Genomic DNA, 55953 nt, shown 5'->3' with positions numbered 1-55953 from the left:
GCATCTTAGCGAGGATTCTTAGCCATTCCGGCTTAAAATCGTGTCCTTCATCGATCAAAACGGCGCTGTACTGCTCCGGTTTGATAACGCCCTCTTCAAATGCCACCGTCATCGCATTTTCCATCAGTTCAATGAAGTTTTTGCTCCTGGGGGGAAGACGCCGATTCGCGTTTAATTGCTGGTAGCACCAGGCATGAAAATGAGTAACCTCGACTGGAAGCCTGAGACTATGTTGTTCAAGCTGAGCTTTGAGTTTTTTGGCCAGCGTAATGTTGTAACAAATGACCAGTATCGGTTTGGTGTTTTCAATATTGTTGGCAAGCTCAATACATCGGTGGTGCAAAATAAGTGTTTTACCGGATCCTGCCACACCATGAATAACCCGGTGTCCCGCTCCCATACTTCTGGCGAGCTGTTCCTGATTCCTGTCCATCATGCAGACTACATCAGGGGTGTGGAATGTAAAATTATCCAGGTCAACCCGCGTAACGGAGGGGGTAATGCGTACATCGGGATAAAGATGCCATCGAATGCGATCGAGCTGCTGTGGTGATGTGTGATGAACGAAGTGATGTTTTAGAAGGGATTCGAGCCGGGTGGAGATTTGTTCCCTGGTCATAAACTCACTGAGCTCATCTTTGCAAATCACCTGGCTGGTTGGCAGTATTTCGTTGATATCGTCGCCCGGAAAACTCTTTTCTAGCTGTGCCCGTGTAATATTACTCAAATAAACACCATATCCGTACGGCATAATGAAGCTACCCTCATAATCCCCATCGTGCTGGCGAAGCAGAGGATCTTTTTTCAGGGTATCAATGGTATTGAAGGTATATTGACGAACCTGTTCTAGCGGGTTTTTCAGCGGCTCAATGCCATTTTTGGTTTCATAATAAATATGTGTTTTATTGGCGGATTTTATTTTTGTGATGAACCAGTCTTTCACTTCTATAAACAGCAATCCTTTTTCGGGGGCCAGGATTACAAAATCAGGATGCTCATGTTTGTCGCCCATTCGAGTATCATACCAGCAGGTACACTGTTCACTGAGCCCACCTTCCAGAAGCCTTGCCAGCCTTTTTTCTCCGGCCGTAATCTTCTCGCTACAGCTGCTAATTGTGGGAATAATGATTGCCATATTACGCCTACCAATTCATGAAAATTATACAAATCCAATTAATTAATATTGTAAGGAATATTAATCAAAGCATGATTTCATTATTGGTAAGAACATTAACAGACAAAATTGCAAACAGAAAGGGCGAAACCCGCATTTTGCCTCAATGAAATACGCTCCCTTTTCTGGTTAAAAGGGAGCGACGATTTATTTCCTCAGCCCCGCAAACGCCGCCCGAATCTCCTCTTCCGGCAGCTGTATACCGATAAACACCATCACGCTGTGCGGCGCTTCGTCGCCCCACGGTCTGTCCCAGTCGGCGCTGTACAGGCGCTGTACGCCCTGGAACAGCAGGCGGTTCGGCTCGCCGTCAATCCACAGCATCCCCTTGTAGCGCAGCAGCTTGTCGGCAAATGACAGCAGCAGGTTCTCCATGACGCGGGAGACCTCGCTGATGTCCACCGGGTAGTCCAGCTCCACCACAATCGATGCCACATCGTTTTGCTTATCGCCCATAAAGTGGAAGCGCGGTTTCGCGGTGACGCTCTCCTCCAGCATAAAGCCGTTGGTGTTGAACAGCAGAGACAGATCGATATCACCGTGCGTCACGGTGTAAACCGGCGCGCGGGAGTTGATGCGCGCCAGGCGTTCGCGCAGTTTTTCGCTGTCACCGGCCACGTCGGTTTTGGTCAGCAGAATGCGGTCGGCATAGCCCACCTGAGACTGGGCGATGGTGAACTGGTTCATCTGATCGTCGGCGTGGACCGCATCGACCAGGGCAATCACGCCGTCCAGCAGGTAGCGCTGGCACAGAATGTCGTGGGAGAAAAAGGTCTGAATAATCGGGCCCGGGTCGGCCATGCCGGTGCACTCGATCACCAGGCGGTCGAAGTCGATTTCCCCGCGATCGCGGCTGTCGAGCAGATCCAGCAGGGCGTCTTCCAGCTCGTTAGAGCGGGTGCAGCAGATACAGCCGTTGGTCAGGGTTTTGATCTGGGTGGCGCGATCGCCAATCAGCTGGTCATCAACGGAGACTTCGCCGAACTCGTTTTCGATGACGGCGATTTTGAAGCCATGCTGCTCGTTCAGAATGTGGCGCAGCAGGGTGGTTTTACCGGCGCCGAGGAAACCGGTCAACAGGGTGACGGCAATCGGGGTCATGGTCTCTCCTTTAGCAGCAGCGTACGCCGCCTTCTCCACTTCCGCCGTAGCGCGCTTCCTGCCGCTCGCGGAAGAATTCAGTGTAGGTCATGTACGGCTTATCCGGATGGTTGGTCTTCATATGCTCAACGTAGTTGTCATAGTCCGGAATACCAATCAGCATTTTTGCCGCCTGACCGAGGTATTTTTTTGCTTCGCCTAAGTTACCAAACATTGTGGGTTCCAGATAGAAAAAGCCCGGTGGAGCTACGCTTACCGGGCCTACGGTTACAGGCTGGATTAATGGTGTGAAGAGGTCTTCACGCCGCCTTCCGGCACCGGCACGTACGGGGTTTCTTTATCCGTACGACCTTCAGCGTTACGCACCTTCAGCCAGGTTTTGATGCCATAGAAGATGATGCTGTACACCACCACCAGGAACAGAATGCTCAGACCCGCGTTGGTGTAGTTGTTCACCACGATATGGTTCATGTTGGCAATCTGCTGCGCGGTCAGATCCGCGCCGCCTGCGGCAATCTTCTCTTTGTACTGGTTGGCCATGAAGAAGAAACCTTCCAGCTGCGGGTTGGCGCTGAACAGCTTCAGGCCAAGCGCCCAGGTGGTGCAGAGCAGCAGCCACAGCGCGGGCACCACGGTGACCCAGATGTATTTGGTGCGCTTCATCTTCACCAGCACCACGGTGCCGAGTACCAGCGCCACGGCGGCCAGCATCTGGTTAGAGATACCGAACAGCGGCCACAGGCTCTTCACGCCGCCGAGCGGGTCAACAACGCCCTGATACAAGAGGTAGCCCCACAGGCCGACGCAGCCCGCGGTACCGAGAATGCCCGCCACCAGAGAGTCGGTTTTCTTCAGGAACGGCACGAAGTTACCCAGCAGGTCCTGCAGCATAAAGCGACCCGCACGGGTACCGGCGTCCAGCGCGGTCAGGATGAACAGCGCTTCGAACAGAATACCGAAGTGGTACCAGAAGCCCATGTCCGCCCACGGCAGCACTTTGTGGAACACGTGTGCGATCCCCACTGCCAGCGTCGGTGCGCCACCGGCGCGGTTCAGCACGGACGGTTCGCCGATGTCTTTCGCGGTCTGCATGATCTGCTCAGGCGAAATCACAAAGCCCCAGGAGCTGACGGTCGCTGCCGCGTGGGCGCTGGCGTCTTTCAGCTGCGCCATGATCAGCGCCGCGTTGTCACCGCCCATCTCGTGCAGGTTTGGCATAGTGATGCCCAGACCCGCCGGCGGGGTGTTCATTGCGAAGTAGAGACCCGGTTCGATGATGGACGCGGCAACCAGCGCCATGATCGCCACGAAAGACTCCATCAGCATGGCACCGTAGCCGATCAGACGCGCGTCTTTCTCGTTCGCCAGCAGCTTAGGCGTGGTACCGGATGAGATCAGGGCGTGGAAGCCAGAGACCGCACCACAGGCGATGGTGATGAACAGGAACGGGAACAGGGCGCCTTTCCACAGCGGGCCGGTACCGTCGATGTACTGCGTCACTGCCGGCATTTTCAGATCCGGGTTAATCAGCACGATGCCGATCGCCAGACCGACGATCACGCCGATTTTCAGGAAGGTGGCCAGGTAGTCACGCGGGGCCAGAATCAGCCAGACCGGCAGCAGCGCGGAGATAAACGCATAGCCAATCAGCGCGAAGGTAATCGTCGTGTCCTTGAAGGTCAGCGCCGGGCCCCAGTAAGGGTCGTGCGCAATCACGCCGCCGAAGTAGATGGAGGCGACCAGCAGCACAATACCAATGACCGACACTTCACCCACGCGGCCCGGACGGATAAAGCGCATGTAGATCCCCATGAACAGCGCAATCGGCACGGTTGAGCAGACGGTGAAGACCCCCCACGGACTTTCGGCCAGCGCTTTCACCACGATTAACGCCAGCACCGCAAGGATGATGATCATAATCAGGAAGCAGCCGAACAGGGCGATAGTCCCCGGTACGCGGCCCATCTCTTCTTTGACCATCTCACCCAGAGAGGCGCCGTTACGGCGCGAAGAGATAAACAGCACCATAAAGTCCTGCACCGCACCGGCCAGCACCACGCCGGCGAGCAGCCACAGGGTGCCCGGCAGGTAGCCCATCTGCGCGGCCAGCACCGGACCGACGAGCGGACCTGCGCCGGCGATAGCGGCAAAGTGGTGACCAAACAGCACGTAGCGGTTGGTGGGTACGTAGTTCAGGCCGTCATTGTTAATGACCGCCGGGGTGGCACGCGTCGGGTCGAGCTTCATGACCTTCTGCGCGATGTACAAGCTGTAGTAGCGATAAGCCACAAGATAGACGGAAACCGACGCGACCACGATCCACAGGGCGCTTACGTGTTCGCCCCGGCGTAGTGCGACAACCGCCAGACAAAAAGCGCCGAGGATCCCGAGTAAGGCCCAGGGCACGTGCTTCAGTAGTTTTTTAGTATCCATAGTAAGACCTGGTTTTTTATGTAACGAAAAAAGGGTCAGGGTTCGTTGTGAGGAGGTGGTGATTAATGCTGGAGCGATCGTGCCAGAACGTCGCGCGCGTAAGGGAGGGTAAGTGAATGAGTGGTAGAAAGTGCCGGGTGAGCGGTCAAAGAGGGCGGCGAGCGGTTCCAGCTCGCCGCCAGTGGGCGAAATTATGTGATTGAGATCACTTGATTATTCGGGTTACGCTCCACGGCCAGGTAGCCCTCCAGCGTTCTGAGCAGTTTTTCCTTCAGCCAGTTCGGTTCCAGGATCTGAATATTCGGCAGCCAGTAGAACAGCAGCGGCAGGATCTGGTTCTCGTGCGCCGCCTGACAGCGCAGCGTGACGCCGTCCTGCTGCTCCTCCAGCAGTTCCTGTTCCGGGAGAAGATCCCGGCGCAGGAAGTAATGTGAAATATTATCTTTGATAAATATTTTCACTGCGAAAGTATCTTCAGATACCCAGGGGTCGAGGCTTTTCTCCAGCAGCTCAAGGACATTTTCTTCCGGGGTGAATGTCGTTTTCTGAATATCAAACCAGCTAATCTGGCTCAACGAGAAGGATTTCAGGTGGCTATTTTCGGTAGCCTGTAAATACCATATATTTTTTTTGTTAATGAGTTTATAGGGATTAATCAGCCGGGTTTTACCCTTATAAACTATCTGGCAAACATTATGGTTTTTAATCGATTTCTCGATTTTCGTTAAATGGCGGCGAATATCGCGTTGTACCGTGTGTTCGGCTTCATTTGCAAGAATAAGAATATGGTTTTCGTCGACGCGCGTTTCCAGCTTCTGCCAGAACTCCGTATTTCTGTCAGGGAAAAAGCTGTCAGCATTCAGGAAGTTAGCAAGGGTGTGGTGTAAGCCTTGCCCGCCGGGCGATTGTGCGGAGTGGATCAGTCGATATAGCCCATTACCGGTATGTTCTACAATCGGAGAAAGGGCATTTAAATCCCGGTAGACGGTACGTTCGGTAATATTAAATTTCTCCATTAGCGCACTGCGATTTACCACACCGTTTAAATGTAGCTCAAGGAGAATATCGACCAGACGTTCAGCCGAGCGGCTCCGCGTCGTTTTAGCCATAAGGTCTTCCTGTATATTGAGGTATGCGCTGAATGATGCGGGTGCACTGACACGCGGTGTCAGTATTCAGGCACAGAAAATTTATCTTATGGTTATATAACGGCGTGATTTAGCGGAAACCTTAGGAGTTTTTGTAGAAAGCGGCGCTGGCCGGTAAAAAGGCCAGCGCGAAGGGGATTACACGGCGACTTCCGTCTCCAGCATGACCGGGTGGAAACGGCGTCTGAAGTAGATCAGGCCGTGTCCCGCATCACTCAGAATGATGTTTTTAATTTCAACAAGATAAACAAGATGCGTGCCGATGGTTTGCACCTGGCTAATCTCGCCTTCCAGGCTTGCCAGCGCGCCCTTCAGCACCGGCTGCGCCAGCGGGCCTTTTTGCCAGCAGGAGAGGGCAAAGCGCTCCTCCATCGCCATACCGGTCATCCCGGCGAAATGGCGAGCCATGATCTCCTGCTCATGGTTCAGCACGTTTACGCACAGCCTGCCGTTGCCCTGAAATACCGGATTCATGGCGCTGTTGGCGTTGATGCACACCATCACCGACGGCGGGGTGTCCGTGACCGAGCAGACGGCGGTGGCGGTAATGCCGCAGCGGCCTGCCTCACCCTCGGTGGTCACCACATTAACTGCGGCCGACAGGCTGGCCATGGCGTCGCGAAAACGCAGGCGTTGTTCTGATTGCATGATAACCTCCCGCTGCATTATTTCAGCAGCTTATCCAGCATGTTGATATCGCTGTTGTTGTGCAGGTGCGGCACCGTCCAGCCGTGTTGGTCGTATTCGGACATGCAGCGGTCGACCATCGCCATCATCTTGTCCATGTTGCCGGAGCTTTGCGCCTGGCGCAGACACTGCAGACGGATTTCATCCTGGCTACCGGAGTAGTTGATCTCATACAGCTCGTGACGGCCGCCAAACTCGCTGCCGATGGCATCCCACATCAGCTTCAAAATCTTGATGCGTTCGACGTGATCCATGCCGTTGGAGCCGCGCACGTATTTCGCCAGGTACTGGTCGATCTGCGGGTTGTTCAGATCCCGCGCGCTGGACGGCAGGTAGATCAGCCCGGACGTCACGTTACGCTCGATGATGTTCTTGATCTTCGCGTAGGCCATCGGCGCCATCACGCGGTAAGTTTGCAGCGCGGCGTGATCCGGCAGATACGCGCCGTTGACCCACGGGGTGGCTTCGGAACACATGGAGTCGCTCAGCGCCCAGAACATGTTGCGCCAGGCCACCACTTCGCCGAGATCCGCCTGTACGCCGCGGAACTCCAGGGTACCGGTGCACTCCAGGGATTTCTTCAGCAGGGCGGTGATGAAGTCGAGTTTTACCGCCAGACGCACGCAGGCCTGCAGCGGATACATGCGGGCAAAGCCGCCCTCCATCGTCCAGCGACGGCAGCGGTCGAAATCGCGGTAGATCAGCACGTTTTCCCATGGGATCAGCACGTGATCCATCACCAGGATCGCGTCGTTCTCGTCGAAGCGGCTGGAGAGCGGGTAGTCATACGGCGAGCCGGTTGCGCCTGCCACCATCTCGTAAGAGGCGCGGGAGATCAGCTTCACGCCCTCGGCATCCATCGGCGCGACGAACATCAGCGCGAAGTCCGGGTTTTCCCCCATCACCTGCGCGGAGCCAAAGCCGATCATGTTGTAGTGGGTCAGCGCCGAGTTGGTGGCCACCACTTTCGCCCCGCTGACGATGATCCCGGCATCGGTCTCTTTCTCCAGCTTGATGTAGACGTCTTTCACCTCGTCCGCAGGCTTATGGCGGTCGATGGGCGGATTAACGATGGCGTGGTTGAAGTACAGGCCGCTTTCCTGAATGCGGGTATACCAGTTGCGTGCGTTCTGCTCGAACTGGCCATAGAAGGTTGGGTTGGCGCCGAGGGCGCAGCCGAACGCGGCCTTGTAGTCCGGCGTGCGGCCCATCCAGCCGTAGCTCAGGCGTGACCACTCGGCAATGGCGTCGCGCTGCTGGCGCAGATCGTCGGCGCTTTTTGCCACGCGGAAGAATTTATGGGTGTAGCCGCCGCTGCCAGTGTCGGTGCCCCAGCACAGCGTGTCCTGCATCTCCGGCTTGTGCAGCGCGTCGTACATTTGCGCGATGGACGCCGCCGCATTGCGAAAGGCCGGATGGGTGGTGACGTCTTTGACGCGCTCGCCGTAGATGTAAATCTCGCGCCCGTCCTGCAGGCTTTTTAAATACTCTTCACCGGTTAACGGGCGTTTGGCGTCAGCGCGGAACTCTTCAGGCTTCATAGGGACCTCGTATCGGAATCGGATTGTTAAATTTATGTTTTGTTTTTGTTGTTTAATTGAAGCCTGAGAGGGGCGGGAGGTGAAGGGACGTTTGGGACAACGGCAGGTACTTTTCGGGTGGAGAAGGGATTTGTGATCGTTGTCCCCTCACCCTAATCCTCTCCCCATAGGGGAGAGGGAACAATTACACCCTCTACCCTATGGAGAGAGGGCCGGGGTGAGGGGAAACCGGTACTTTCTGCGCCCGGTACGCGCTTGGCGAGCACCCCACTAAGCGGTTAAAAAAGCGGGCAAAATAGGCCGGATCCTTAAACCCCAGCTGCCAGGCAATCTCGCTGACCGCGCTGTCGGAGAAGAGGAGCAGCCGCCTGGCTTCGCGCAACTGCCGGTCGAAGATCAGCCGCTTCGGTGGACGGTTGGCGAAGCGGCGGCAGATATCGGTCAGGCGGGATTCGGTCAGGTGCAGCTCGCTGGCATATTCCGGCACCGTCCAGTGCTGGTGGTAGTGGGCATCAATCAGCTGGGTAAAACGCTGGAACAGCTTTAACTCGCCGCGCATGCCGCCTGACGCGTGGTCGTCGAGCTTCGCGTTGCGCAGCAGCAGGGTGAAAACCGCCTGCGCCAGCAGGACCAGGGTATGCTCACGACCGGGCAGCTGTTCCGTGGATTCCCGGGCAATCAGCTGCCAGTAGTGCCTGAGCGCCGCCAGCTCGTCCGGCTTATCCGCCAGCGAGAGGCAGATCCCCGGCAGGCCAAACGCCTCCCGCGTGCCGGGGTAGAGCACTTCCAGCAGCGGCCAGATCAGATCCTCGCGCACCGTCAGGACGTGACCGTCGCTGTCGGATTCGGTGATAAACGCGTGCGGCACCGACGGCGGCGTGAGGACGAACAGCGGGGCCTGCACCGAATAGCGGTGATCGTCGAGCTGCAGCTCAATCTGCCCGGTATCGAGAAAGTGCATCTGAAAGTACTGGTCGTGACGATGCGCCTGCATGTCGCGGCCAAAAAAGGCCGCCATGCGGGCGAAAGACTGGTAGTGCACATCGTCGGTGCCCAGACTTTCGTCGTACTCCTTGCTAATGTCGATATTGGTAATGGGGCTCTGGCACATACCCGCTCCCTAGTGGATCTTCTGCGCCGCGATGCCCGGCTCGCGCGCCAGGCTTTCGCGCTGCGTCATCGGGATGCGCGTCAGCACCAGCGCGCCGACCACCAGCAGCCCGGCGACAAACCACAGCCCGGAGCTGAAGCTGCCGGTGGCGTCGCGCAGGATGCCAATCAGCAGCGGGCTGACGGCAGAACCAACGTTGCCGATGGCGTTGATCACCGCCAGCGCCACCGCGCGGGACTGCAGGCTAATGACCCGATCCGGCGTGGTCCAGAATATCGCCATGGCGGTAAACGATCCGGTTGAGGCCATGATGATGCCAAGCAGCTGGATCAGGCTGTGATCCGTGGCCGAGGCCAGCATCCATCCCGCCGCGGCGAACAGGTACGGCAGGATGGTGTGCTTTTTTCGCTCTTTCAGCCTGTCTGAGCGGCGGCTCCACCAGATCATCCCGAGGATGGTACAAAATTGCGGGATCGCCGCCAGCAGGCCAATCACGATATTGCTGCTGCCGGTGTTGAAGCTTTGCAGGATCTGCGGCGTCCAGATGTTGATCGCGCTCAGCGTATTGGTCAGGCAGAAGTAGGCCAGCGTGTAGAGCAGCACTGCCGGGGTCAGCACCTCGCGCAGCGTTGATTTCGGGGTGACGGGCCGGGCAATGGCGACCTCCTGCTCGCGGGCGATCATCGTTTTCAGCGCCTGTTTCTCGTCATCATCCAGCCAGCTGGCCTGATCCGGCGTGTCGTTGAGGTAAAACCAGGTCACCACGCCGAGCACCACGGACGGCAGCCCCTCCAGCAGGAATAACCACTGCCAGCCTTTCAGGTTCCACAGCCCGTCCATCGCCAGAATGTAGCCGGAGAGGATCGAGCCGAGCATCATGGTCACCGGCATGGCGATCATAAACAGCGCGTTGGCGCGGGCGCGGTGATACGCCGGGAACCACCAGGTGAGATAGACCAGGATCCCCGGCAGGAAACCGGCTTCGGCAATGCCCACCAGCATGCGCAGCACGTAGAGCGTTTCCGGGCTGGTGGCGAACATGGTGCAGGTGGAGGCGATCCCCCATACCACCATGATCCCGGCGATCCAGCGACGTGCGCCGATCTTTGCCAGCATGATGTTGCTCGGGATGCCGCACAGCACGTAGGTGACGTAAAACAGCGTCGCGGCCAGGCCAAACATGGTGGAGGTCAGGCCCAGATCTTTACCCATCGTCAGCCCGGCAAAGCCGATGTTGATGCGATCGAGAAACGAGAAGACAAACAGGATAAAGAGAAAGACGATCAAACGCCGGAACAGTTTGTTAATGGCGCGCTGTTCAACAGCGTGATTATTTTGCAGGGTAGAGGTCGTCATGATGCGCTCCAGATCTTACGTTTAGTAGATGGATTTATTGTTATTAACTGACGTAACCGGGTTTTCGATAAAACGTGCCGCCAGCGCTTCCGCGCCGCGGGCGAGCAGGGTGGTGTCAACGCCGACGGCAACAAACCGCGCGCCGAGATCGAGATAGCGTTTTGCCAGCGCCTCGTTGGCCATCAGAATGCCGGGGGCTTTACCGGCGCTGAGGATCTGCGCGATCGCCTGTTCGATGGCCGCCTGCACTTCCGGGTGCTGTGGATTGCCGGCAAAACCCATGTCGGCGCTGAGATCCGCCGGGCCGATAAACACCCCGTCGACGCCGTTCACGTCCAGGATCTGCGGCAGGTTTTTCAGCGCTTCGCGGGTTTCGATTTGCACCAGCACGCACATGGCGTCGTTAGCCTGCTGCAGGTAGTCCGGAATGCGGTTCCAGCGCGAGGCGCGCGCCAGAGCGCTGCCCACCCCGCGAATGCCCGCGGGCGGATAGCGCGTCGCGCGTACCGCCAGACGGGCCTCGTCGGCGTTTTGCACCATCGGCACCAGCAGGGTTTGTGCCCCCACATCCAGCAGCTGTTTGATCTGCACCGGATCGTTCCACGACGGGCGGACCACCGGCTGGCTCGGATAAGGGGCGATGGCCTGCAGCTGGGTTAAGACGGTCTGCACGCTGTTCGGCGCATGTTCGCCGTCGATCAGCAGCCAGTCGAAGCCGGCGCCAGCCAGTAACTCCGCGCTGTAGCTGCTGGTCAGCCCCAGCCATAAACCAATTTGCGGGCGGCCTGCCTGGAGCGCCGCTTTGAATGCGTTTTGCATCGTTCTCTCCTAAACAAAGCGGCAGCTGATGGCGCCCATGTTGCCGTAGTCCACGTGGAAGGTGTCGCCTCGGCTGGCGGTCACCGGGCGGGTAAACGAGCCGCCGAGGATGATCTGCCCGGGCTCCAGCTGCACGTCATACGGGGCGAGCTTGTTTGCCAGCCACGCCACGCCGTTGGCCGGGTGGTTAAGCACGCCTGCGGCGACGCCGGTCTCTTCGATGACGCCGTTTCGGTAAAGCAGGGCGGAGATCCAGCGCAGATCCAGCTCGTCGGGCTTAATCGGGCGGCCGCCGAGGATCACCCCCGCGTTGGCGGCGTTATCGGAGATGGTGTCGAAGACCTTGCGCGGGCGCTGGGTTTCCGGGTCGACGTTGTGGCAGCGGGCGTCGATCAGCTCCAGCGCGGGGATGACGTAATCCGTGGCGTTGTAGACGTCGAAGAGGGTGCAGTTCGGGCCGCGCAGCGGTTTTGCCAGCACGAAGGCAAGCTCCACTTCGATGCGCGGGACGATAAACCGATCGACGGGGATGTCGCTGCCGTCGTGGAAGAACATGTCGTCCAGCAGTGCGCCGTAGTCCGGTTCGCTAATCTGCGAGCTGGCCTGCATCGCTTTGGAGGTGAGGCCGATCTTGTGGCCCTTCAGCACGCGGCCTTCGGCAATTTTCAGGCTGACCCATTCGCGCTGAACGGCGTAGGCGTCGTCAAGGGTGATCGTCGGGTAGTCGAGGGAGATCTGGCGGATCTGTTCCCGGGACTGCTCCGCCTGATGCAGGCGATGGGCGATCAGGGTGTGGGTGTGTTTGTCGAGCATGGCGATATCCTTTATGCGGCTGTTGCCGGGTGGCGCTTTGCTTACCCGGCCTACGATGTAAGGGGCGGTGTGCGCTCGCTATTTAAACAACGCGTGCACGTTGTTTTGTTTGTAATTGAGCGTCGGGTGCAGTTCGTCCAGCTCAAACGACAGCGCCAGATAGCGGCTCGCCATCAGCTCTGCAAAATGCGTTTTGATCAGCGCAAACAGCATTTCACCCACCTCTTCCCGGCTCTCCAGGCTGCGCCCGGCACCTATCTTCAGTGTCATATGGACAAAGGCGTAATCATGTTTACCGTCGGCCATCTGCCAGGTATCCAGCCAGTGGGCGCGGCTGCGGATACCGCCGAGCGGGAAGATGCCCGTGGCGGCCAGCGCCTCGTTGACTTTGGCGAACAGCCCCGGCAGGTCGGCCTGCTCGCGGATGTTGTCGGTGCATTCAGCAATAAAGTGCGGCATGGTGGCTCCTTAGGCGGGCAGAGGGAAAACGGCGTTAACCTGGCCGGTGCCGGAGCTGGCGAACAGCTCGGTGAGAAACTCCACCTTGCCGTCGTATTTGTCCCAGCCGAGCATCCCCAGCAGCATCACCGTGTCGTGCATGTTGCCCTCGCCGTAGCAGTAGTCGGCATACTCCGGCAGCATGCTGCAGAATTCTTTGAACTGGCCCTCGCGCCAGAGCTTCACCACCCGTTCGTCCATCTGGCGGTCGAACTCGCGGGTGTAGCTGTTCATCCCTTCCTCCGCGCGCTGGTCGTCAATAAAGCGGTGCGACAGCGAGCCGCTGGCGAGCACCGCCACGGTACCGTCGTATTTTTCGATGGCGCTGACGATGGCCTCGCCCAGCCTGCGGCTGTCGGCGAAGTCGTGAACCGTGCAGAACGCCGAGATGGAGACCACTTTGAAGTGCTTATCCGCGTTCATGTAGCGCATCGGCACCAGCGTGCCGTACTCCAGCTTGAGGCTCGGAATGTTGTGCGCTTTGGCGCGCACGCCGAGCTTCACCGCCTCGTCGGCGATCAGCTGGCCAAGTTCCGGGTTGCCGTCGTAGTCGTAGGTCATGTCGCGGATAAAGTGTGGCAGCTCGTTGCTGGTGTAGACGCCAGAGAAATGGTCCGCACAGTTGATGTGATAGGCGCTGTTCACCAGCCAGTGGGTGTCAAACACGATGATAGTGTCCACGCCCAGCTCGCGGCAGCGCTTGCTGATCTCTTTATGCCCGTCGATGGCACCCTGACGGCAGCCGTGGTTTTTACCCGGCAGCTCGGAGAGGTACATCGACGGCACGTGGGTGATTTTTGCTGCTAACGCCAGTTTACCCATGATCAGATCCCCCACTTTGGAATCGGATGGTCGCCCATGGAGATGCAGACGTTCTTCATCTCCGCGAACACCTCAAAGCTGTATTCGCCGCCTTCGCGCCCGGTGCCGGAGGCCTTGACGCCGCCAAACGGCTGGCGCAGGTCACGCACGTTCTGGGTGTTGACGAACACCATGCCGGCTTCGATGTTGCGCGCCAGACGCAGCACTTTGCTGACGTCCTGGGTCCAGATGTATGACGCCAGGCCGTACTCCACGTCGTTGGCCAGACGCAGGCCTTCCGCTTCATCTTTAAACGGCAGCAGGCAGGCCACCGGCCCGAAGATCTCTTCCTGCGCCACACGCATGCGGTTGTCGACATCCGCCAGCACGGTCGGGCGCAGGAAGTTGCCGCCCTTCAGGTGCGCAGGCAGGTCGGCTGGCTTGTCCGGACCACCCGCCAGCAGGGTTGCCCCCTCTTCAATGCCGAGGCGAATGTAGCCCGAGACTTTTTCCCAGTGCTGCTTGCTGATCAGCGCGCCAATCTGGGTGTTCGGATCCGTCGGGTCGCCCACGCGCAGGCGGTTGGCGCGCTCGGCAAAGCGCTTCACGAATTCCGGGTAGATGCTCTGCTGGATGAAGATGCGCGAGCCGGCGGTGCAGCGCTCGCCGTTGATGGAGAAGATGGTGAACAGGGCGGCATCCAGCGCGCGCTCGATGTCGGCATCCTCAAAAATCAGCACCGGGGATTTGCCGCCCAGCTCCATGGAGTACTTCTTCAGCCCGGCGTTTTTCATGATGTTGCGCCCGGTGGCGGTGCCGCCGGTAAAGGAGACGGCGCGCACGTCGTGATGGCGCACCAGCGCGTCGCCCGCCGTGGCGCCGTAGCCCTGCACCACATTCAGCACGCCCGCCGGAATGCCCGCCTCCAGCGCCAGCTCGCCCAGACGATCGGCGGTCAGCGGGGAGAGTTCAGACATCTTCAGCACCGCGGTATTGCCTAACGCCAGGCACGGGGCGACCTTCCAGGTGGCGGTCATAAACGGCACGTTCCACGGCGACACCAGCGCGCAGACGCCCACCGGCTGCACCAGGGTGTAGTTGAGCATCTTGTCGTCAACCGGGTAGGTTTTGCCGTTCATCTGCTGGCACACCTCGGCGAAGAATTCGAAGTTGTGCGAGGCGCGCGGAATGAGGACGTTTTTGGTCTGGTGGATCGGCAGGCCGGTATCGGCGGTCTCCATGGCGGCGATCTCCGGGACGTTCTGGTCGATCAGCTCCCCCAGGCGACGCATCAGGCGCGCGCGCTCTTTCATTGGCAGGTTGGCCCATTTCGGGAAGGCCTCTTTTGCCGCCGCCACGGCCTGATGGACTTCGGCTTCACCGCCGGAGGCCACTTCTGCCAGTACCTCGCCGGAGGCCGGGTTGGTAGTGTGGAAGTAGTCGCTTCCCGCCACGTTTTTGCCGTTGATCCAGTGGTTAATTTTTTTCATTTTGCCGTCTCCTCATTCACAATCCGGTTCACCAGGCGTCCAACGCCCTCCACTTCCACCACCACTTCATCGCCCGGCACCACGTCGGAGAGCCCTTTCGGCGTGCCGGTGGCAATCATGTCGCCGGGCTGCAGGGTCATAAAATCGCTCAGATACGCAATCAGGTACGGGATGCTGAAGATCAGATCCGCCGTGGTCCCTTCCTGGCGCAGCTCGCCGTTGACGAAGGTGCGCAGGGTGAGGTTGTGCGGGTCGGGAATGGCCGCTTTCGGCACGATGTTCGGGGAAATGGGCGTCAGCCCGTCGCGGCTTTTGACCCGCAGATTTGGTCGGTAGTAGTTTTCCAGATAGTCGCGGATGGCGTAGTCGTTGCAGACCGTATACCCCGCGACATAGTCCATCGCCTCGGCTTCACTGACCTTGCGCGCGGTTTTCCCGATAACCACCACCAGCTCCGCCTCGTAGTGCATGTACTCAACGTTGTTCGGGCGTACCGAGGTCTGGTTGTCGCCGTTAAAGGTATTCGGCGCTTTGATAAACACCAGCGGCTCGGTCGGCGGCTTGAAGTCCAGCTCGCTGGCGTGATCGGCGTAGTTCAGACCGAGGGCAAACAGCGTGGGATGCGGATGCGCGCCGTGAGCGATGGCCACGTCGCGTTCAGCCACCACCGCGTTTTCCAGCGGGGGAAATCCTTTCGCCAGAATGCGCACGCGATCTCCCGGCTGCAGCGCGACGCGGGAGTGTGGGGTGCCGAGCAGAATGGCATCACCCGGATTGAGGGTGGCGAACTCGCTCAGGGCACTCAGCAGTTCGGCGGCGTTACGCTGCAGATCGGCGGTGTTCCAGTGGTCCGCTTCGCGACCGTTGATCTCGGTGATGATGGTCAGGTTATCCACGTTATCAACGGCGGCCAGCTCGCCGAGCGGGCAGAATCCGTCGCGGCATTTGGCCTTGATGGCCGGGCGGTAGAAGCTCTCTTCCGGCAGGCTCACCTCGTTGGCCAGCGCATATCCTGCGATGTACTCCGCGGCATTCTCGACGCGCACCCTGCTGGCGGTTTTGCCCACCACCAGTGCGACCGTCGCACCGCTTAATACCGTTTCCCCCTGCGGGAAGGGGATCGGCTCGCCGGTGCGAATCACGGTGTTATGTGGCTTGATGAACCACACCGCCGTTTTTGGCGGGGTGTTGTAGGGGGCTTTTTCGAACGCCTCACGCCAGGCTTGACGCTGGCTTTGATGGTTCAGCGCCACGGCAAAAACAGTACCTTTCATTCACATACTCCTCACCCCGGTGGTCCGGGTGGTGATTTCATTAATATGTTAATGATCTGGTTTTAAGCTTTTGCTGTTTATTTCGCAATCAGAAGTGAAGAATTTGTGATATGAATAACAATAAATTTACATGTCAATCATTATTTCAAAGTAAATCAGCGTGTTAATAAAATTGGCGGGTTTCTGTTAGACTTTTTGACAGAAAACGCGTTGTTTATAAAAACATCTTTTAGTGATTGTTTACTTGTTAATGATGTGAAGGGGAGAGCTATGCATGACTCATTAACCATTGCGCTGTTACAGGCGCGGGAAGCGGCGATGTCGTACTTCCGACCGATTGTGAAGCGCCATAACCTGACCGAGCAGCAGTGGCGGATTGTGCGCGTGTTGGCTGAACATCCGTCGATGGATTTTCACGATCTGGCGTTTCGTACCTGTATTTTGCGCCCGAGCCTGACCGGCATTCTGACGCGGATGGAGCGCGACGGCCTGGTGCTGCGCTTAAAGCCGGTGAACGACCAGCGCAAGCTGTACGTGTCGCTCACCAAAGAGGGCACTGCGCTGTATGAGCACGCCCAGGCACAGGTGGAAGAGGCGTATCAGCAGATTGAGGCGGAATATACCCCGGAGAAGATGAAACAGCTGACCGCGCTGCTGGAAGAGTTTATTGCGCTCGGAAACCGGCATAACGCAGCGCGGGAAGAAGAGTAAAAACCCCAAATTCCAGGATGATTTTCGTAAAGTTTTCTCTTTCCAGGCCGAAAATTCTGTATCTGTCTGAGGAAAGAGAAAACATGTTAAACCGTATCAAGATTGTCACCAGTTTAATGCTGGTTTTAGCGATATTTGGCCTTTTACAACTCACATCCGGTGGTCTTTTCTTCAATGCCCTTAAGCATGACAAAGAGAATTTCACTGTTCTGCAAACCATTCGTCAGCAACAGTCCACGCTGAACGCCAGCTGGGTAGCGTTGCTGCAAACCCGTAATACCCTGAACCGTGCGGGTATCCGCTATATGATGGATCAGAGCAATATCGGCAGCGGCGCGACCGTTAACGATTTGATGCAAATTGCATCTGCGTCTCTGAAACAGGCGGAAAAAAACTGGGCTGCCTACGAAGCCCTGCCGCGCGATCCGCGTCAAAACGACGCTGAAGCGATGGAGATCAAACGCAACTATGACATTTACCACGGTGCGCTGGCGGAGCTGATTCAGCTGCTGGGTGCAGGCAAAATCAACGCCTTCTTCGATCAACCGACCCAGAGCTACCAGGACGGTTTTGAGAAGCAGTATGTGAGCTACCTGCAGCAGAACGACAAGCTATACCAGATTGCGGTTGAAGACAGCAACAGCTCCTTCAGCCAGGCTATCTGGGTGCTGGTAAGCGTGCTGATTGCCGTGCTGGTGGTGATCGTGGCTGTCTGGCTGGGTATCAAGCAGGCGCTGATCTCCCCGCTGACGCGTCTGATCGACAACATTCGCCATATCGCCAGCGGCGACCTGGTGAAGCGCATTGAGGTGCAAGGCGCTAACGAGATGGGTGAACTGGCCGACTCGCTGCGTCATATGCAGAGTGAGCTGGTGAGGACCGTTGGCGACGTGCGTAACGGCGCGAATGCTATCTACAGCGGCGCGAGCGAAATCGCGATGGGCAATAACGACCTCTCCTCCCGTACTGAACAGCAGGCGGCTTCCCTGGAAGAGACCGCTGCCAGTATGGAACAGCTGACGGCGACCGTTAAGCAGAACGCCGAGAACGCCCGTCAGGCGAGCCATCTTGCGCTGAGCGCCTCTGAAACCGCGCAGAAAGGCGGTAAAGTGGTGGATAACGTGGTGCAAACCATGCGCGATATCGCGGGCAGTTCGCAGAAAATTGCCGACATTATCAGCGTGATCGACGGTATTGCTTTCCAGACCAACATTCTGGCTCTGAACGCGGCGGTTGAAGCGGCGCGTGCGGGCGAGCAGGGTCGTGGTTTTGCGGTGGTGGCAGGTGAAGTGCGTAACCTGGCACAGCGCAGCGCCCAGGCGGCACGTGAGATCAAGAGCCTGATCGAAGACTCCGTGGGCCGTGTGGAAGTGGGCTCAACCCTGGTGGAAAGTGCCGGTGAAACCATGGGTGAGATCGTGAATGCGGTCACCCGCGTAACGGACATCATGGGGGAGATCGCCTCTGCGTCTGACGAACAGAGCCGCGGTATCGACCAGGTGGGTCTGGCGGTGGCGGAGATGGATCGTGTGACCCAGCAGAACGCCTCGCTGGTAGAAGAGTCTGCCGCGGCTGCGGCCGCGCTGGAAGAGCAGGCGAGCCGCCTGACGCAGGCTGTGGCGGTGTTCCGCATTCAGCAGGAGCAGATGAAAGCGCGCGAGTTTGCATCCGCAAAAACGGTGTCCGCGCCGGTGATGACGCGTAAAACCGCGACTGCCGATGCCGGTGATAACTGGGAAACCTTCTAACGCCGTGGGTGGTGCCGGGTGGCGGCTTCGCCTTACCCGGCCTACGGTTCAGGTTTTTTAGGCCCGGTGGGCGATATTAAAGAGGCAGGCGCATGGCGCAGCGAGCGTCATACGCCAGACCGTGCTCTGCCTCTTCTTCCCTCTTCTGACGTAGCTCAGGCGTGAGTTCAGTGACGTATTCAAACCCCAGCCGCGCATAGAACGGCGCATTCCATGGCACCTCGCGAAACGTCGTCAACGTTAACGCTGTCAGCCCCATTTTGCGGGCATGGTCAGCCGCACAGGCGATGAGTTGTCGACCTATCCCTTTTCCCTGCCAGGCCCGATCAACCGAAAGCTCCACAATAAACAGCGACGACGCGTGCGCTTCGGTAAGGATAAACCCCACGGGGCGGCCGTTCGCCAGCGCCAGCCAGCTGAACCCGCGTTCGGCATAGTCGAGGTGTTGCTCAGCGGTAATGACCTCGCCGTCAGCAAGCCAGGCGAATTCCGGGATGTCACGAAATCGTCCGGCCGCCGCGCGTTCAATAGCGGACAGGGCGGCCACATCGCCGGAACGTGTGGGACGAACGGTAATGTGAAGGTCAACCATCAGCCTGCGGTTCTCACAATTTTGATCTCTACCATGCCAATCCCAATCTCACGCGGTGAGTGTCCAAGGATATTCCCCTCATTCGTCGACTGCGGGTCAGGTGGCACAATCACCAGGGTATTGCTGCGTGAGGGATTGTCAAAATGCAGCGTGTGTGTGGTCACGTCGTTTCCAAGCGTCAGCGTCTGCTCGCTATCGCCCACGCGGACCGGCACGGGCTTGTTGGCGTTGGGGCCGTACGCTCGGGCCGTGATCACCAGATCAAATTGTTCCGGCAGAGGATGGGTGTACTCAATTTTCACCTCGTTGCCCAGCTGCGCGTTCGACCAGCGCCCCCAGGACTCCGGACGGGAGATGCCGCTAAACTGTTTCACCTCTTCCGGCGCGCCGGCCACGTTAAAGATAAAGCTGTCCGCCTTGTAGCGAATATCGTTATCGACGATTTTCAGCATGTCGACGTTACGCTGATAGCGTGCGGTATCAATCACCGCGTCTTTGAAAGCGGTTTTGCCTTTCCATACCGCTTTATCCACATGCTGAACGGTTTGCTCCCCGCCAAGCTGGCCCTGAGAGACGCACCAGTCGGTAGAGAGCGCCAGCGGCTGGGACCAGAGCTGGCCCATTTTGTAGCATCTGTCAACCCAGACAAAGTTATCGCGCGGGGCAAAATCGGCGAGCTGATAACGCAGCGGCGCGGAATATTCGCTCTCCGGCAGCGGCTCGACGCGACTCTCCGACACGCGTAACAGCAGCGGCAGACGGAAGTTGCTGCCCGAGAAGGCAATGGTGTTTTTATCGCGATCGATGGTGAAGTCTTTCATCTCTTTCGGGAAGTTCCACAGGCGGATGATGTCTGGCTTCCAGGCGAGGATTTTCTCCTTCATGTTGAGGAACACTTCTGACAGGGATTGCCCCGACAGCGTGCTGCGGCCAAGGCCAATAAAATTATCTCCGCCCAGAATGTCCAGCACGGTCGCCCCGTTATCCATGGAGTTGCGTTTGGTGGCGATCACCTCCTGCCGCGGCTGGTCGCCGCGCAGGACGAAGAACAGATTGCTGCGATCCTGCTTGTTGAGCTGATCCCAGGCGCTGTTTTTCATCGCCAGATGGTCAGACGAGATGACGATGACGGTGTTTTTAAACCAGGGCGAGGCTTTGATCTTCTCGACCAGCGCGGCGATGTGCTCCTGGCTACAGGTCACGGCGCTGAAGGAAGTGTTGTTTTTGCCATCGACATCATAGCGTTTGCGCTTACAGGTGCGTGAGACGAACCCATCCGGATGATGCGTATCCACCGTCAGGGCAAAGAGCGAGAAGCGTTTGCCCGCGCGGGAGAGTTCCTCGAATTTCTTCCAGGTTTCGTCCAGCACGGTATCGTCATAGAAGCCCCAGTCGTTACGGTAGCCCGGATCGGCCACCGTCGTTTTTAACTCTTCCGAGCCGTACAGGTGGTCAAAACCGTGGGATTTCAGGAACACATCTTTTCCGGCGAAGCGCAGGTTTGCCCCCTGCATAAAATAGTTTTCGTAGCCGGAGTTTTTCAGGATGTCGCCGAGGCAAATATTTTGGGGGAAGAACGTCGACATTGAGGCTGAGGCGTTCCCTTCAAAAGGGGCGAACAGCGGAATACCGCACTGGGAGGCGACCATCCCGGCGATGGTGTAGTCCGTACCGGGTAACTGCATGGTGTGGCTGAAATCGAGGCCTTCGTTTTTCAGTGCGCCCAGGTCTGGCGTCAGGTTCGGGAAGGCGTCGTTATCAAAGTAGGTGCGCTCCAGGCTTTCACCGTAGATATAGACCAGATTGAGTTTCGGGTTGGCGATCGTTTTCGACGGTTCTTTGTAGTAGGCCACAAAATCCGGGTCGCCGTCGCGCGACTGGGATTTCACCAGCTCGGTGATCTGATGGAACGCCGGGCTGGCGTCGACGGAGGCCAGCGCCAAAACTAACGCCAGCAGGCTGTAACCATGGTGGTGCGGATGATGGCGACGTCGACGCAAGACCCAGGCAAGCGCGCCAAAAATCGTCACCAGCGCGACGACGAGGCCGAGCCCCGGAAGTATGTACTTACCTACGCCTGCGCCGGTCAGGCTGTTCGTCAGCGTGTAGAGCACCGCGTCGTTAATGCCGTCACCGGTAAAGTAATCGCTGGCGTATAAAGTAATGTTTAAAATAATAAAAATGCCAAGCACCACCAGCGTGGCGATAAACCACCAGGTGTTACGGCCGGCTTTCCAGGCATAGACGCCGACAGAAGCCAGAAAAAGGGCAAGGGACATTAATTCTGACAACAGCATATCCTCATGACGCCAGGTGCTTCGCTGGCTAACTGTTTATTTTTTAGGTCATACAATGTAATTGCGATGTCGTTTAGCTGCAATTTTAGTGTCACGAAAGTGTGCTGTTGTTAGGATTTGGTTTAGAAAATCGTTTTTATGAAGGGTGTCGCATCCTGACAAACGGACGCTCTGACGGTGGCTGGTAGGGAAAATGCTCGTTTAGCGCCGCGTTGCAAGACTATCGCATTAAACGCGGCGTGTTGTGGCAGAAAATGGGGCCGATCAGGAGATGAAATTAACGCCTTGTTTCAGCACCAGATCGCAGGCTTTGGTTTTCACCTCTTTTGCCAGTGACGAGTTGCCGAGAGTGCTCAGGTTAAGCTGCTGGCCGTTTTGCGCATTAAGCAGACCCTGAATACCGTCCATATAGTTGGTATCCGCTTTCTGCTCCTGGGTATCCAGACCCAGTTTACCCAGCACCTGGTTTTTCACGTTTTGCGCGTCGGTCACGGAGGCCAGTTTTTGCTTCGCGCAATATTCCAGAATCCCCGCCGCGTTGTTCATCGTGCCCGCGCTCAGGCTCTGGGCGCTGTTACCCAGCAGGCTGGTGAGGGAAGAGGCGGAGAGGCCGCCCTGAGAAGAGCTGCTCTCTTTGGTCAGCTGGTTTGCGGCGCTTGACAACGACTCCTGCCAGGAGGCTGCCTGCGCTGCGCCGGTAACCAGCAGCGCGCCTAAAAAGGTGCTGATAACAATCTGTTTTTTCATATTGGCTTTCTCAAAAAGGTCCGTTTTGGGCCGGAAGGGGTTCCAGTATATACCTGCGCCCTGTCGGCGATTCCTGGAACTGTCTTAATACTCTTTGCCGGTGACGCGGCTGCGGTAACTTTCCCAGTCGAAGATGACATACAGGCTGTTACCCAGCTTCATGCGGTCCATGACGCGTTCCCCCAGCAAGCGGGTCATCTCATCGATATTGTGGTTCGTTAACATGCCGGTGGGGCGCTTGGAGGAGGAGCGGCGATCGACAATCTGGTTGATGATCACCTTTTCATAACGGGATTCGGTCTGAACCCCGATCTCATCGATGACCAGCAAATCCACATTACTCAGATCGTTAAGCAGTTGCTCTTCGCTGGTTTCCCGGTTGCTGAAGGTGTCTTTCATCGCAGACATGATATCGGCCACGGTGATGATAAGGACCGACTTCCCGCGCAGAAGCAGTTCGTTGCAAATGGCGGCGGCCAGATGGTTTTTACCGGTGCCCGGCTTACCGCTGAAGATGAAGCTGGCGATATTGCCGTCGAATTCATCAACATACTGACGTGCGGCGGCGAGCGCGTTCATCTGCCCGTTGGTCTCGATTTTATAGTTATCAAACGAGCAATTCTGGTGCAGGGGACGAATACCGGAACGGTTGAAGGTGCGCTGCATTTTCATCGCCCGGTTTTCGCGGGCGAGGGCCGCGGCGCGGATCTTTCCCTGCTCTTTTTGCCACGCCAGCAGCTCTTCCCCCGTCGTGAAAGCGGGCTTTACGTTGGCAGGCATCATTTTTTGCAGTCGTTTCATCAGGTCGCCGACATTCTTCATTTCGCACCTCGGAATCCACTCGGGATCTGTTTATCCGGTTCGGAAAACGCGTTGATATCGCGTTTTGGCTGGCCATTGTTGCTGGCGCGGGTAATTTGCAGATGACGCGCGAGCTTTTGCTGCCACTGAATATGGGTGAAGACTTTACCTTCCGCCTGCCACCAGGCGGTAAATGCGGCGAGCTCTTCAGCGGTAGCCGGCTGGGTTAACGCAATGCCCCACAGCGCGGCCTGGCGCTGAAAATCTGCATCCGGTTGCCAGCCCGCGTAGAGGGCAAATTTTCCCATCGGAACGGTCACGGGCGCGTTAACCGGCTCATCGAAGAACTGGTTATCCAGCGTGATATCACTCGCCGGGCGTGACAATTGCGCTTCAGTTTCCAGGAGCTGTGCCAGACGTTCCGGTGTGATTGCGTAAAACGCCGGAGCGTTGTCGGCAAAAACCGCAACTGTGCCACCTTCGGCGTGGGTCAACACACCGCGTGGGTCGCGCATAAAGGCATCAATACCAGCAATGCTGGTGGTCAGGATTCTGGAGGACATAACGCTTTCTCTACTGAATGACTACGGGCGTGATATGGGCTTATGGTAGCACAGAGAGGAAGAGGGAATGGAGGGGGATTTCCCCGGCAGCGCTGCGCTTACCGGGGCTACAGTGGCAGGACTGATAAGCGCAGTGCCATCAGGCATTTATCACGCGATGATATTCAGGGTCACGTCGATGTTGCCGCGGGTCGCGTTAGAGTACGGGCATACAATGTGCGCGGCATCCACCAGCTTTTTGGCTTCAGCTGGATCCATACCTTCAACATGGATGTTCAGCTTTGCTTCAATACCAAAGCCGGTTGGCAGTGGACCAATACCCACTTCACCTTCAATAAAGGCGTCTTTTGGCAGGGTAAATTTGTCGCGCGCGGCCACGAACTTCATCGCACCCAGGAAGCAGGCGGAGTAGCCCGCCGCAAACAGCTGCTCAGGGTTGGTGACGTCTCCGCCCATGCCGCCCATCTCTTTTGGCACACCCAGTTTGACATCCAGTACACCATCGGAAGAGGTCGCGCGGCCGTCACGGCCACCGGTTGCTTTTGCTTTGGCGGTATAAACAACTTTTTCTAAAGACATGGCAGGTTCCTCATCTTGCTTTAATGTGTGCTATTAAATAGCGTGCGATATATATGGTTAAATAAAGACGCATAAAGTATAGCCTTACGCGCGCTGAATATGTTGTCGCAAAAGCTCCAGCTGCTGCTTGAGCGACAGCAGGGTGTCGGTATCACACTGCGCTGCGCATCCCACCGCATGGGGGATTCCTGCAGCCTGCTGCTGAAGTTCACGTCCCGCATCACTCAGGGTAACGGCGACCTGACGTTCATCCTGGCGCGAGCGCTGACGGTTTATCAGCCCGGCGCTTTCCAGACGTTTTAACAGCGGCGTCAGGGTGGCAGAATCCAGAAACAGCCGTTCACCGATGTCCGACACCGTGATGTCATCCTGCTCCCACAGCACCAGCATGACCAGGTATTGCGGGTAGGTCAGGTTCAGCGGTGCCAGCAGTTGCCGGTACAGCTTATTTAGCGCCAGGTTTGCCGAATAAAGGGCAAAGCAGAGCTGGTTATCCAGCCTGAGCGCAGCGGTTGCGTCGTGTGTTTTCGCGTTCATGAGATAACTATAGATAGTGCGCGATTTAATTGCAAGCAATTTTATGGGCAGGTATAACGCAGGGCCACCTGAACGGCCATTTTACGGTAGTGCTGGCGCTGCGCCGCTTCATCTGCACCCTCTTCAAACAGCAGCGTAAAGGTGTAGCTGTTGGCAACGTAATGAAAGCTGAAACTGCTGATCAGACGATGCAGATCGCGCGCGTCAACCGTCTGGCTGAATAACTGTTTTTCTTTCCCCCGGCGCAGGATCCCTTCCAGCAGATCGAGCGCGCTACGGTTGACCTGGCGAAGGTAACTCGACTGCTGCATAAAGCGGCCACGCTGCATGTTTTCCATGCAGATAATCCGGATGTAATCCGGGTGGTCGGCGTGGTAGTCAAAGGTGGCTTCCACCAGTTCGACCAGCGCTTCGACCGGTGACATGTCTGCGAGGCTAAGCGCTTTTTCACTGGCGCGGATCTGGGTGTAAACATATTCCAGTACGAGGAGATACAGGTTTTCTTTGTTCTTAAAATGGTAAACCACCATCCGCTTGGTGGTGCCTGCTTTCTCTGCGATCTGCTCCATGCGGGCGCCGTTCAACCCATATTCGGCAAAAAGCGCGATAGCGCTCTGAAAAATTTTCTCTTTCAGGCTGGATTCTTCAGGGAGTTCGCTGCCAGGGTTAGCCACATCCTTTCCTTATGTTCACCAAACGGACCAGAAAGATTATCTCCATGGCAGCGGGATAACACAAATATCAAACGCGTGGCCGTTTACGGTAGAGCCAGAGTCCGGGGATCGACAATCCGATAGAGAGCGCGCCGACAATGGATGAGGCCTTAAGAAAGTTGCTGAGAAGAAGGATCATCTGCGGTTCGGTGTAGCCAAAATGGCTGATTTTCACCGCCGAAATCATCGCCGTATAGGCCGAAATACCGGGGAACATCGGGATCACGGCGGCGACGGTGAAGACTTTCGGATGCGCCAGATACCAGCGCGACCACTGGATACCGATGCTGCCGACCAGCATAGAGGCCATAAAGGTCGACCATTCGATGTTAAAACCCGCCGTCATCATCACCATGCGCGATCCATGACCGATGGCGCCCAGCAGTGCACACCATGGCAGAGCGCGTTGCGGAACGTTAAATACCATCGCAAAGCCGACGGCAGGAATGGCGGCCAGGGCCATATCCTCAGCCAGCGCCAGCAGAAAATCTATCACGCCCATCCGCGTAACCCCCAGAGTGTCATGGCCATGACCACGCCGATGCAGGTCGCCAGGGTCAGCAGACTGGCGATAGCCCAGCGTGCCAGGCCAGTATTGATATGCCCTTTAAACATGTCGGCGACGGCGTTAATCAACGGGAAGCCCGGTACCAGCAGAAGGACACTGGCGGCCATGGCGATCGTCGGGGTGCTGGCAAATTGCGGCAGACGCAGGAGGAGGCCAGACACCGTGGTGGCGACAAATGCGGTAATGCAGAAGTTAATTTGCGGGTGTAGCTGCCGGTGTGTCAGCAGCTGGCGAACATACATGGCGATACTGCTGGCAAAAAAGGTGACGATCGCCCCATCCCAGCCGCCTTTATTGAGCTTACAAAAGCAGGCGCACGAGAGCCCCACCATCAATACGACCAGCCAGCGTGGATAACGTAATGGCTTAATCTGGTTGAACCGTTTTTCTATCTCATTGAGATCGAGAAGCTTATGTTCAGCAAGAATGACGATATGTTGCACTTCGGTCACGACGTGCATGTTAATGCCACGGTCATGATTTTTGCGGGTGGAGGTCAGGCATTGACCGTCTTTGATGGTGGTCAGCACAATGGCGTTGGATGAGATGGCGCTTTCTACGCTGTCCATACCCAAAGCCAGCCCCAGCCGGGTTGACAGCTCCTCGACCAGCGCGCTTTCCGCGCCGTGCTGGAGCAAAAAAAGACCGCACTTTATACAGAGCCGCGTGATAGCACGCTGCGTTGACCGATCTGCCTGCATGTATTGTCCCGAAGATGATGGAGAGTTGCCGTTTAGCTCACGATGATTACTTTTAGCACAAAGTGCAGTGTCTCTTGCTGTGGGTCAGATCAAGGTTTATGCAAACAGTGGCAACCCGTGTCGCAGAAGGGCGGGGGATTAATCTATTAATGCAGTGAATTCTTTATATAGAGATATAAAATATTTGTATTAAGTTATTCTAATTTTATATTGTCATTATTTTAATGGGTTCGGAATTAAATTTATTTGCGCTTTGTGAGATATTACCGTTGTTTTAGGCATTTCCTAAACTAAAAAACATATCTCATCTTCTGTTTGTATTAATCGGTTTTATACTCAGGGACGAAAATAGTGATAGAACGTTGTGTTTTGACGTTACGCATTCTATGAAAAATGGACACGGAGGGTCTATGTTGTCATTGCATGGTAAGCATGGCGTGGTTATTAGCCGGATACCCGTCATGCAAAATGGGTTAGGGGGCGTGATGTCACGTCATTTCCCTGATGTTGAATTGACGTATTGCCGCTCACTGCAGGAGTTAACCCTGCTTCAGCTACGCCGCGCAGATGTCATTATTGCCGATATTTCAGGTGAATACAGGAATCCTCGGGGTACGCTCGAAGAGTATTACGCATTATTGAATCAATATCGGGAAATTCACTGGATCTTTTTAGTTTCGCGCCCGCTATATCCTGTTGCCGTTGAGCTACTGATGCGGCCAGAAAGCACGTTGCTTTCTGAAATGGAGCCGATTGAAGGCGTGGTGGCGGCTATTCGGGCTGGTCGCGAGCGGGCGGAGCGGATAAGCCAGACGTTATTAACACCGGAACCTCAGGGAGTGGAAGAGGAAGACGAGTCATTTATCGCGCTCACCCACTCCGAACGCAAGGTATTACGGCTGTTAGGTAAGGGATGGGGTATTAACCAAATCGCCACGTTGCTCAAGAAGAGCAATAAAACGATTAGTGCCCAAAAAAACAGTGCGATGCGACGGCTCTCCTTACGAAGTAATGCCGATATGTACGCCTGGATCAACAGTACGCAGGGAATGAGAGAGCTGAGTTTAATGTCAGCCTATGGAGAGTTCGAGGAATGGAAAAAACCGATTCACCAAGACATATTGCCGTCATCGAAAATTGCACGATGAGTGCTATTGGGCTAAAGAATCTTTTTACTCTGTCCACGCTGAACCATTATCAGCTGCATCTGTTCAGTGAATTTGACAGCTTTAAGAAGGCGCTTCATCAGGTCAATTTTTTCTCGCTCATCTATTCACTTTCCGATGCGCGAGAAGAACGGCGTAACTGCCTGGCACATCTGCGGGACCTCGCGTTCACGCATAGCCATATCCAGCGCATTATCCTGGTCTCTGATGTGACAGAGGCTCGGTTAATTAGCCATCTTTCGCCGTCACGTCTTCACGGCGTGGTCAGTAAGTCAATGACGCTTGAGCAGTTACAGAACGAATTCGTGGTGTTGTTAAGTGAAACGCTGCGCATCAATGACAATATGCTCAATCACTGGTACCACAGTCAAAACAGGATGTTAAGCCCAACGGAAAGGGCAATTCTGCGTTACATGTCTTGCGGTTATTCCATTCCTGAAATCGCGGCTGAGCTTGAACGCAATATTAAGACCATCCGGGCGCACAAGTTTAATGCGATGGTGAAGCTGGGGGTGAATTCTGACGTAGGGCTACTCGATGCGGCGGATATTCTTACCCATCTTCCGGCAAGGGATCCGCAAAGTTTGGCCCTCAGCAAGGCCACATTTTTATAATCAGTCTTATACGCGCCAGATGGACTCTGGCGCTTCGGTCAGATGCAGACATCAACCCATTTTGCGGAAGTCAGCTCTGCCATTCTGTCAGGTGAAATACGCACAGCACTGTGGATGGCGCCTGCGGCTGGCAGCACTTCAGCATACTGCTTTAAAGAGACATCGCAATAGACTGCGAGTGGATTTTCCAGTCCGAACGGACACACACCGCCAACCGGATGACCAGTAATGGTAACCACTTCATCACTGCTGAGCATGCGCGCTTTCGCACCAAAGGTGTCTTTCAGTTTTTTGTTATCCAGACGCGCATCGCCTTTCGCCACCACCAGAATCACTTCATTCTTCACCTTCAGTGACAGGGTTTTGGCGATCTGTCCCGGCTCAACACGATGGGCGGCAGCAGCCAACGCAACGGTAGCAGTACTCTGGCTAAGCTCGATGATGTCTATATCCGGCGCGTTGTCGGCAAAAAACTGCTGTACAGACTGCAAACTCATTGTTTCCTCCTGACAAATATCCTGCGTAATCTGTCATAAGAAATTATGCTCTGTAAATATCTCTTAAGTAACAAAGATCCCGGACGGCAAAATTCTGGATCCCCTTCACAATCACGGAAACCGGTTACAGTAACCGGTTGCAGAGCGTGATGCGTAGATTAATACTGAGTACGTAACGTCCCCTGTATCCAATAATAAGAGCAAATTATGAAACCATTTCGTCTGAGCAGTACCGCGGGTACACAAGCCAGCAAGGTTGTGAAGCTAATTTATGGAACAACGTACGGCGCGAATGCGCCTGTAATAAACGTCTGACAGGAGATCTGCCATGTCTGCCAACCATGCTGCGTTTAACCTGATATTCCGTTTCGTTGAAAATTACGTCAGCCCGATTGCCGGGCGGATCTCTTCCCAGCGTCATGTTATGGCTATCCGCGATGGGTTTATCTCCGCGATGCCATTTATGATTGTGGGTTCATTTTTATTAGTGTTTGCTTACCCTCCATTTTCGCCGGATACCACCTGGGGCTTCGCACGCGCCTGGCTGGATATGGCGAAGCAATTCGAAGGCCAGATCCTGACGCCGTTTGATATGACGATGGGTATTATGTCCATCTATATTTGTGCGGCCATTGCCTACAACCTGGGTAAACACTACGTCAAATCACATCAGCTGGATCCGTTTATGTGCGCCATGCTGTCGCTGATGGCGTTTCTGCTTGTTGCGGCACCGAAAACCAAAGGCACGCTGCCCGTCGACAGCCTGGGTGGGACAGGGATTTTTACGGCGATTCTGGTGGCCATTTACTGCGTTGAGATGATGCGTTTCCTTAAAGCGCATAACATCGGTATTCGTCTTCCGGACCAGGTTCCACCGATGATCAAAAACTCTTTTGATCTGTTGATCCCGGTGCTGGTGGTGGTATTGACGCTCTATCCGCTCAGCCTGGTGATTCAGTCACAGTTTGGCATGCTGATCCCGCAGGCGATTATGTCGGTCTTTAAACCGCTGGTTTCCGCGGCGGATTCGCTGCCTGCCATTCTGCTGGCCGTGCTAATTGGTCATCTGCTGTGGTTCGCCGGGATCCACGGGGCCGCTATCGTCTCCGGGATGCTGCAGATGTTCTGGCTGACTAACCTTGGCGCAAACCAGACCGCGCTGGCCGCCGGTCAGCCTCTGCCGCATATTTTCATGGAAGCGTTCTGGACGTTCTTTATCGTGATTGGTGGGTCGGGCGCCACAATGGGACTGGTGATTTGCTATCTGCGCAGCCGTTCCGCTCATTTACGTTCTATCGGGCGTTTAAGCGTGGTGCCCAGCTTCTTTAACATTAACGAACCGGTCATTTTTGGTACGCCGATCGTGATGAACCCGGTGTTCTTTATCCCCTTCCTGCTGGCACCGATGGTCAACGCTGTGCTGGCCTGGGCGGCAATGACCTTTGATCTGATTGGCCGTGTCATCTCCGTGGTACCGTGGACGGCACCGGCGCCGATAGGCGCAGCGTGGGCCCTGGGATGGGATTTCCGCGCGGCGATCCTGGTTGTGGTTCTGGCCTGCGTATCGGCAATCATCTACTTCCCGTTCTTCAAAGTTTACGAGAAACAGCTGCTGGAGCAGGAAGCGGAAGAAGCGCAGCGTAATGCGGAAGAGGATAATCAGCAGGTGGCTTAGGTAAAAGCAAAACGGCAACGCAGGTTGCCGTTTTTAGTGTTTGTTCCCTCTCCCCGTGGGAGAGGGCTAGGGTGAGGGCATCAGGCTGAGCCCGACTACTTCAGCGTGCAATCCCCGCACTGCTTAACGTCCGGCAGGCGATAGCGCTGGCAGCAGGTGCGGCGCACCAGAAGCCCATCACGAAGGACAACGGTACGGAATAACGGGTTGTCTCGGCCGTCGGAAAGCTGTTTTGCAAAGAAACAGGACTGACGCAGAGCATCAACACTCTCCTCACCAAGCAGCGGCTTCATTTCCGTGAGATACCAGTGGATTAAATAGCCGGTATTGCTCCAGATAAGCTTCCCGTTAATCTCTCCCGTGGCTTCCAGCGCATCCACGACCGGGATCAGCGCCCGTGTGATCAACAGTTCCATACGTTCCCGGGCAGTCAGTCGCACTGCGCTCTGGACTTCGTGAAGATCAATCCAGAAACAGGCCGCGCGTCCGGTTTCGTGAAACTCGACGTGGAAATGCTCAGGTGAGAGTTCCAGCATGCTCTTCTGCGTTAACAGCGCCAGCATGAGCGGAGGCACCATCAGTCCGATATACCATTGCGCCCAGAGAGAGAGCAGGGGCTTATTTTCCCGCGTCATGGCAGGCTGATTGCGATAAATATGGTCGGAATAGGTGGCCAGCAGCGATTGCAGTTTTGCCGGTTGACGCCACTCTGCGAGCGTCATGGCGTGATGCGGGTGCGCTTCATCAAGCCGGATAAAGTCCAGCAGGTGGGCGCGCGTTTTGGCAATCTTATCCCGTATGGCATCCGCAAGCGAACCATTCCCGCTGGTGAGGGGGGCTCGCCAGAGGAGGGGCTCGACAATATGTGCGGTATGCGTGGCCATAGTTTGGATAGAAATCTAAATGATAATGATTGCCAATCCTAACTATTGCTCATACCAATGGCAAGACTTTTGTCCTGGTGACGTTGCCGTCGTGTTTACGCCGTCTGCAACTCTTCACTCAACAGAATATTGTTGCGCCCCATATGCTTGGCTTCGTAGAGCGCTTTATCCGCTTTTTCCAGCGCGCCTTCTACGTCGTCATCCTCGAAAATGGCGATACCAATGCTGATGGTGACATTTGTCGCGACGCTTTCGTTAAACAAATGCGGGATTTTCAAATCGTAAACTTTCTGACGGATCCGCTCTGCAGTCTGGCGGGCATGCTCAAGGGAAATATTGGTCAGCAGCACCATAAATTCTTCCCCACCAAAACGCGCCACAATATCGCGAGAACGCACGGCATCGCGGATGGCGGCAGAGACACGTTTCAGTGCCTGGTCGCCCATCATATGACCGTAGTGGTCGTTATAGGCTTTGAAGTGATCGATATCCATCAGCAGGACAAAGTGCTCGCCATTTTCTACCGTCGGCAGGTTTTCCAGACGGCTTTGCAGACCGCGACGATTATAGAGTCCGGTAAGAGGATCCATCATGCTCAAATCGGTCAGGGTCTCTCGTTCTTCCAGCAAGCGAGAGAGCAACTCCTGCGCGAAACGATCGTTACGTCGTTGCAAAATGTTATGAATGGCAATTGCCACGACAGGAAGTGCGAAAGAGTAGGACATTCTCAGCCATATATCGTGTTCACTTAGCCACAGGCAGACAATAAACGCGGGCAGTGAGTGCAGGGTAAATGCTTTGATATTACTGGCGAATGCCAGCGTCCCGATAAAAAGCACGGTTAACAGGGCGATTAACAAATAGGTCGTTTGGTCGTGGGTAATTAAGGCGAATTTGGAGGCAATTTGCCAGGCCCACAAAATACCGAAGATCGCTGAAACGACAGGAATATTTATCTTCCGCGCTCTCTTTCTCCAGTGCCAGACGAACAGACCGGTACTGATAGAGAAAATAGCAATCAGAGGGGCAGATAACACGCGTACCGAATTGAGCGGATTTGTTACCGAGAACACTGCAGAGGTTGCGTTCAGAAATAAAAATAAACGTAACGATAATTGATATTTTCTGTGAACCAAAGACCGCCAGGATTGTGATGTCATAGTCGTGTGTTTTTATTAAAATTTAATTAAAACAAATGAGTAGGTGTTGTTTCGCAATAAAATATGCAAAAAACTCAAAGAGTAATTATCAGAAAATCTTTAGATGTTGTTAATAGGTGCGCAATTTATCACCTTAGGCAATTCCTGTCATTACGGGAAAGGTAAAGGTCGGTGGTTTTTAATTCATTCAGCTGACAAATGATAATCTTTGTCATATGATATTGGTTATCATTATCGTTGTAAGGGGCGGAACCATGTTGCACAGGGCGCTGGGAAGTGGTTGGGGGGTATTGCTACCGGGAGCCGTTCTCGGCGGGTTGATGTTTGCCGATCTCTCCCTTGCTGTCTGGAAAGCCATTATCGTGGCAGCACTATTAGTCACGTCAGCCATGATTTGGCACAAGCAACTGCGCCACTTTGTGTTACTGCCATCCTGTGTCGCACTGGTCAGTGCAATGCTGGTGATACTGATGAGTCTGAAATAACAGGGAGAAGAGAACACTCAGAAGGGGTGTAAGATAATTGGTGCGAGGGGGGGGACTCGAACCCCCACATCCGTAAGGACACTAACACCTGAAGCTAGCGCGTCTACCAATTCCGCCACCTTCGCACAGTCATCTTACTGGTTTGATATCGCCTCGTTGGTGCGAGGGGGGGGACTCGAACCCCCACATCCGTAAGGACACTAACACCTGAAGCTAGCGCGTCTACCAATTCCGCCACCTTCGCCCAGTGCGAGCAATATCATTGTGATTTATGGTGCGAGGGGGGGGACTCGAACCCCCACATCCGTAAGGACACTAACACCTGAAGCTAGCGCGTCTACCAATTCCGCCACCTTCGCATACCATCGATACTGTAAAAGTATCGTAACCACGGAGGCGCATTCTAGATGTTTTCAGCTTTACGTCAACAGAAAAGTGCGCGTGATGCCTTGATTGATGCAAAAATGGCCGATAGGCGCGTCGTGTATGGCCGGATGGCGCATTCGCTTATCCGGCCTGGAGGGTGGTGATTACTTTTTGGCCTGACGGGTCATCACGGTGCGGTAGACTTTAAAACGTCCCGTCTGGGCGATGACTTCGTGGAAGCCGAAGGTTTCATCCAGCACTTTCGGGTATGCCAGGAAGGCGTTCGCGACGATACGCAATTCACCGCCGCTGTTGAGATGGCGGACTGCGCCACGGATCAGCGTTTGCGCGGCTTCGAGGCTGGTCTCCATGCCGTCGTGGAACGGTGGGTTAGAGATGATCATATCAAAACGACCGGTGACATCAGAAAAGACGTTACTGGCAATTACGTCGCCTTCAATACCGTTAGCGGCAAGCGTTGCGCGGCTGGCCTCTACCGCCGGTGCGCTGACGTCACACAGGGTTAAACGGACTTTAGGAGAATGGCTGGCGAGTACGGTTGCCAGCACGCCCGCACCGCAGCCGACATCCAGCACTTTGCCTTTGGTATGCGGCGTGAGGGTGGAAAGCAGCAGCTTGCTGCCCGCATCCAGGGCGTCACGGCTGAACACGCCCGGCAGGGTTTTAATGGTCAAACCGTCAAGCGTGTATTCGTCCCAGAATGTCGCGGCATCAAATGTTGCCTGTTTTTCCAGACGGCCATGGTACAGACCACAGCGGCGGGCGCTGTCGACTTTATTCAGCGGGGCATACTCTTCCAGCATCTGCTCTGCGCTTCTCACGCCGCTGCGGTTCTCACCGACGACGAAAATATCGCAGCCGACCGGCAGCAGGGAGAGCAGGTTCATCAGCTGGAACTGGGCTTCCGGTTTGTTCTTCGGCCAGTAGTAGATCAGCGTATCGCAGTCGGCGATATCGCGCTGCTCTGCCACCAGGCTAAAGCGTGCGCGCTCACCCATCTGGCGGCTCAGCACCTGCCAGTGATGGTAATATTGGGTGTGGGCACGGCTTTCAGCACAGTCGAAACGCGCAGGCAGGTCATCCTGCATATCTCCGGCAAACAGAATACGGCTTTCTTCGAAATCATCACTGTGACGCAGCAAGACTTCACTTGCCGGGGTAAATGCAGACATGAATTGTTCCTCAATAAACTCAGGCGGGGATTATAGTAGGTAGATGGCGCAGTTTCGACACATTTGCTATATTTGCGCGCCTGAGAGACAGGAGTTTTCCCTATGACATCCCGACGAGACTGGCAGTTGCAGCAGCTGGGCATTACCCAGTGGGCTTTGCGTCGCCCGACGGCGTTGCAGGGCGAAATCGCCATCTCCATCCCGGCGCACGTTCGCCTGGTGATGGTGGCGGAAGAACTGCCTGCCCTGAATGAACCCCTGATCGGTGATGTCCTTCGCAGCCTGAAGTTGACGGCCGACCAGGTTTTACAGCTGACGCCAGAGCGGGTCGCTATGCTGCCTCCTGACAGCCGCTGTAACAGCTGGCGTATTGGAGAGGCAAATGCGATCCCGCTCCAGGGAAGCCAGATCTGCACGCCAGCGCTGGACGAACTGAAAGCCAACCCAAAAGCGCGAAGCGCGCTATGGCAACAAATCTGCGAATATGAACACGATTTCTTCCCTCACGACGCCTGACCTGACCACAGCGTTTGCGATTGAAACACGCGCCCATGCGTTTCCGTGGAGCGAAAAAACCTTCGCCAGTAATCAGGGCGAACGGTATCTCAACTACCGCCTGGATGTTGACGGCACCATGGCCGCCTTCGCGATTACGCAGGTTGTTCTGGATGAGGCGACGCTGTTTAATATCGCGGTTGATCCTGCGTTTCAGCGCCGTGGGCTGGGAAGAGAACTGCTTACGCACCTCATCCGTGAGCTTGAAACCCGTGACGTTTTCACCCTGTGGCTGGAGGTGCGCGCGTCGAATGTCGCCGCCATCGCGCTCTATGAAAGCTTAGGCTTTAACGAGGCGACAATCCGCCGTAACTACTACCCCACCGCAGAGGGACGTGAAGACGCCATTATTATGGCTCTGCCGATTGGATAACGAAAATAAGGTTGTAACGATGAAATGGGACTGGATTTTCTTTGACGCCGATGAAACGCTGTTTACGTTCGATTCGTTCGGGGGTCTACAGCGGATGTTTCTCGACTATAGCGTGACCTTCACCGCTGAGGATTTTCAGGACTATCAGGCGGTCAACAAACCGCTGTGGGTGGATTACCAGAACGGTGCCATCACCGCGTTACAGCTTCAGCACCAGCGCTTTGACGTCTGGGCGGAACGCTTAAATGTCAGTCCGGGAACGCTGAACGAGGCCTTTCTGAACGCCATGGCCGATATTTGTGCGCCGCTGCCGGGGGCCGTGTCGTTGTTGAATGCACTGAAAGGCAAAGTAAAACTGGGGATCATCACCAATGGTTTTACCGCCCTGCAGCAGATCCGCCTTGAGCGTACCGGCCTGCGCGATCATTTCGACGCGCTGGTGATCTCGGAAGAGGTCGGCGTGCCGAAACCGGATCCGCGTATTTTCGATTATGCGCTGGCGCAGGCCGGCAACCCTGACCGCGATCGCGTCCTGATGGTGGGTGACACCGCAGAGTCAGATATTCTGGGCGGCATGAATGCCGGTCTGTCGACCGTCTGGCTTAACGCGCATGGCCGCGTGAAGCCTGAGGGCATCGAGCCGACCTGGACCGTGACGTCGTTGAACGAACTGGAGCAACTCCTGTGTAAACAATGATTGCCTGCCCCCTGTTGATGGGTAAAATAGCCGCAATTTTGTATTCCATGATGCGTGGCGTGCTGCCGCGCTTATATAAGAAGATTTGATTATGACGTTGTCTCCTTATCTGCAAGAGGTGGCCAAGCGCCGCACTTTTGCCATTATTTCGCACCCGGATGCCGGTAAAACGACCATCACCGAGAAGGTGTTACTGTTCGGACAGGCTATCCAGACTGCGGGTACCGTTAAAGGCCGTGGCTCCAGCCAGCATGCAAAATCTGACTGGATGGAGATGGAAAAGCAGCGTGGTATTTCAATTACCACCTCCGTGATGCAGTTCCCGTATCATGACTGCCTGGTGAACCTGCTGGATACCCCGGGCCACGAAGACTTCTCTGAAGATACTTACCGTACCCTGACGGCGGTGGACTGCTGTCTGATGGTCATCGACGCCGCGAAAGGGGTAGAAGACAGGACCCGTAAGCTGATGGAAGTGACCCGTCTGCGCGATACGCCGATCCTCACCTTCATGAACAAACTCGACCGTGACATCCGTGACCCGATGGAACTGATGGATGAAGTGGAAAACGAGCTGAAAATCGCCTGTGCGCCAATCACCTGGCCCATTGGCTGCGGTAAGCTGTTCAAAGGGGTGTATCACCTCTACAAAGATGAAACTTACCTGTACCAGACCGGTAAAGGCCACACCATTCAGGAAGTGCGCATCGTGAAAGGTCTGGACAACCCGGATCTGGACGCGGCTGTTGGTGAAGAGCTGGCCGCGCAGCTGCGTGACGAGCTGGAGCTGGTGAAGGGCGCGTCTCACGAATTCGATAAAGATCTGTTCCTGAGCGGTGAAATCACCCCGGTCTTCTTCGGTACTGCGCTGGGTAACTTTGGCGTTGACCACATGCTCGATGGTCTGGTGGAGTGGGCGCCGCAGCCGATGCCACGCAAAACCGATACCCGTGAAGTCGAAGCGAAAGAAGAGAAATTCACCGGCTTTGTCTTTAAAATTCAGGCCAACATGGACCCGAAACACCGCGACCGCGTGGCCTTTATGCGCGTGGTGTCCGGTAAATATGAAAAGGGTATGAAGCTGCGCCAGGTGCGTATCGGTAAAGATGTGGTGATCTCCGACGCGCTGACCTTTATGGCGGGCGACCGTTCGCACGTGGAAGAGGCGTATCCGGGCGACATTATCGGGCTGCACAACCATGGCACGATTCAGATCGGCGATACCTTCACCCAGGGTGAAATGATGAAGTTCACCGGTATTCCGAACTTCGCCCCGGAACTGTTCCGTCGTATTCGTCTGAAGGATCCGCTGAAACAGAAACAGCTGCTGAAAGGCCTGGTTCAGCTCTCCGAAGAGGGCGCGGTGCAGGTGTTCCGCCCAATCGCCAACAACGATCTGATCGTAGGGGCCGTGGGTGTGCTGCAGTTCGACGTGGTTGTTGCGCGTCTGAAGAGCGAGTACAACGTGGAAGCGATTTATGAATCAGTGAACGTGGCGACCGCGCGCTGGGTTGAGTGTTCTGACGTGAAGAAATTCGAAGAATTTAAGCGTAAGAATGAAGTTCAGCTGGCGCTGGATGGCGGTGATAACCTGACCTATATCGCCCCAACCATGGTGAACCTCAACCTGACTCAGGAACGTTATCCTGACGTTCAGTTCCGCAAAACGCGCGAACACTAATCCCCTCTCAGAGCACGGCAGTCGCCGTGCTCTTCTTTAATTCCTGTCTTATTAATCCCTTGCGGAATGTTCTTAATTCACTGCATTTTCGCGCTTTTTGCACGTTTTTTACCCGAATCTGAAAGCGGCTCTGTGAGAGTGATCTATATTTAACTCAGTGTTTAGCACCGGGCGTGGATAAATTAACTGTTCAATGCATGGCTTTAGGTTATCCATTTCGTCTGCGTGTTTATTCGCAATATATATAACTACTAAGGAAGTATGTAGCCCGAATAACGGGTAAACACAGGAATAGATCGATGAATATGACAAGACTGAAGATTTCTAAAACTCTGCTGGCTGTAACACTGGGTAGCGTTCTGGTTAGCGGCTCCGCGCTGGCGGAAAGCAGCACCATGGATAAAGCACAGTCCACGGCGGATACCGCAGGGCAAAAAATCGATAGCTCTATGAATAAAGTCGGCAATTTCATGGATGACAGCTCAATCACAGCAAAAGTGAAAGCCGCACTGGTGGATGACGAAGCCATCAAGAGCACCGATATTTCCGTGAAGACCGACAAGAAAGTGGTCACGCTGAGCGGCTTTGTCGAAAGCCAGGCTCAGGCGGAACAGGCGGTGAAAGTGGCGAAGGGCGTCGAAGGTGTCGCCTCCGTTAGCGATAAACTGCACGTTCGTGACAGCAAAAACGCGTCGGTGAAAGGTTATGCCGGTGATGCTGCCACCACCAGCGAAATCAAAGCTAAACTTTTAGCAGATGACATCGTGCCGTCCCGTAAGGTGAAAGTGGAAACCACCGATGGTGTGGTACAGCTTTCCGGTACGGTTGATTCTCAGGCGCAAATTGAACGCGCCGAGTCTATTGCGAAAGCCATTGATGGTGTGAAAAGCGTTAAAAACGATCTGAAAGCGAAGTAAATCTGGACCATTCGCCCGTCTGGCTAAATCCGGCGGGCGAAATAAGAACGACTCTGGAAAAACGCCGGTGAGCGACCTGAGCGCTCACGTTTAGCGGCCGACATTAACTATGGTAAAGGAGAAGCTTATGTTTCGTTGGGGCATTATATTTCTGGTTATCGCGTTAATTGCCGCCGCATTGGGCTTTGGTGGTCTGGCAGGTACTGCAGCATGGGCAGCTAAAATTGTCTTCGTTGTCGGTATTATTCTGTTCCTGGTCAGCCTGTTTACGGGACGTCGACGTCCGTAGCAAACGCAATATTCTGTCAACAAAGAAAAGCCAGTCACTGCGACTGGCTTTTTCTTATTTGCGTTGCCGGCCGGGTGCGTTACTGTGGTGTTATAAAATAATCAAAACAGGAAAGCAGAGGTGGGGCAACGAATTCCCGTTACGCTCGGCAATATTGCGCCGCTGACGTTAAAGCCGTTTCGCGCAGGCCAACTCGCGCTCGTTTGCGAGGGAGGCGGACAGCGCGGTATTTTCACCGCTGGCGTGCTGGATGAATTTATGCGCGCGCAATTCAACCCGTTTGACCTGTACTTCGGCACGTCTGCCGGGGCGCAAAACCTCTCTGCTTATGTCTGTAACCAGCCTGGCTACGCGCGCAAGGTCATCATGCGCTACACCACGGCAAAAGAATTTTTTAATCCGCTGCGCTTTGTGCGCGGTGGCAACCTGATCGACCTCGACTGGCTGCTGGAGTCGACCTCCAGCCAGATGCCGCTGGCCATGGACACCGCCGCCCGCCTGTTTGATAGCGGTAAAGAATTCTGGATGTGCGCCAGCCGGGGGGATGACTATTCGCCAGGCTATTTTTCTCCTCAGAAGGAGAACTGGCTGGATATCATTCGCGCCTCCAGCGCCATTCCCGGTTTTTATCGTACCGGTGCGCTACTGGATGGCATTAGCTATCTGGACGGGGGCATCAGTGACGCGGTACCGGTGCAGGAAGCTGCCCGGCGCGGGGCGAAAACCATTGTGGTGATCCGTACCGTGCCATCGCAAATGTATTACACCCCGCAGTGGTTTAAGCGGATGGAACGCTGGCTGGGTGACAGCAGTCTGCAGCCGCTGGTGAATATCGCGAAGCAGCATGAAACCACCTACGGCGCGATGCAGCGTTTCATTGAAAAACCGCCGGGTAAACTGCGTATTTTTGAAATTTATCCCCCTAAGCCGCTGCTGAGCATGGCGCTCGGCAGCCGCATTCCTGCGCTGCGCATGGATTACAAAACGGGTCGGCTATGCGGACGCTACTTCCTGGCGACGGTGGGAAAAATGCTGGCGGAGCAACCGCCGCTTCACCGGCATAAACGCATTATTACGCCGCCTGCGATAGTCGCCAACGACGCCCTGACGAAGCCGCTGGTGGATATCCCGCAGGCGAATGACGCTTTATTAGATAACGAGGATCTGGCGTGACGCACCGCTTTGTTGATACCCACTGCCACTTCGATTTTCCGCCGTTTACAGGGGATGAAGCGCAAAGCATTGCGAAAGCCGCCGAGGCAGGCGTTCAGGCCATTATTGTGCCTTCAGTTGAAGCGGCTTATTTTTCCCGCGTGCTGGCGCTTTCCGCACAACACCCCGCGCTCTTTGCCGCGCTTGGCCTGCATCCGATCGTGATTGAGCGACATCTTGACGAGCATATTGAGAGGCTCGATGAGGTACTGATGACCGCAGGAGATAAACTTGTCGCCATCGGTGAGATCGGCCTCGATCTTTACCGTGAGGATCCGCAGTTTGAGCGCCAGCAGACGATCCTCGACGCGCAGCTCAGGCTGGCGAAGCGTCACGATCTGCCGGTGATCCTTCACTCACGACGCACGCACGATAAGCTGGCAATGCACCTGAAACGCATCGATCTGCCGCGAAAAGGCGTTGTACACGGTTTCTCCGGCAGCCTGCAGCAGGCGCAGCGTTTCATTGAACTGGGCTATAAAATCGGCGTGGGCGGCACCATCACCTATCCACGGGCCAGTAAAACCCGCGACGTGATGGCCCAGCTGCCCTTGTCGGCCCTGCTGCTGGAAACCGACGCACCGGATATGCCGCTGAACGGTTTTCAGGGGCAGCCGAATCGCCCGGAACAGGCGGCGCGCGTGTTTAGCTCCCTTTGTGAACTGCGAAAAGAGCCTGAAGAGGTGATTGCCGATGCGCTGCTGGAGAATACGCGGTCAGTATTTGGCATCACGCTATAGATACAACGCCGGACGGATCACCGTTATCTTCTGTTTTTCCAGCGCCTGCGCCAGCGGTTCAACGTCTTCTGGCGTGGCGCTGCGCCAGGACGCCGCCTCACCGTAAACGCCCTGTCCATGAAACGCGTTAATGCGCACTGGCACATTTCCAAGCCCATGGATAAACGTCGTCAGCGGCTTGAGCTGTTCCAGATAGTCACACTGCTCCGGAATGACCAGCAGACGGAGTTCCGTCAAACGATGACGTTCTGCCAGCCAGCGAATGCTTTGCTTGATCAGCGGGTTATCGCGCCCGGTCAGGAAGCGGTGGCGTTCGTTTCCCCACGCCTTGAGATCCAGCATCGCGCCATCCAGTACCGGCAGCAGCTTTTGCCAGCCGGTTTCACTTAACAGACCGTTGCTGTCGACCAGGCAGGTGAGATGGCGCAGGGCAGGATCGGCTTTGATCGCGGTGAACAGCGTGACTAAAAAGGGTAATTGCGTCGTGGCTTCACCGCCACTCACGGTGATGCCTTCAATAAATGGCGCTGCTTTGCGGATCTGCGCGAGGATCTCCTCCACGCTCAGGCGGTGTGCCATGGGCGTCGCCTGCTGCTGGCACAGGTGCAGACAGGTATCGCACTGCTGACAGTGACTCTCCTGCCACCAGACGCGTCCGGCCTGAATGCTAAGGGCTTCATGAGGGCAGTGGGGAACGCAGTCTCCACAGTCGTTGCAGCGGCCGATCGTCCACGGATTGTGGCAGGTTTTGCAGCGCAGGTTGCAGCCCTGCAGGAACAGGGCCAGCCGGCTGCCCGGCCCGTCCACGCAGGAAAAAGGAATGACCTGACTAACTAAAGCGCATCTGCTGTTCATGGCTTATCACGCGTGGCTGACGTTCCAGAATACGGGTATTGCGCGCGGCCTCTTCACCCAGCCACGTGGTATTGGTTCTCGAACCTGCTTCCCGGTATTTCTCCAGATCCGATAATCGCACCATATAGCCGGTCACGCGGACCAGATCGTTACCCGCGACGTTGGCCGTAAATTCCCGCATGCCCGCGTTGAACGCGCCGAGACAGAGTTGAGCCACCGCCTGGGGATTCCGTTTTACCGTCTCATCCAATGTCAGTATGTCGCTTATCCCGGCATGATAGTGCTGGTGATGAGGGGCCACGGCCAGCAGGTGGCTGATGGGATCCGGCTCGTCGCCGTAGGGCAGACGCGCGCCCGGCGTGGTACCCGAATCAGAGCTGATCCCCGACTGCGCATGCAGCATCGCGCGCTGCTTCCAGCCATGTTTCACCGGCGTATGTTCAACAAACGCCGCCAGCTGTTCACTGATGCGATAGCCCAGCGCGTTGGCCTGCTCATCTTTGCCGTAACGCCCTGCGATACCTGCTTTTTCACAGAGCGCATTGACCGCTTCCGCGAGGCCGTACAGGCCAAACATGGGCACAAACCGATCGGCATCAATCAGCCCCTCTTTCACCAGGAAGCTATTCTCAAAGAAGCCGGACTGTTGATACAGAAAATCGCAGCGGGCATCGATGATGGCGATCTGCTGCTGGCAGTAGTGGGGAAGCGTACGGGTGAAAAAATCGTCGAGGGAGGTGCTGTGTTCGGCAATGGCTTTGAGGTTGAGGCGCACCAGGGTACTGCCGCCGCCAGCCAGCGGCAGGGAGTTGTAGCAACTCACGACACCGTAACGGCCTTTTGTGAAAATTTTATCATTCACCGGGCCATTCGAAATATGCGGTTTGCTGCATTCGCAAATGTTTTTAGCGACCGCATGCAGCAGATCGTCAGGCGTGATCGCCGGGTCATAAATAAACGTCAGATTCGGTGCGACCTGCTTCAGCTCGGCATCAGCGCGTAAAATGGCGCGCGTGACGGGCGTATCTGCCGGGCCGATATTGGCGTGCATAAAGGCGTCGGGCAAGGTGCGGTCGAGGTAACGCCAGAAACGTTTTATTCGAATATCGATTTCGTCTTGTGTTAGAATTCTAACATACGGTTGCAGAAGTGCATCGAGATGGCCGAGATAGACCGGCATCGATGTGACGGACGGAACATGGTGGTAGAGGATGGTTAACAGCGAGAGGGCGTCATCAAGATCTTTCGCCCCCTCAAGCTCCAGCCACTCTGAACCGTTAGCCAGAAATGTTGCGTAATCCGGCAGAACATAACGGGGTTTGTAGGGCGCGTGGCCTTCGAACATGTCGCAAATAAACCCCTCGCCCAGCGCGGCTCTGGCAGCCTCTGGTAGTGCCGGATAAGGCAGATTGTTTTCCGCTTCCAGCGCCAGAAAATGCCGTTTTTGTTCGGGGGTTAACACCGGACTGGTCACAATGTGCTGGCAACGTTGTTGCAGGGCGTCGGGGCTGGCGTGGGACATGTTCGCTTCCTTCAATGTTCTGCGGATGATGAACGGATTGTAGGAAGCCGGCCCGTCAGGGCTTTTGATCTGACAGGGGGAATCGCTGTTTTAGCCGACGATTTCCGTACTAAAGTTTGAAGAAGATCTCATTACAGTAATGCAAATTTGCACGTAGTTTTCATTAACTGTGATGAATGTCGAAGTGTGGATGCGGGTAGATGTTAGAATACTCACAGACCCGCAAGGTAAAATTGATACGGCACTGCCGTTGGAGAATGTTATGACCGATTTAACTGCAAGCAGCCTGCGCGCGTTGAAACTGATGGACCTGACCACCCTGAACGATGACGACACCAATGAAAAAGTCATCGCCCTGTGCCATCAGGCGAAAACGCCCGTCGGTAACACTGCAGCCATCTGTATCTACCCGCGCTTTATCCCGATTGCCCGTAAGACGCTGAAAGAGCAGGGTACCCCGGACGTGCGCATTGCAACCGTGACTAACTTCCCGCACGGCAACGACGATATTGAGATTGCGCTGGCAGAGACCCGTGCGGCGATTGCTTACGGCGCAGACGAAGTTGACGTGGTCTTCCCGTACCGTGCGCTGATCGCCGGCAACGAGCAGGTGGGCTTTGACCTGGTGAAAGCCTGTAAAGAGGCCTGCGCGGCGGCAAACGTGCTGCTTAAGGTGATTATCGAAACCGGCGAGCTGAAAGAAGAAGCGTTGATCCGTAAAGCTTCTGAAATCTCCATCAAAGCCGGTGCCGATTTTATCAAAACCTCAACCGGTAAAGTGCCGGTGAACGCGACCCCGGAAAGCGCACGCATCATGATGGAAGTGATCCGCGATATGGGCGTGGAAAAAACCGTGGGCTTCAAACCGGCGGGCGGTGTGCGTACCGCTGAAGATGCACAGACATTCCTCGCCATTGCAGATGAACTGTTCGGGGCTGACTGGGCTGATTCCCGTCACTACCGCTTCGGCGCGTCAAGCCTGCTGGCCAGCCTGCTGAAAGCGCTGGGACACGGCGACGGCAAGAGCGCAAGCAGCTACTGAGTTTGAATTGCCGGGTGGCGCTACGCTTACCCGGCCTACCCGGATCGTGGTCGGGTAAACCGTACCCGCCACCCTTCACCCGATTCCTCATGGGGGTTACCGTGTTTCTCGCACAAGAAATTATTCGTAAAAAACGTGATGGTCATGCATTAAGCGACGAAGAGATTCGCTTCTTTATCAACGGCATTCGTGATAACACCATCTCTGAAGGGCAGATTGCGGCCCTGGCGATGACCATCTTCTTCCACGATATGTCGATGCCCGAGCGTGTCTCGCTGACCATGGCAATGCGAGATTCAGGAACCGTTCTGGACTGGAAGAGCCTCAATCTTAACGGTCCGATTGTCGACAAACACTCTACCGGCGGCGTAGGCGATGTGACGTCGCTGATGCTCGGCCCAATGGTAGCCGCCTGCGGCGGTTACATTCCGATGATCTCCGGACGCGGCCTGGGCCACACCGGCGGTACGCTCGACAAACTGGAAGCCATTCCGGGCTTCGATATCTTCCCGGATGACAATCGCTTCCGCGACATTATTAAAGACGTTGGTGTGGCGATTATCGGCCAGACCAGCTCACTTGCTCCGGCAGACAAACGTTTCTACGCCACCCGCGATATTACCGCGACCGTTGACTCCATCCCGCTGATCACCGCCTCTATCCTGGCGAAGAAACTGGCGGAAGGTCTGGATGCGCTGGTGATGGACGTGAAGGTGGGCAGCGGTGCGTTTATGCCAACCTATGAACTCTCTGAAGCGCTGGCCGAAGCGATCGTTGGCGTCTCCAACGGCGCAGGCGTGCGCACCACCGCGCTCCTGACGGACATGAACCAGGTGCTGGCCTCCAGCGCCGGTAACGCAGTTGAAGTGCGTGAAGCGGTGCAGTTCCTGACGGGTGAATACCGTAACCCGCGCCTGTTCGACGTCACCATGGCGCTGTGCGTGGAGATGCTGATCTCCGGCAAGCTCGCCAAAGACGACGCCGAAGCGCGCGCGAAGCTGCAGGCGGTGCTGGACAACGGCAAAGCGGCGGAGATCTTCGGCCGCATGGTTGCCGCGCAGAAAGGCCCGACAGACTTCGTCGAAAACTATGCGAAGTACCTGCCAACCGCGACGCTCAGCAAAGCGGTGTATGCCGACAGTGAAGGATTTGTCTCCGCCATGGACACCCGTGCGCTGGGTATGGCGGTGGTCTCGATGGGCGGCGGTCGTCGTCAGGCCTCAGACACCATTGATTACAGCGTTGGCTTTACCGATATGGCCCGCCTGGGCGACAGCGTTGACGGCCAACGTCCGCTGGCGGTGATCCACGCGAAAGACGAAGCCAGCTGGCAGGAAGCGGCGAAAGCGGTGAAAGCGGCCATTGTGCTCGATGACAAAGCGCCAGAAACCACACCGACGGTCTATCGCCGTATCACCGAATAGCGGTATACTGATCTGATCGATAATTTTTGAAGCACTACGTACGGAGAACAATTATGAAACGTGCATTTATTATGGTGCTGGACTCATTCGGCATCGGCGCAACCGAAGATGCAGAACGTTTTGGTGACGTGGGTTCCGATACCATGGGTCACATCGCGGAAGCCTGTGCAAAAGGCGAAGCGGACAACGGTCGTAAAGGCCCTCTGACTCTACCCAACCTGACCCGCCTCGGCCTGGTCAAAGCGCATGAAGGTTCTACCGGCAAAATCGCCGCCGGTATGGACGGCAACGCGGAAGTGGTGGGTGCCTACGCCTGGGCGCACGAACTCTCTTCCGGTAAAGACACCCCGTCAGGGCACTGGGAAATCGCCGGTGTGCCGGTGCTGTTCGACTGGGGTTATTTCTCCGATCACGAGAACAGCTTCCCGCAGGAACTGCTGGATAAGCTGGTGAAGCGTGCCAATCTGCCGGGCTACCTCGGTAACTGCCACTCCTCCGGTACCGTGATTCTGGACGAGCTGGGCGAAGAGCACATGAAGACCGGCAAGCCGATTTTCTACACCTCTGCTGACTCCGTGTTCCAGATTGCCTGCCACGAAGAAACGTTTGGCCTGGATAAACTCTACGAGCTGTGCGAAATCGCCCGTGAAGAGCTGACCGAAGGCGGCTACAACATTGGCCGCGTTATCGCGCGTCCGTTTATCGGCGACAAAGCGGGTAATTTCCAGCGTACCGGTAACCGTCATGACCTGGCCGTTGAGCCACCGGCGCCTACGGTGCTGCAGAAGCTGGTTGATGAAAAAGGCGGTCACGTGGTTTCCGTGGGTAAAATCGCGGATATTTACGCCAACTGCGGTATCACGAAGAAAGTGAAAGCGACCGGTCTGGATGCGCTGTTTGATGCCACCATCAAAGAGATGAAAGATGCGGGCGACAACACCATCGTCTTCACCAACTTCGTGGACTTCGACTCCTCCTGGGGTCACCGTCGCGACGTAGCGGGTTATGCAGCCGGTCTGGAGTTGTTTGACCGCCGTCTGCCGGAGTTGATGGAGCTGGTAGGAGAAGATGACATTCTGATCCTGACCGCGGACCACGGCTGTGACCCAACCTGGACCGGTACCGACCACACCCGTGAGCACATTCCGGTGCTGGTGTACGGTCCGAAAGTGAAACCCGGTTCGCTCGGTCACCGTGAAACCTTCGCGGATATCGGCCAGACTATCGCGAAATACTTTGGTACGTCTGACATGGAATATGGCAAGGCCATGTTCTGAATGATGTTGGGTGCGGCCTGATGCCCTCACCCCAACCCTCTCCCACAGGGAGAACAGAATGTAGGCCGGGTAAGGCGTAGCCGCCACCCGGCAAAAACAACAATGTAAAAGGAACTGAAGATGGCAACTCCTCACATTAATGCAGAAATGGGTGATTTCGCTGACGTCGTATTGATGCCGGGCGACCCGCTGCGCGCGAAGCACATTGCAGAAACTTTCCTCGAAGACGTGCGTGAAGTGAACAATGTTCGCGGCATGCTGGGCTTCACCGGGACCTACAAAGGCCGCAAAATCTCTGTAATGGGCCACGGTATGGGTATCCCGTCCTGCTCTATCTACACCAAAGAGCTGATCACCGACTTCGGCGTGAAGAAAATCATCCGCGTCGGCTCCTGCGGTGCGGTGCGCATGGACGTTAAGCTGCGTGACGTGGTAATTGGTATGGGTGCCTGCACCGATTCCAAAGTTAACCGTATGCGTTTTAAAGATCATGACTTCGCGGCGATTGCCGACTTCGGCATGGTGCGTAACGCGGTTGACGCGGCAAAAGCGCTGGGCGTGGACGCGCGCGTGGGTAACCTGTTCTCCGCTGATCTGTTCTATGCACCAGACGGCGGCGAGATGTTCGACGTGATGGAAAAATACGGCATCCTGGGCGTGGAAATGGAAGCGGCGGGCATCTACGGCGTCGCGGCTGAGTTCGGTGCGAAAGCGCTGACCATCTGCACCGTGTCTGACCACATCCGTACCCACGAGCAGACCACCGCTGCCGAGCGTCAGACCACCTTTAACGATATGATCAAAATCGCGCTGGAATCTGTTCTGCTGGGCGATAAAGAGTAAGCGCTGTTGTGCCGGGTGGCGGCTTCGCCTGACCCGGCCTACGGTTTTCCAGGCCCGCTAAGCGTAGCGCCAGCGGGCTTTTTTACTAGCGCACGGCCTGTGCAATCCACGCTGACAACTCCCGCAGCTCATTTTCCTGCTCCGGGAAATCCCCAATCAACGCGTCACATTCCTGCTGCAGCATATCCGCCCGGTACAAACAGCCCTGTAAACGTTCCGCGAGCGCTTCCAACGGCGCCGGATTCAGACTGTCCGTAAACACCTGCGTACGGGTGATATGCCCTTTCTCGACATCAAAGTGCAGTTCCACGCCGCCCCAGGTAAAACGCTCGTCCAGCAGGTGAGAGAAGGCCGGTGCCTGGCCGAAGTTCCACTCCCAACTGCTCTGGCGGGCAAACGTTTCTGCAAAATTTGGCAGGTCCGGCGTCTTATCCGGCGAAATGAGTTCAGCTTCCACGCGCTCGCCGTAATGCGCGAAGAACGCCTCGCGCACGGCCTCACAGATTTGCTCATGGGTAATGCCCGGCAGCAGCTCGACCAGGTTCGCCACGCGGCCGCGCACGGAGGTAATTCCCTTCGCCTGCAGCTTTTTCTTGTCGGGATTCAGGTAGTTCGCCAGCCGACTGAGATCGGCGTTAAGCAGAAGGGTGCCGTGGTGGAACCCGCGATCCATCGTTTCGCGATAGGCAGAGCCGGATACTTTGCGATCTCCCTCGGGCGTTTTGACCACCAGATCGTTACGTCCGGAAGCTTCCGCCGTCACGCCGAGTGAATTCAGCGCGTTGAGCACAATCGAGGTGGAGATGGTTTTGTCGTATTCCGGTTTACCCGCCATAAAGGTAAAGCAGGTATTGCCCAGATCGTGAAACACCGCGCCACCGCCGCTGCTGCGGCGCGCCAGACGAACATTGTCCTCTTCCATACGCCGCGTGTTGCACTCTTTCCACGGGTTTTGCGCGCGGCCAATAACCACCGTATCGGCGTTGCGCCAGAGAAACAGGACGCGCTGGGTAGCGGGCATCTGGCGGAAGATGCACTCTTCAACCGCGAGATTAAACCAGGGATCGTAAGAGTCAGAGATAAGCAGGCGTAACGTCGTCATGGCAGAGTTCCTTTTCCGAATCATCCGCCTACTTTATCACTATTCTTTCTTCTCGCTCTCTTCGTCTTCGGGAACGGATTTGCTGGCGGTCAGCAGGAACGGGGATTGCTGCCAGCGCGAGCGTTTGCCCCGAAGCAGGGTGCGTGCGAGAACCACACCAATGGCGAGCGAAAGCAGCAGCATCAGGCGCAGAATGTTGGTGGTGTTATCGACCTGCTTGGCTTCGGTTGGCAAAGTATGCGTATCAAGGGTCAGGCGCAGATAGCCCAGCGGACCATTCTTTCCCTGAATGGGTTCGACAATCTGCTGGTTGAAATAGCCGCCGGCTTTTTTACCGTCCAGCGCAAGCCTGTCGCGTACGTCGACATGTTCGCCCGCGCGGGCAATCAGGTCGCCTTGCTCATCATAGACACCGGCATCCAGAATACGGCTGTTTTCCGTCAGCAGACGTAAAACCTGGCCTATACGTTTTTCGTCCGGCGTTTCGGTACGCATGGACGGCGCAATATTAAACGTTACCTGGCGTGCCAGCGTGCGGGCCAGCTCTTCAAACTGCGGATTGCGTTGCCGTTGATGATTCTGGCTGAACCACGACGCCCCTTGCATCAGCACCACTAAGAGTGCGAGACAGGAGAGGACAATCACGGCGCGATGGAGCCGGAATTTCAGTTTTGCGCGAGCCATATTCCACCTGCTGAAAATTTACGGCTTAATGTTGCCAGAAGTGATGGTTACAGGGTAGCCTCATGCGTTATTTTCCCTCTGCAACCTTCCGGCGCGAACGAAATTACAGGAGCTTTAATGCCGAACATTACCTGGTGTGACCTGCCAACGGATGTCTCTTTATGGCCAGGATTGCCGCTCTCTTTAAGTGGCGATGAGGTGATGCCTCTGGATTACCACGCCGGTCGTAGCGGCTGGCTCCTCTACGGACGCGGTCTGGATAAGCAACGCCTGACCCAGTATCAAAGCAAGCTGGGCGCTGCGATGGTTATCGTCGCCGCCTGGTGCGTGGAAGACTACCAGGTCATTCGCCTGGCTGGCTCCCTGACGCAGCGCGCAACGCGTCTGGCGCATGACGCCGGGCTGGATGTCGCCCCGCTGGGGAAAATTCCGCACCTGAAGACGCCGGGTCTGCTGGTGATGGACATGGACTCGACGGCGATCCAGATCGAATGTATCGATGAGATCGCCAAACTGGCGGGCAGCGGTGAGCTGGTAGCGGAAGTGACCGAGCGTGCGATGCGCGGTGAGCTGGACTTCACCGCCAGCCTGCGACAGCGCGTGGCGACCCTGAAAGGGGCCGATGCCAACATCCTGCGCCAGGTGCGCGATGAGCTGCCGCTGATGCCAGGGCTGACGCAGCTGGTGCTGAAGCTGCAGTCCCTTGGCTGGAAAGTGGCGATTGCTTCCGGGGGCTTCACCTTCTTCGCAGATTATCTGCGGGAAAAACTGCATCTGACCACCGTGGTGGCTAATGAGCTGGAGATCATGGACGGTAAACTGACCGGCCAGGTGATCGGCGATATTGTGGATGCCCAGTACAAAGCCAACACCCTGACCCGTCTGGCGGAAAAATATGAGATTCCGGTCGTGCAGACCGTCGCCATCGGGGACGGCGCAAACGACCTGCCGATGATCAAAGCGGCCGGACTTGGCATTGCCTACCATGCCAAACCAAAAGTGAATGAAAAGACGGAAGTGACTATCCGTCATGCTGACCTGATGGGGGTGTTCTGCATTCTCTCCGGCAGCCTTAATCAGAAATAACGAGGTAAACCGTGGCGAAAGCTCCAAAACGCGCATTTGTCTGTAATGAATGTGGTGCGGATTATCCGCGCTGGCAGGGGCAATGCAGCGCCTGTCATGCCTGGAACACCATCACCGAAGTGCGTGGTGTGGCGGCTTCGCCGAGCGTGGCGCGCAACGAACGCCTGAGCGGCTATGCGGGTAATGCCGGTGTGGCGAAAGTACAAAAGCTTTCGGACATCAGTCTTGAAGCGTTGCCGCGCTTCTCCACCGGCTTCAAAGAGTTTGACCGCGTGCTCGGCGGCGGCGTGGTGCCGGGCAGCGCCATTCTTATCGGCGGTAACCCTGGCGCGGGTAAATCGACTCTGCTGCTGCAAACCCTCTGCAAACTCGCCGAACAGATGAAAACCCTGTACGTCACGGGCGAAGAGTCGCTGCAGCAGGTGGCGATGCGCGCGCACCGTCTGGGTCTGCCCACGGGCAACCTGAACATGCTGTCAGAAACCAGTATCGAGCAGATCTGTATGATCGCCGAAGAAGAGCAGCCGAAGCTGATGGTGATCGACTCCATCCAGGTGATGCATATGGCGGACATTCAGTCCTCGCCGGGCAGCGTGGCGCAGGTGCGTGAAACGGCGGCCTACCTGACGCGCTTTGCCAAAACGCGCGGCGTGGCAATTGTGATGGTCGGCCACGTCACGAAAGACGGCTCGCTGGCGGGGCCAAAAGTGCTCGAACACTGTATCGACTGCTCCGTAATGCTCGACGGCGACGCTGACTCCCGTTTCCGTACCCTGCGCAGCCACAAAAACCGCTTCGGGGCGGTGAACGAACTGGGCGTGTTTGCCATGACCGAACAGGGGCTGCGTGAAGTCAGCAACCCGTCGGCCATCTTCCTGAGTCGTGGCGATGAAATCACCTCCGGCAGTTCGGTGATGGTGCTGTGGGAAGGGACGCGCCCGCTGCTCGTCGAAATTCAGGCGCTGGTCGATCACTCGATGATGGGCAACCCGCGGCGCGTGGCGGTCGGTCTGGAACAGAACCGTCTGGCGATCCTGCTGGCGGTGCTGCACCGTCATGGCGGGCTGCAGATGGCGGATCAGGACGTTTTCGTTAACGTGGTCGGCGGCGTCAAAGTCACTGAGACCAGCGCGGACCTGGCGCTGCTGCTGGCGATGGTCTCCAGCCTGCGCGACCGACCGCTGCCGCAGGATCTGGTCGTCTTCGGCGAAGTGGGCCTCGCCGGGGAAATCCGTCCGGTGCCCAGCGGGCAAGAGCGTATCTCCGAGGCGGCAAAACACGGTTTCCGCCGGGCTATCGTTCCGGCCGCTAACGTGCCGAAAAAAATCCCGGAAGGGATGCAGGTATTTGGCGTGAAAAAACTCGCAGATGCGTTAAATGTCTTTGACGACTTATAATTACGTATTCGATTTTGCAGGAGGCACCGTAATTTATGTCATCATTTGACTACATCAAAACCGCAATCCGTCAGAAGGGCTGCACGCTGCAGCAGGTGGCGGACGCCAGCGGTATGACCAAAGGCTACCTTAGCCAGCTGCTGAACGCCAAAATCAAAAGCCCCAGCGCGCAGAAGCTGGAAGCGCTGCACCGCTTTCTGGGGCTTGAATTTCCGCGTATGCAAAAGAACATCGGCGTGGTGTTTGGCAAGTTTTACCCGCTGCATACCGGGCATATCTATCTGATCCAGCGCGCCTGTAGTCAGGTGGATGAACTGCATATCATCATGGGGTACGACGAAACCCGCGATCGCCAGCTGTTTGAGGACAGCGCCATGTCGCAGCAGCCGACGGTGCCGGACCGCCTGCGCTGGCTGCTTCAGACCTTCAAGTATCAGAAAAATATTCGCATTCATGCTTTCAATGAAGAGGGCATGGAGCCCTATCCGCACGGCTGGGACGTGTGGAGCAACGGCATCAAGGCGTTTATGGAAGAGAAGGGCATTGCTCCGAACTGGATTTACACCTCTGAAGCGTCCGACGCGCCGCAGTTCCGCGAGCATCTGGGCATTGAAACGGTGCTTATCGATCCGAAGCGCACCTTTATGAACATCAGCGGGGCGCAGATCCGCGAAAACCCGTTCCGCTACTGGGATTACATCCCGACTGAGGTGAAGCCGTTCTTTGTGCGCACCGTCGCGATCCTGGGCGGCGAGTCGAGCGGGAAATCAACGCTGGTCAACAAGCTGGCGAATATCTTCAACACCACCAGCGCCTGGGAGTACGGACGCGATTATGTCTTCTCCCATCTGGGTGGGGATGAGATGGCCCTGCAGTATTCCGACTACGATAAAATCGCGCTTGGGCATGCCCAGTACATTGATTTCGCGGTGAAATACGCCAACAAGGTGGCGTTTATCGATACCGATTTCGTGACCACGCAGGCGTTCTGTAAAAAGTACGAAGGGCGCGAACACCCGTTCGTGCAGGCGCTGATTGATGAATACCGCTTTGACCTGGTGATCCTGCTGGAAAACAACACCCCGTGGGTCGCCGATGGCATGCGTAGCCTTGGCAGCTCCGTGGACAGGCGTGAGTTCCAGACCATGCTGGTGGATATGCTCAGGGAGAACAACGTGGAGTTTGTGCATGTGGAAGAGTCGGATTACGACTCCCGTTTCCTGCGCTGCGTCGAGCTGGTGAGGGAGATGATGGGGGAGCAGGGATAAAAAACTTCCCCCCTCACCCTGCCCTCTCCCCATAGGGGAGAGGGTAAAGACAGCGCCGTGCGATCCCCTCGCCCCTATGGGTGAGGGCTAGGGTGAGGGGCATCAAACCACTCAGAACTCAACCACCACTTTCCCGCGCATATGCCCGTCCAGCACTTTACGGTGCGCCTCGGTAATGCTTTCCACGCTCAGCCCGTGCAGCGTTTCACTCAGCGAACTTTCCACCACGCCGGTATCCACGAGCTTCGCCACCTCATTTAAGATTTCACCCTGACGCGCCATATCAGCGGTCTGGTACATGCTGCGGGTGTACATAAATTCCCAGTGCAGGGCGGCGGATTTCGATTTCAGCTTGTCCTGGTTCAGCGGATGCGCGTTCTCAACGATGGAACAGATATGCCCCTGAGGCGCAATCAGGTCACTGACCGCATCCCAGTGTCCGTCGGTGTCGTTGAGGATGAAAATATAATCCACAAAGGTGAGTCCCTGTTTCGCCAGCTCGCCTTTCAGGTCGTGGTAGTTCACCACCACATCTGCACCGCGATCGCGACACCACCGGGCGGAATCGTCTCGTGAAGCCGTGGCAATGATCTTCACCTTGCTGTTGTGCTTCGCAAAGGGGATCGCCAGCGATCCCACCCCACCCGCACCGCCGATGATCAGCAGCGTTTTGTCTGCGCCAGCATCCTGAATGTTCAGCCGTTCAAACAGGCCTTCCCACGCGGTGAGTGCGGTCAACGGGAGAGCAGCGGCAGCCGCCCAGCCGAGGCTTGAGGGTTTGTGCCCGACAATGCGCGCGTCAATCAACTGATGGGTGGTGTTGCTGCCTGGACGGGTGATGTCCCCTGCGTACCACACTTCATCCCCCGGTTTGAATCCGGTGACGCCCGTCCCAACGGCTTTGACGATCCCGCTGGCATCCCATCCAAGCACGCGCGGCGCATTCAGCCCGTTTTGGGCCAGGCTTGCATGCACCTTGGTGTCCACCGGGTTAATGGAGACGGCTTTCACCTCCACCAGCAGATCGTGCTCGCCGGGCTGCGGCATTGGCGAAGTGATTTCCATGAAAGTGGAAGGATTTTCTGGGTTAACGGCAATGGCTTTGACTGACATGGTGTGCTCCTCAATGGAATACGTTTTGTTGAGACTAGTCTATTAAGTGGCCATGCGCGTGATAAGATGGACAATCAAGAACTCAGCGTTCGTACAGGATGAACAATCATGTTTAAACAGCTGCAGGATATGGCGCTGTTTGCGCTGGTGGCTGAGATGGGGAGCTTCACTGCCGCAGCGCAGAAAGCCGACCTGCCGAAATCCAGCGTGAGCCAGCGCATCAGCCAGCTTGAACAGCAGGTGGGGATCCGGCTGCTTAACCGCACCACGCGCCGGCTGAATCTGACGTTTGCGGGTGAACACTATCTTGTCCACTGCCGGGAGATGCTGGCGGCCAGCGAGCGGGCGGAGTACGCCATTCAGCGCCTGCGCGAAAACCCAAGCGGGCGGCTTCGCATCACCTGCCCGGCGGGAATTGGTGCGACACTACTGGCGCATATGAACGCCGAATTTCAGCTCCGCTATCCTGACGTTTCGCTCGATGTTTCCATTTCTGACGACGTGCTGGACCTGGTCGAGTCAGGCTTTGACGTGGCATTGCGAACCGGTAAGCCGCAGGACTCCTCTCTGATAGGTCGGATGATCGGCCACTGCCCGCGCTTTATGATGGCCTCACCGGCGTACCTGGCGCGTCAGGAGCCGCTGACGCATCCTCGCCAGCTGGTGGAGCACCGCTGTATTACCCACAAAGCCTGGTCCGAGTGGCTGCTGCAAAGCGCAGGCGAAGATTACCGCTACCTGCCGGATAACGCGCACATGACCGATAATCTGGTATACGCCCGCGAATGTGCGATTGCCGGTGCAGGAATCACGCTGCTTCCGGCATTTTTGCTGGAAGATAAGGTCGAGAAAGGGGCACTGGTGCAGGTGCTGCCGGAATGGCGCGTCGAAGGAAACGACCTGTGGCTGGCCTACCCGAGCCGTAAGCTCAACTCGCCTGCGCTGATGAGCTATATCGACTTTGCAATGCAGTTTGATGAGGTGAAGCGGTATTACGTGGGCGGGTGATTATGTGCGGCCTGATGCCCTCACC

At 56.1% G+C, this 55953-nt stretch carries 56 protein-coding genes and 3 tRNA genes (1 of these 59 only partly in view); 22 read left to right on the top strand and 37 right to left on the bottom strand.

The genetic code is table 11. The features are described from left to right. The 15 genes from EKN83_RS17795 to hpaG form a co-directional block, all read right to left on the bottom strand. On the bottom strand, positions 1–1135 hold the 5' portion of the coding sequence (locus EKN83_RS17795; RefSeq protein ID WP_126801388.1) for a 3'-5' exonuclease. The gene continues 713 nt to the left of window position 1, outside the view; only the first 1135 of its 1848 coding nucleotides appear in the window; it begins with the start codon at positions 1133–1135; its stop codon lies beyond the left edge, outside the window. 186 nt (positions 1136–1321) lie between these two features. After that, entirely contained in the window at positions 1322–2275 is a 954-nt protein-coding gene (gene yjiA, locus EKN83_RS17790) for a GTPase (RefSeq protein ID WP_126801387.1), read from the bottom strand. 10 nt (positions 2276–2285) lie between these two features. Next, positions 2286–2489 carry a YbdD/YjiX family protein gene (locus tag EKN83_RS17785; protein ID WP_003856610.1) on the bottom strand — a complete coding sequence of 68 codons (204 nt, stop codon included), beginning with the start codon at positions 2487–2489 and terminating at the stop codon, positions 2286–2288. Between the two features lie 65 nt (positions 2490–2554). Then, positions 2555–4708, bottom strand: coding sequence for a carbon starvation CstA family protein (locus EKN83_RS17780; protein ID WP_045286449.1), 2154 nt, complete (start codon positions 4706–4708; stop codon positions 2555–2557). A gap of 191 nt (positions 4709–4899) precedes the next feature. Then, entirely contained in the window at positions 4900–5817 is a 918-nt protein-coding gene (locus tag EKN83_RS17775; protein ID WP_025757439.1) for a helix-turn-helix transcriptional regulator, read from the bottom strand. A gap of 177 nt (positions 5818–5994) precedes the next feature. Then, positions 5995–6504 carry a 4-hydroxyphenylacetate 3-monooxygenase reductase subunit gene (locus EKN83_RS17770; protein WP_025757440.1) on the bottom strand — a complete coding sequence of 170 codons (510 nt, stop codon included), beginning with the start codon at positions 6502–6504 and terminating at the stop codon, positions 5995–5997. A gap of 17 nt (positions 6505–6521) precedes the next feature. Continuing rightward, positions 6522–8084: a 4-hydroxyphenylacetate 3-monooxygenase, oxygenase component gene (gene hpaB / locus EKN83_RS17765; RefSeq protein ID WP_025757441.1), complete on the bottom strand. Its 1563-nt coding sequence runs from the start codon at positions 8082–8084 to the stop codon at positions 6522–6524. Positions 8085–8277: 193 nt separating this feature from the next. After that, a complete protein-coding gene (gene hpaA / locus EKN83_RS17760; protein ID WP_126801386.1) occupies positions 8278–9195 on the bottom strand; it encodes a 4-hydroxyphenylacetate catabolism regulatory protein HpaA in 918 nt (305 codons plus the stop codon). 9 nt (positions 9196–9204) lie between these two features. Then, positions 9205–10551 (bottom strand): 4-hydroxyphenylacetate permease, encoded by a 1347-nt coding sequence (gene hpaX / locus EKN83_RS17755; protein ID WP_126801385.1) that lies wholly within the window; start codon positions 10549–10551, stop codon positions 9205–9207. A 21-nt stretch (positions 10552–10572) separates the two neighbouring features. Further along, a complete protein-coding gene (gene hpaI, locus EKN83_RS17750) occupies positions 10573–11370 on the bottom strand; it encodes a 4-hydroxy-2-oxoheptanedioate aldolase (protein ID WP_126801384.1) in 798 nt (265 codons plus the stop codon). Between the two features lie 9 nt (positions 11371–11379). Continuing rightward, positions 11380–12183, bottom strand: coding sequence for a 2-oxo-hept-4-ene-1,7-dioate hydratase (gene hpaH, locus EKN83_RS17745; RefSeq protein ID WP_025757444.1), 804 nt, complete (start codon positions 12181–12183; stop codon positions 11380–11382). Between the two features lie 78 nt (positions 12184–12261). Further along, positions 12262–12642 (bottom strand): 5-carboxymethyl-2-hydroxymuconate Delta-isomerase, encoded by a 381-nt coding sequence (locus EKN83_RS17740; protein ID WP_025757445.1) that lies wholly within the window; start codon positions 12640–12642, stop codon positions 12262–12264. A gap of 9 nt (positions 12643–12651) precedes the next feature. Continuing rightward, positions 12652–13503: a 3,4-dihydroxyphenylacetate 2,3-dioxygenase gene (gene hpaD / locus EKN83_RS17735; protein ID WP_014830538.1), complete on the bottom strand. Its 852-nt coding sequence runs from the start codon at positions 13501–13503 to the stop codon at positions 12652–12654. Positions 13504–13505: 2 nt separating this feature from the next. Beyond that, positions 13506–14972, bottom strand: a complete 1467-nt coding sequence (hpaE, locus tag EKN83_RS17730; protein ID WP_126801383.1) for a 5-carboxymethyl-2-hydroxymuconate semialdehyde dehydrogenase — start codon at positions 14970–14972, stop codon at positions 13506–13508. Next, positions 14969–16246: a 4-hydroxyphenylacetate degradation bifunctional isomerase/decarboxylase gene (hpaG, locus tag EKN83_RS17725; protein ID WP_126801382.1), complete on the bottom strand. Its 1278-nt coding sequence runs from the start codon at positions 16244–16246 to the stop codon at positions 14969–14971. Before hpaG ends, hpaE begins: the two co-directional genes overlap by 4 nt. A gap of 270 nt (positions 16247–16516) precedes the next feature. Here hpaG and hpaR point away from each other — a divergent pair, with 270 nt between their 5' ends. Then, positions 16517–16957 carry a homoprotocatechuate degradation operon regulator HpaR gene (gene hpaR / locus EKN83_RS17720; protein ID WP_025757450.1) on the top strand — a complete coding sequence of 147 codons (441 nt, stop codon included), beginning with the start codon at positions 16517–16519 and terminating at the stop codon, positions 16955–16957. 83 nt (positions 16958–17040) lie between these two features. After that, positions 17041–18705 carry a methyl-accepting chemotaxis protein gene (gene tsr / locus EKN83_RS17715; protein ID WP_025757452.1) on the top strand — a complete coding sequence of 555 codons (1665 nt, stop codon included), beginning with the start codon at positions 17041–17043 and terminating at the stop codon, positions 18703–18705. 76 nt (positions 18706–18781) lie between these two features. Here tsr and EKN83_RS17710 read toward each other — a convergent pair whose 3' ends face one another. From EKN83_RS17710 to EKN83_RS17665, 10 genes are all read right to left on the bottom strand, one after another. After that, the gene (locus EKN83_RS17710; RefSeq protein ID WP_126801381.1) at positions 18782–19297 is read right to left on the bottom strand and encodes a GNAT family N-acetyltransferase; all 516 of its coding nucleotides are present in this window, start codon (positions 19295–19297) and stop codon (positions 18782–18784) included. Then, positions 19297–21588, bottom strand: a complete 2292-nt coding sequence (gene opgB / locus EKN83_RS17705) for a phosphatidylglycerol--membrane-oligosaccharide glycerophosphotransferase (RefSeq protein ID WP_126801380.1) — start codon at positions 21586–21588, stop codon at positions 19297–19299. The genes EKN83_RS17710 and opgB overlap by 1 nt, the downstream gene beginning before the upstream one ends. A 270-nt stretch (positions 21589–21858) precedes the next feature. After that, on the bottom strand, positions 21859–22341 hold the full coding sequence (locus EKN83_RS17700) for a DUF2501 domain-containing protein (protein ID WP_025757456.1): 483 nt from the start codon (positions 22339–22341) through the stop codon (positions 21859–21861). A gap of 84 nt (positions 22342–22425) precedes the next feature. Then, entirely contained in the window at positions 22426–23163 is a 738-nt protein-coding gene (dnaC, locus tag EKN83_RS17695; RefSeq protein WP_014168503.1) for a DNA replication protein DnaC, read from the bottom strand. Further along, positions 23160–23705: a primosomal protein DnaT gene (gene dnaT, locus EKN83_RS17690; RefSeq protein WP_025757460.1), complete on the bottom strand. Its 546-nt coding sequence runs from the start codon at positions 23703–23705 to the stop codon at positions 23160–23162. The genes dnaC and dnaT overlap by 4 nt, the downstream gene beginning before the upstream one ends. Positions 23706–23855: 150 nt before the next feature. Next, positions 23856–24284 (bottom strand): organic hydroperoxide resistance protein, encoded by a 429-nt coding sequence (locus EKN83_RS17685; protein ID WP_008502092.1) that lies wholly within the window; start codon positions 24282–24284, stop codon positions 23856–23858. A gap of 84 nt (positions 24285–24368) precedes the next feature. Then, entirely contained in the window at positions 24369–24821 is a 453-nt protein-coding gene (locus tag EKN83_RS17680; RefSeq protein WP_045286455.1) for a MarR family winged helix-turn-helix transcriptional regulator, read from the bottom strand. A 41-nt stretch (positions 24822–24862) separates the two neighbouring features. Next, positions 24863–25495 carry a TetR family transcriptional regulator gene (locus tag EKN83_RS17675; protein ID WP_045286456.1) on the bottom strand — a complete coding sequence of 211 codons (633 nt, stop codon included), beginning with the start codon at positions 25493–25495 and terminating at the stop codon, positions 24863–24865. Between the two features lie 67 nt (positions 25496–25562). Continuing rightward, positions 25563–26036 (bottom strand): threonine/serine exporter, encoded by a 474-nt coding sequence (locus EKN83_RS17670; RefSeq protein ID WP_045286457.1) that lies wholly within the window; start codon positions 26034–26036, stop codon positions 25563–25565. After that, a complete protein-coding gene (locus tag EKN83_RS17665) occupies positions 26027–26803 on the bottom strand; it encodes a threonine/serine exporter ThrE family protein (RefSeq protein ID WP_025757466.1) in 777 nt (258 codons plus the stop codon). Before EKN83_RS17665 ends, EKN83_RS17670 begins: the two co-directional genes overlap by 10 nt. Before the next feature lie 410 nt (positions 26804–27213). Here EKN83_RS17665 and EKN83_RS17660 point away from each other — a divergent pair, with 410 nt between their 5' ends. Then, positions 27214–27951, top strand: coding sequence for a helix-turn-helix transcriptional regulator (locus EKN83_RS17660; protein WP_095449610.1), 738 nt, complete (start codon positions 27214–27216; stop codon positions 27949–27951). Then, a complete protein-coding gene (gene bglJ / locus EKN83_RS17655) occupies positions 27948–28583 on the top strand; it encodes a DNA-binding transcriptional activator BglJ (RefSeq protein WP_025757469.1) in 636 nt (211 codons plus the stop codon). Before EKN83_RS17660 ends, bglJ begins: the two co-directional genes overlap by 4 nt. A gap of 38 nt (positions 28584–28621) precedes the next feature. Here bglJ and EKN83_RS17650 read toward each other — a convergent pair whose 3' ends face one another. After that, positions 28622–29080 (bottom strand): YbaK/EbsC family protein, encoded by a 459-nt coding sequence (locus tag EKN83_RS17650; RefSeq protein ID WP_025757470.1) that lies wholly within the window; start codon positions 29078–29080, stop codon positions 28622–28624. A gap of 328 nt (positions 29081–29408) precedes the next feature. On the opposite strand from EKN83_RS17650, the gene EKN83_RS17645 reads away from it, so the two are divergent. Beyond that, positions 29409–30755 (top strand): PTS sugar transporter subunit IIC, encoded by a 1347-nt coding sequence (locus tag EKN83_RS17645; protein ID WP_045284849.1) that lies wholly within the window; start codon positions 29409–29411, stop codon positions 30753–30755. Between the two features lie 95 nt (positions 30756–30850). Here the strand turns inward: EKN83_RS17645 and fhuF are convergent, their stop codons facing one another. Next, a complete protein-coding gene (gene fhuF, locus EKN83_RS17640) occupies positions 30851–31639 on the bottom strand; it encodes a siderophore-iron reductase FhuF (RefSeq protein WP_126801379.1) in 789 nt (262 codons plus the stop codon). A 95-nt stretch (positions 31640–31734) separates the two neighbouring features. After that, entirely contained in the window at positions 31735–32799 is a 1065-nt protein-coding gene (locus EKN83_RS17635) for a GGDEF domain-containing protein (protein WP_126801378.1), read from the bottom strand. Between the two features lie 215 nt (positions 32800–33014). On the opposite strand from EKN83_RS17635, the gene EKN83_RS17630 reads away from it, so the two are divergent. Then, positions 33015–33284, top strand: coding sequence for a DUF1435 domain-containing protein (locus EKN83_RS17630; protein WP_185857685.1), 270 nt, complete (start codon positions 33015–33017; stop codon positions 33282–33284). Positions 33285–33322: 38 nt separating this feature from the next. Here the strand turns inward: EKN83_RS17630 and EKN83_RS17625 are convergent. The 4 genes from EKN83_RS17625 to rsmC all read right to left on the bottom strand — a co-directional run bounded on the left by EKN83_RS17625 (position 33323) and on the right by rsmC (position 34843). Then, positions 33323–33409: transfer RNA gene (locus EKN83_RS17625), tRNA-Leu, on the bottom strand. A gap of 32 nt (positions 33410–33441) precedes the next feature. Beyond that, positions 33442–33528: transfer RNA gene (locus EKN83_RS17620), tRNA-Leu, on the bottom strand. A 28-nt stretch (positions 33529–33556) separates the two neighbouring features. Further along, positions 33557–33643 (bottom strand) — tRNA-Leu (locus EKN83_RS17615). Between the two features lie 171 nt (positions 33644–33814). Further along, a complete protein-coding gene (gene rsmC, locus EKN83_RS17610) occupies positions 33815–34843 on the bottom strand; it encodes a 16S rRNA (guanine(1207)-N(2))-methyltransferase RsmC (protein WP_045284847.1) in 1029 nt (342 codons plus the stop codon). Positions 34844–34945: 102 nt separating this feature from the next. Here rsmC and EKN83_RS17605 point away from each other — a divergent pair, with 102 nt between their 5' ends. The 8 genes from EKN83_RS17605 (at position 34946) to EKN83_RS17570 (ending at position 41307) form a co-directional block, all read left to right on the top strand. Further along, positions 34946–35359 carry a DNA polymerase III subunit psi gene (locus EKN83_RS17605; RefSeq protein ID WP_025757479.1) on the top strand — a complete coding sequence of 138 codons (414 nt, stop codon included), beginning with the start codon at positions 34946–34948 and terminating at the stop codon, positions 35357–35359. Continuing rightward, complete coding sequence (rimI, locus tag EKN83_RS17600; protein WP_025757481.1) at positions 35328–35771, top strand: ribosomal protein S18-alanine N-acetyltransferase; 444 nt, start codon at positions 35328–35330, stop codon at positions 35769–35771. The genes EKN83_RS17605 and rimI overlap by 32 nt, the downstream gene beginning before the upstream one ends. Positions 35772–35790: 19 nt before the next feature. Further along, positions 35791–36468: a pyrimidine 5'-nucleotidase gene (gene yjjG, locus EKN83_RS17595; RefSeq protein WP_025757483.1), complete on the top strand. Its 678-nt coding sequence runs from the start codon at positions 35791–35793 to the stop codon at positions 36466–36468. Between the two features lie 91 nt (positions 36469–36559). Further along, positions 36560–38149 (top strand): peptide chain release factor 3, encoded by a 1590-nt coding sequence (gene prfC / locus EKN83_RS17590; protein WP_045284844.1) that lies wholly within the window; start codon positions 36560–36562, stop codon positions 38147–38149. 299 nt (positions 38150–38448) lie between these two features. After that, positions 38449–39066 (top strand): molecular chaperone OsmY, encoded by a 618-nt coding sequence (gene osmY / locus EKN83_RS17585; protein WP_045284843.1) that lies wholly within the window; start codon positions 38449–38451, stop codon positions 39064–39066. A 127-nt stretch (positions 39067–39193) separates the two neighbouring features. Further along, positions 39194–39355, top strand: a complete 162-nt coding sequence (locus EKN83_RS17580; protein ID WP_003856556.1) for a DUF1328 domain-containing protein — start codon at positions 39194–39196, stop codon at positions 39353–39355. A gap of 120 nt (positions 39356–39475) precedes the next feature. Further along, entirely contained in the window at positions 39476–40528 is a 1053-nt protein-coding gene (locus tag EKN83_RS17575; protein ID WP_025757487.1) for a patatin family protein, read from the top strand. Beyond that, positions 40525–41307 (top strand): TatD family hydrolase, encoded by a 783-nt coding sequence (locus EKN83_RS17570; protein WP_126801377.1) that lies wholly within the window; start codon positions 40525–40527, stop codon positions 41305–41307. The genes EKN83_RS17575 and EKN83_RS17570 overlap by 4 nt, the downstream gene beginning before the upstream one ends. On the opposite strand, the gene EKN83_RS17565 is transcribed toward EKN83_RS17570, so the two are convergent. Together EKN83_RS17565 and EKN83_RS17560 are read right to left on the bottom strand one after the other, a co-directional pair. Continuing rightward, positions 41302–42162, bottom strand: coding sequence for a YjjW family glycine radical enzyme activase (locus EKN83_RS17565; RefSeq protein WP_025757489.1), 861 nt, complete (start codon positions 42160–42162; stop codon positions 41302–41304). The genes EKN83_RS17570 and EKN83_RS17565 overlap by 6 nt on opposite strands. Beyond that, a complete protein-coding gene (locus EKN83_RS17560; RefSeq protein ID WP_126801376.1) occupies positions 42137–43684 on the bottom strand; it encodes a YjjI family glycine radical enzyme in 1548 nt (515 codons plus the stop codon). The genes EKN83_RS17565 and EKN83_RS17560 overlap by 26 nt, the downstream gene beginning before the upstream one ends. Before the next feature lie 262 nt (positions 43685–43946). Here EKN83_RS17560 and deoC point away from each other — a divergent pair, with 262 nt between their 5' ends. From deoC to deoD, 4 genes are all read left to right on the top strand, one after another. Further along, entirely contained in the window at positions 43947–44726 is a 780-nt protein-coding gene (deoC, locus tag EKN83_RS17555) for a deoxyribose-phosphate aldolase (protein WP_032672469.1), read from the top strand. A 101-nt stretch (positions 44727–44827) separates the two neighbouring features. Further along, the gene (gene deoA, locus EKN83_RS17550; RefSeq protein ID WP_045284838.1) at positions 44828–46150 is read left to right on the top strand and encodes a thymidine phosphorylase; all 1323 of its coding nucleotides are present in this window, start codon (positions 44828–44830) and stop codon (positions 46148–46150) included. Between the two features lie 53 nt (positions 46151–46203). Continuing rightward, the gene (deoB, locus tag EKN83_RS17545; RefSeq protein WP_025757495.1) at positions 46204–47427 is read left to right on the top strand and encodes a phosphopentomutase; all 1224 of its coding nucleotides are present in this window, start codon (positions 46204–46206) and stop codon (positions 47425–47427) included. A 120-nt stretch (positions 47428–47547) separates the two neighbouring features. Further along, positions 47548–48270: a purine-nucleoside phosphorylase gene (gene deoD, locus EKN83_RS17540; protein ID WP_013095492.1), complete on the top strand. Its 723-nt coding sequence runs from the start codon at positions 47548–47550 to the stop codon at positions 48268–48270. 85 nt (positions 48271–48355) lie between these two features. Here deoD and lplA read toward each other — a convergent pair whose 3' ends face one another. Both lplA and EKN83_RS17530 read right to left on the bottom strand, forming a co-directional pair. Next, the gene (lplA, locus tag EKN83_RS17535; RefSeq protein WP_126801375.1) at positions 48356–49372 is read right to left on the bottom strand and encodes a lipoate--protein ligase LplA; all 1017 of its coding nucleotides are present in this window, start codon (positions 49370–49372) and stop codon (positions 48356–48358) included. A 39-nt stretch (positions 49373–49411) separates the two neighbouring features. Continuing rightward, positions 49412–50056 carry a YtjB family periplasmic protein gene (locus tag EKN83_RS17530; protein ID WP_025757499.1) on the bottom strand — a complete coding sequence of 215 codons (645 nt, stop codon included), beginning with the start codon at positions 50054–50056 and terminating at the stop codon, positions 49412–49414. A gap of 117 nt (positions 50057–50173) precedes the next feature. Here EKN83_RS17530 and serB point away from each other — a divergent pair, with 117 nt between their 5' ends. Genes serB through nadR form a run of 3 tightly spaced genes read left to right on the top strand, consistent with a single transcriptional unit; the run spans position 50174 to position 53807 of the window. Further along, positions 50174–51142: a phosphoserine phosphatase gene (gene serB / locus EKN83_RS17525; protein ID WP_045284835.1), complete on the top strand. Its 969-nt coding sequence runs from the start codon at positions 50174–50176 to the stop codon at positions 51140–51142. Positions 51143–51153: 11 nt separating this feature from the next. Next, positions 51154–52539, top strand: a complete 1386-nt coding sequence (radA, locus tag EKN83_RS17520) for a DNA repair protein RadA (protein WP_045284834.1) — start codon at positions 51154–51156, stop codon at positions 52537–52539. A 35-nt stretch (positions 52540–52574) separates the two neighbouring features. Continuing rightward, entirely contained in the window at positions 52575–53807 is a 1233-nt protein-coding gene (nadR, locus tag EKN83_RS17515; protein WP_025757503.1) for a multifunctional transcriptional regulator/nicotinamide-nucleotide adenylyltransferase/ribosylnicotinamide kinase NadR, read from the top strand. Positions 53808–53918: 111 nt separating this feature from the next. Here the strand turns inward: nadR and EKN83_RS17510 are convergent, their stop codons facing one another. After that, positions 53919–54920, bottom strand: a complete 1002-nt coding sequence (locus EKN83_RS17510; RefSeq protein ID WP_126801374.1) for a zinc-binding alcohol dehydrogenase family protein — start codon at positions 54918–54920, stop codon at positions 53919–53921. Between the two features lie 108 nt (positions 54921–55028). Here EKN83_RS17510 and EKN83_RS17505 point away from each other — a divergent pair, with 108 nt between their 5' ends. After that, positions 55029–55928: a LysR family transcriptional regulator gene (locus EKN83_RS17505; protein ID WP_126801373.1), complete on the top strand. Its 900-nt coding sequence runs from the start codon at positions 55029–55031 to the stop codon at positions 55926–55928. The last annotated feature ends 25 nt before the right edge of the window (positions 55929–55953 follow it).

It is taken from the genome of Enterobacter sp. WCHEn090032 (assembly GCF_003986875.1).
Taxonomy (GTDB): domain Bacteria; phylum Pseudomonadota; class Gammaproteobacteria; order Enterobacterales; family Enterobacteriaceae; genus Enterobacter; species Enterobacter sichuanensis.
This window is presented reverse-complemented; position numbering and strand designations above follow the sequence as displayed.

Excerpts from the sequence above, each read along its gene's own strand:
- yjiA (WP_126801387.1), bottom strand. The coding sequence starts at position 2,275 with ATGACCCCGATTGCCGTCACCCTGTTGACCGGTTTCCTCGGCGCCGGT.
- EKN83_RS17785 (WP_003856610.1), bottom strand. The coding sequence starts at position 2,489 with ATGTTTGGTAACTTAGGCGAAGCAAAAAAATACCTCGGTCAGGCGGCA.
- EKN83_RS17780 (WP_045286449.1), bottom strand. The coding sequence starts at position 4,708 with ATGGATACTAAAAAACTACTGAAGCACGTGCCCTGGGCCTTACTCGGG.
- EKN83_RS17775 (WP_025757439.1), bottom strand. The coding sequence starts at position 5,817 with ATGGCTAAAACGACGCGGAGCCGCTCGGCTGAACGTCTGGTCGATATT.
- EKN83_RS17770 (WP_025757440.1), bottom strand. The coding sequence starts at position 6,504 with ATGCAATCAGAACAACGCCTGCGTTTTCGCGACGCCATGGCCAGCCTG.
- hpaB (WP_025757441.1), bottom strand. The coding sequence starts at position 8,084 with ATGAAGCCTGAAGAGTTCCGCGCTGACGCCAAACGCCCGTTAACCGGT.
- hpaA (WP_126801386.1), bottom strand. The coding sequence starts at position 9,195 with ATGTGCCAGAGCCCCATTACCAATATCGACATTAGCAAGGAGTACGAC.
- hpaX (WP_126801385.1), bottom strand. The coding sequence starts at position 10,551 with ATGACGACCTCTACCCTGCAAAATAATCACGCTGTTGAACAGCGCGCC.
- hpaI (WP_126801384.1), bottom strand. The coding sequence starts at position 11,370 with ATGCAAAACGCATTCAAAGCGGCGCTCCAGGCAGGCCGCCCGCAAATT.
- hpaH (WP_025757444.1), bottom strand. The coding sequence starts at position 12,183 with ATGCTCGACAAACACACCCACACCCTGATCGCCCATCGCCTGCATCAG.
- EKN83_RS17740 (WP_025757445.1), bottom strand. The coding sequence starts at position 12,642 with ATGCCGCACTTTATTGCTGAATGCACCGACAACATCCGCGAGCAGGCC.
- hpaD (WP_014830538.1), bottom strand. The coding sequence starts at position 13,503 with ATGGGTAAACTGGCGTTAGCAGCAAAAATCACCCACGTGCCGTCGATG.
- hpaE (WP_126801383.1), bottom strand. The coding sequence starts at position 14,972 with ATGAAAAAAATTAACCACTGGATCAACGGCAAAAACGTGGCGGGAAGC.
- hpaG (WP_126801382.1), bottom strand. The coding sequence starts at position 16,246 with ATGAAAGGTACTGTTTTTGCCGTGGCGCTGAACCATCAAAGCCAGCGT.
- hpaR (WP_025757450.1), top strand. The coding sequence starts at position 16,517 with ATGCATGACTCATTAACCATTGCGCTGTTACAGGCGCGGGAAGCGGCG.
- tsr (WP_025757452.1), top strand. The coding sequence starts at position 17,041 with ATGTTAAACCGTATCAAGATTGTCACCAGTTTAATGCTGGTTTTAGCG.
- EKN83_RS17710 (WP_126801381.1), bottom strand. The coding sequence starts at position 19,297 with ATGGTTGACCTTCACATTACCGTTCGTCCCACACGTTCCGGCGATGTG.
- EKN83_RS17700 (WP_025757456.1), bottom strand. The coding sequence starts at position 22,341 with ATGAAAAAACAGATTGTTATCAGCACCTTTTTAGGCGCGCTGCTGGTT.
- dnaC (WP_014168503.1), bottom strand. The coding sequence starts at position 23,163 with ATGAAGAATGTCGGCGACCTGATGAAACGACTGCAAAAAATGATGCCT.
- dnaT (WP_025757460.1), bottom strand. The coding sequence starts at position 23,705 with ATGTCCTCCAGAATCCTGACCACCAGCATTGCTGGTATTGATGCCTTT.
- EKN83_RS17685 (WP_008502092.1), bottom strand. The coding sequence starts at position 24,284 with ATGTCTTTAGAAAAAGTTGTTTATACCGCCAAAGCAAAAGCAACCGGT.
- EKN83_RS17680 (WP_045286455.1), bottom strand. The coding sequence starts at position 24,821 with ATGAACGCGAAAACACACGACGCAACCGCTGCGCTCAGGCTGGATAAC.
- EKN83_RS17670 (WP_045286457.1), bottom strand. The coding sequence starts at position 26,036 with ATGGGCGTGATAGATTTTCTGCTGGCGCTGGCTGAGGATATGGCCCTG.
- EKN83_RS17665 (WP_025757466.1), bottom strand. The coding sequence starts at position 26,803 with ATGCAGGCAGATCGGTCAACGCAGCGTGCTATCACGCGGCTCTGTATA.
- EKN83_RS17660 (WP_095449610.1), top strand. The coding sequence starts at position 27,214 with ATGTTGTCATTGCATGGTAAGCATGGCGTGGTTATTAGCCGGATACCC.
- bglJ (WP_025757469.1), top strand. The coding sequence starts at position 27,948 with ATGAGTGCTATTGGGCTAAAGAATCTTTTTACTCTGTCCACGCTGAAC.
- EKN83_RS17650 (WP_025757470.1), bottom strand. The coding sequence starts at position 29,080 with ATGAGTTTGCAGTCTGTACAGCAGTTTTTTGCCGACAACGCGCCGGAT.
- EKN83_RS17645 (WP_045284849.1), top strand. The coding sequence starts at position 29,409 with ATGTCTGCCAACCATGCTGCGTTTAACCTGATATTCCGTTTCGTTGAA.
- fhuF (WP_126801379.1), bottom strand. The coding sequence starts at position 31,639 with ATGGCCACGCATACCGCACATATTGTCGAGCCCCTCCTCTGGCGAGCC.
- EKN83_RS17635 (WP_126801378.1), bottom strand. The coding sequence starts at position 32,799 with ATGACATCACAATCCTGGCGGTCTTTGGTTCACAGAAAATATCAATTA.
- EKN83_RS17630 (WP_185857685.1), top strand. The coding sequence starts at position 33,015 with ATGATATTGGTTATCATTATCGTTGTAAGGGGCGGAACCATGTTGCAC.
- rsmC (WP_045284847.1), bottom strand. The coding sequence starts at position 34,843 with ATGTCTGCATTTACCCCGGCAAGTGAAGTCTTGCTGCGTCACAGTGAT.
- EKN83_RS17605 (WP_025757479.1), top strand. The coding sequence starts at position 34,946 with ATGACATCCCGACGAGACTGGCAGTTGCAGCAGCTGGGCATTACCCAG.
- rimI (WP_025757481.1), top strand. The coding sequence starts at position 35,328 with ATGAACACGATTTCTTCCCTCACGACGCCTGACCTGACCACAGCGTTT.
- yjjG (WP_025757483.1), top strand. The coding sequence starts at position 35,791 with ATGAAATGGGACTGGATTTTCTTTGACGCCGATGAAACGCTGTTTACG.
- prfC (WP_045284844.1), top strand. The coding sequence starts at position 36,560 with ATGACGTTGTCTCCTTATCTGCAAGAGGTGGCCAAGCGCCGCACTTTT.
- osmY (WP_045284843.1), top strand. The coding sequence starts at position 38,449 with ATGAATATGACAAGACTGAAGATTTCTAAAACTCTGCTGGCTGTAACA.
- EKN83_RS17580 (WP_003856556.1), top strand. The coding sequence starts at position 39,194 with ATGTTTCGTTGGGGCATTATATTTCTGGTTATCGCGTTAATTGCCGCC.
- EKN83_RS17565 (WP_025757489.1), bottom strand. The coding sequence starts at position 42,162 with ATGAACAGCAGATGCGCTTTAGTTAGTCAGGTCATTCCTTTTTCCTGC.
- EKN83_RS17560 (WP_126801376.1), bottom strand. The coding sequence starts at position 43,684 with ATGTCCCACGCCAGCCCCGACGCCCTGCAACAACGTTGCCAGCACATT.
- deoC (WP_032672469.1), top strand. The coding sequence starts at position 43,947 with ATGACCGATTTAACTGCAAGCAGCCTGCGCGCGTTGAAACTGATGGAC.
- deoB (WP_025757495.1), top strand. The coding sequence starts at position 46,204 with ATGAAACGTGCATTTATTATGGTGCTGGACTCATTCGGCATCGGCGCA.
- deoD (WP_013095492.1), top strand. The coding sequence starts at position 47,548 with ATGGCAACTCCTCACATTAATGCAGAAATGGGTGATTTCGCTGACGTC.
- lplA (WP_126801375.1), bottom strand. The coding sequence starts at position 49,372 with ATGACGACGTTACGCCTGCTTATCTCTGACTCTTACGATCCCTGGTTT.
- EKN83_RS17530 (WP_025757499.1), bottom strand. The coding sequence starts at position 50,056 with ATGGCTCGCGCAAAACTGAAATTCCGGCTCCATCGCGCCGTGATTGTC.
- serB (WP_045284835.1), top strand. The coding sequence starts at position 50,174 with ATGCCGAACATTACCTGGTGTGACCTGCCAACGGATGTCTCTTTATGG.
- nadR (WP_025757503.1), top strand. The coding sequence starts at position 52,575 with ATGTCATCATTTGACTACATCAAAACCGCAATCCGTCAGAAGGGCTGC.
- EKN83_RS17510 (WP_126801374.1), bottom strand. The coding sequence starts at position 54,920 with ATGTCAGTCAAAGCCATTGCCGTTAACCCAGAAAATCCTTCCACTTTC.
- EKN83_RS17505 (WP_126801373.1), top strand. The coding sequence starts at position 55,029 with ATGTTTAAACAGCTGCAGGATATGGCGCTGTTTGCGCTGGTGGCTGAG.